The 53118-nt window shown below is 64.0% G+C and carries 21 protein-coding genes; 9 read left to right on the top strand and 12 right to left on the bottom strand.

The features are described 5' to 3' along the window. The 6 genes from ACYVHT_RS20895 to ACYVHT_RS20870 all read left to right on the top strand — a co-directional run. Window positions 1-850 (top strand): histidine kinase dimerization/phospho-acceptor domain-containing protein (locus tag ACYVHT_RS20895; protein ID WP_460556792.1); only part of this gene is annotated, 850 nt, incomplete at its 5' end. A gap of 182 nt (window positions 851-1032) precedes the next feature. Then, window positions 1033-1707: a response regulator transcription factor gene (locus tag ACYVHT_RS20890; RefSeq protein WP_460556789.1), complete on the top strand. Its 675-nt coding sequence runs from the start codon at window positions 1033-1035 to the stop codon at window positions 1705-1707. A gap of 168 nt (window positions 1708-1875) precedes the next feature. Then, on the top strand, window positions 1876-3243 hold the full coding sequence (locus ACYVHT_RS20885; RefSeq protein ID WP_460556786.1) for a sensor histidine kinase: 1368 nt from the start codon (window positions 1876-1878) through the stop codon (window positions 3241-3243). 96 nt (window positions 3244-3339) lie between these two features. Next, a complete protein-coding gene (locus ACYVHT_RS20880; protein WP_460556783.1) occupies window positions 3340-4263 on the top strand; it encodes an efflux RND transporter periplasmic adaptor subunit in 924 nt (307 codons plus the stop codon). A gap of 12 nt (window positions 4264-4275) precedes the next feature. After that, the gene (locus ACYVHT_RS20875; protein ID WP_460556780.1) at window positions 4276-4941 is read left to right on the top strand and encodes a response regulator transcription factor; all 666 of its coding nucleotides are present in this window, start codon (window positions 4276-4278) and stop codon (window positions 4939-4941) included. A 171-nt stretch (window positions 4942-5112) separates the two neighbouring features. Continuing rightward, window positions 5113-7422 carry a patatin-like phospholipase family protein gene (locus ACYVHT_RS20870; protein ID WP_460556777.1) on the top strand — a complete coding sequence of 770 codons (2310 nt, stop codon included), beginning with the start codon at window positions 5113-5115 and terminating at the stop codon, window positions 7420-7422. 18 nt (window positions 7423-7440) lie between these two features. Here the strand turns inward: ACYVHT_RS20870 and ACYVHT_RS20865 are convergent, their stop codons facing one another. Beyond that, window positions 7441-8154, bottom strand: a complete 714-nt coding sequence (locus tag ACYVHT_RS20865; RefSeq protein ID WP_460556774.1) for an alpha/beta fold hydrolase — start codon at window positions 8152-8154, stop codon at window positions 7441-7443. 348 nt (window positions 8155-8502) lie between these two features. On the opposite strand from ACYVHT_RS20865, the gene ACYVHT_RS20860 reads away from it, so the two are divergent. After that, entirely contained in the window at window positions 8503-9060 is a 558-nt protein-coding gene (locus ACYVHT_RS20860) for an RNA polymerase sigma factor (RefSeq protein ID WP_460556771.1), read from the top strand. Between the two features lie 127 nt (window positions 9061-9187). Here ACYVHT_RS20860 and ACYVHT_RS20855 read toward each other — a convergent pair whose 3' ends face one another. The 7 genes from ACYVHT_RS20855 to ACYVHT_RS20825 form a co-directional block, all read right to left on the bottom strand. Further along, a complete protein-coding gene (locus tag ACYVHT_RS20855) occupies window positions 9188-13420 on the bottom strand; it encodes a beta strand repeat-containing protein (RefSeq protein WP_460556768.1) in 4233 nt (1410 codons plus the stop codon). A gap of 206 nt (window positions 13421-13626) precedes the next feature. Continuing rightward, window positions 13627-14499: a LytR/AlgR family response regulator transcription factor gene (locus tag ACYVHT_RS20850; protein ID WP_460556762.1), complete on the bottom strand. Its 873-nt coding sequence runs from the start codon at window positions 14497-14499 to the stop codon at window positions 13627-13629. Window positions 14500-14577: 78 nt separating this feature from the next. Further along, entirely contained in the window at window positions 14578-16662 is a 2085-nt protein-coding gene (locus ACYVHT_RS20845) for a sensor histidine kinase (protein WP_460556756.1), read from the bottom strand. 71 nt (window positions 16663-16733) lie between these two features. Further along, window positions 16734-17654 (bottom strand): NAD(P)/FAD-dependent oxidoreductase, encoded by a 921-nt coding sequence (locus ACYVHT_RS20840; RefSeq protein WP_460556751.1) that lies wholly within the window; start codon window positions 17652-17654, stop codon window positions 16734-16736. A 141-nt stretch (window positions 17655-17795) separates the two neighbouring features. After that, window positions 17796-27443: a T9SS type A sorting domain-containing protein gene (locus ACYVHT_RS20835; RefSeq protein ID WP_460556748.1), complete on the bottom strand. Its 9648-nt coding sequence runs from the start codon at window positions 27441-27443 to the stop codon at window positions 17796-17798. Between the two features lie 756 nt (window positions 27444-28199). After that, window positions 28200-35999 carry a T9SS type A sorting domain-containing protein gene (locus tag ACYVHT_RS20830; RefSeq protein WP_460556745.1) on the bottom strand — a complete coding sequence of 2600 codons (7800 nt, stop codon included), beginning with the start codon at window positions 35997-35999 and terminating at the stop codon, window positions 28200-28202. A gap of 745 nt (window positions 36000-36744) precedes the next feature. Next, window positions 36745-39540 carry a 4-alpha-glucanotransferase gene (locus ACYVHT_RS20825; RefSeq protein WP_460556742.1) on the bottom strand — a complete coding sequence of 932 codons (2796 nt, stop codon included), beginning with the start codon at window positions 39538-39540 and terminating at the stop codon, window positions 36745-36747. 195 nt (window positions 39541-39735) lie between these two features. Here ACYVHT_RS20825 and ACYVHT_RS20820 point away from each other — a divergent pair, with 195 nt between their 5' ends. Together ACYVHT_RS20820 and tamL are read left to right on the top strand one after the other, a co-directional pair. After that, window positions 39736-44979 (top strand): translocation/assembly module TamB domain-containing protein, encoded by a 5244-nt coding sequence (locus ACYVHT_RS20820; RefSeq protein WP_460556740.1) that lies wholly within the window; start codon window positions 39736-39738, stop codon window positions 44977-44979. A 62-nt stretch (window positions 44980-45041) separates the two neighbouring features. Next, window positions 45042-47390, top strand: a complete 2349-nt coding sequence (gene tamL, locus ACYVHT_RS20815) for a translocation and assembly module lipoprotein TamL (RefSeq protein WP_460556737.1) — start codon at window positions 45042-45044, stop codon at window positions 47388-47390. Here the strand turns inward: tamL and ACYVHT_RS20810 are convergent. From ACYVHT_RS20810 to eat, 4 genes are all read right to left on the bottom strand, one after another. Next, entirely contained in the window at window positions 47387-48562 is a 1176-nt protein-coding gene (locus tag ACYVHT_RS20810) for a hypothetical protein (RefSeq protein ID WP_460556734.1), read from the bottom strand. The genes tamL and ACYVHT_RS20810 overlap by 4 nt on opposite strands. A gap of 673 nt (window positions 48563-49235) precedes the next feature. Then, the gene (eutC, locus tag ACYVHT_RS20805) at window positions 49236-50012 is read right to left on the bottom strand and encodes an ethanolamine ammonia-lyase subunit EutC (RefSeq protein WP_460556732.1); all 777 of its coding nucleotides are present in this window, start codon (window positions 50010-50012) and stop codon (window positions 49236-49238) included. A 44-nt stretch (window positions 50013-50056) separates the two neighbouring features. Beyond that, window positions 50057-51445: an ethanolamine ammonia-lyase subunit EutB gene (locus tag ACYVHT_RS20800; RefSeq protein ID WP_460556729.1), complete on the bottom strand. Its 1389-nt coding sequence runs from the start codon at window positions 51443-51445 to the stop codon at window positions 50057-50059. A 49-nt stretch (window positions 51446-51494) separates the two neighbouring features. Further along, the gene (gene eat / locus ACYVHT_RS20795) at window positions 51495-52808 is read right to left on the bottom strand and encodes an ethanolamine permease (protein WP_460556726.1); all 1314 of its coding nucleotides are present in this window, start codon (window positions 52806-52808) and stop codon (window positions 51495-51497) included. Window positions 52809-53118 lie beyond the last annotated feature (310 nt).

Below are 53118 nucleotides of genomic sequence, written 5' to 3'. Positions count from 1 at the left end.
GGTGGCGGGCGCGGAGCTGCGGCCGCTGCGGCGCATGGCCGCGCAGGCCCGCCGCATTCAGCAGGCCCAGGACATTGCGCCGCTGCACGTGCCCGCCACCGGCGACGAAGTGCAGGAGCTGGCCGAAACCCTCAACCAGCTGCTGGCCCGCCTGGGCGAGCAGGCCACGGCGCAGGCCAATTTCCTGGCCGCCGCCGCCCACGAGCTGCGCACGCCACTGGCCACCCTGCAAACCGGCCTCGACGTGAGCGGGCGCGACCCCAGCCTGCCCGCCGCCACCCGCGCTGCCCTGGCCGGCCACGATGCCGAGCTGGCCCGCCTGGGCCGGCTGGTGGATGATTTCCTGCTGGTGGGCCGCCTGGGCAACGGCGTGGCCCCGGTGCCGAACCGCCAGCCCGTGGCCCTCGATGAGCTGCTGCTGGCCCTGGCCGACCGCGAGCTGCCGCGCTTTCGGGCGGCGGGCCGAACGCTCACCATTGAGCTGCCCGCCGAGGAAACGCCCACGGCCCTTTTGCTGGTAGAAACCGATGCCGACCAGCTCACCACCCTCCTGCTCAACCTGCTCGATAACGCCCGCAAGCACGCCCGGCCGGGCACCGGTGTCACGCTCCGCCTGCTGGCAAGGGCCGATTCCGGGCCGGTTATCGGGTTGGAAAATGAGTTGGCGGCCCCGCTGGGCAACCATCTGGCGCAGCTCACCACGGCCTGGTACCAGGCCGACCCGCTGGCCCCCGGCACCGGCCTGGGCCTGTGGATTGCCGGGCGGCTGGCCCAGGGCCTGGGGCTGAAGCTGACCTTGCAGGAAGAAAACCAGCGGCTGCGGGTATCGCTGGGCTTCAGCGCCGGCTGAAACATATTTCACACGGAGGCGCGAATACGTTTCATCGTGTTGAAACATATTCGCGTTTTTGGGTGAAATATGTTTCAGTCTAACACTTGGACCGGCCAGGCTATGGGTCCGCTCCGGATTATACCGACGCCGCTGACGGAAGCCTGGCCGGCGCTACGCGGCGGCGGGCCGTACTTTGGGGCATGAACATTCTGCTGGTAGAAGACGACCCGCGCCTCGCGACCCTGGTGCGGCGGGGGCTGGAAGAAGAGCACATGGCCGTGACCGTGGCCGCCGACGGGCAGCAGGGCCAGGCGCTGGCCCTTGCGCAGCCGTTCGACCTGATTATTCTGGACGTGCTGCTGCCGCACCGCAGCGGGCTGGAGGTGCTGGCCGCCATTCGCCAGCACGATGCCCGGGTGCCGGTGCTGCTGCTCACCGCCCTCGGCACCACCACCGACAAGCTGCAGGGCTTCGGCGGCGGGGCCGACGACTACCTCGTGAAGCCCTTCGACTTTGCCGAGCTGGTGGCGCGGGTGCACGCGCTGGTGCGCCGCAGCGGCGGCCAGGGCAAAGGCTCGCGCCTCACCTTTGCCGATGTGGTGATGGACATTCCGAGCCGCACCGTGACGCGGGCCGGGCAGCCGCTGCGCCTCACCACCCGCGAATTCAACCTGCTGGAAGTGCTGCTGCGCCACCCCGGCCGCGTGCTGAGCCGGGGCGAAATCGCGGAGCAGGGCTGGGACGAAGCCTTCGACGCCGGCAGCAACGTGATTGACGTGTACGTGAACTACCTGCGCAAAAAGGTGGACCAGGGCTTTCCCGCCAAGCTGATTCACACGGTGATTGGGGCGGGGTACGTGCTGCGGCAGGAGTAGATTTTTTGGGCGTTGGGGAGGCGTTTTCGGGAAGGGAATTTGTCATCCTGAGCGGCGCGAAGGACCTCATCATGGTCGCAACGCATCAGGCGTACTATTCAGCCCTGATAAGGTCCTTCGCGCCGCTCAGGATGACAACCTATCTACCAACAACAAACAACTAAAAACATGACCATTCGCAACCGCCTCACCTGGCTGTTTGTGGGCCTGGTGGCCTTCATTCTGCTGGGGGTGCTCACCACCGCTTTTCTGCTGCAGGCTGATTACAGCCAGCGGGAATTCCGGCAGCGGCTGCGCGACCGGGCGGTGGTGGCAGCCTACATTTTTCTGGAAAAGGACGAGCTGCGCAGCTCTGCTTTTCAGGAGTTTCAGAAGCGCTACCAGCGCACGCTGACCGAGGAAATCATTCAGCTCTACGATGCGAAGGGCGAGGTGCGCTTCGTGCGCGAGGATGCCCGGCTGGAAGTGCCGCCCGCCGTGCTGGCCCGCATCAAGGAAGGCCACGAGGAATATTTTGAGGACGGCACCCGGCAGGCGGTGGGCATTTTCTACCGCGACAACCAGGGCCAGTACGTGGTGGTGGCCGGGGCCGAAAACCAGTACGGCAACGCCCGCCTGCGCTACCTGGCCAGCATTCTGGCCTCGCTGTTTGTGCTGGGCCTGCTGCTGATTTACGGGGCCGGGCGGCTGTTTGCGGGGCGGGCGCTGGCCCCCATTGCGGCCCTCAACGACCAGCTGGCCCGCATTTCGGCGCACGAGCTGCACCGCCGCGTGAGCGAAAACCTCTCGGGCCGCGAGCAGGACGAGCTGTCGCGCCTCGCCCACACCTTCAACCGCCTGCTCGACCGCCTCGAAAGCAGCTTCGAGGGCCAGCGGGCGTTCGTGCGCAACGCCTCGCACGAGCTGCGCACGCCGCTGGCTGCCAGCATCGGCGAGGCACAGCTGGCCCTGGCCCGCGAGCGGGAGCCGGCCGCCTACCGCGCCGCCCTCAACGACCTGCTGGCCGACCTCACCCAGCTCAACGCCCTGCTCAACCACCTGCTGGAGCTGGCCCAGGCCGAAGTGCCGCTGCCCGAGCAGGACGCCGTCATCCGCGTGGACGAGCTGCTGGCCGAAGCCATGGCGGCCGTTGCGCCGGCCGAGCGCCCGCGCCTGCACCTGCACACCGGCCGCCTCCCCGCCGAGCCCGAGCAGCTGGAGCTCACCGGCAACCGCACGCTGCTCAGCCGCGCCCTCACCAACCTGCTGGAAAACGCCCTGAAATACTCGGCCCCGCGGCCCGTGGCCGTGGCCCTGGCATACGAGCCCGGCGGCGTGCGCCTGCGCATCCGCGACGAAGGCATTGGCATTGCCGCAGCCGATTTGGCGCAGGTTTTTCAGCCGTTTTTCCGGGCGGCCAATGCCCGGGCCGTGGCCGGGCACGGCGTGGGGCTGGCCCTGGCCCGCAAGATTATCGAGCAGCACGGCGGGCAGCTGGCATTGACTTCGCAGCTGGGCCACGGCACCACGGCCACGGTGGTGCTGCCCACGGCCTGAACAAAAAAAGCGGGTGAAAAAGGAAGCATTAAGGCGTTTCTAATCGCATTCTAATGCCTTACCAGTAGTCTTGCGGCAGATTCAACGCTGCCGAACATGACCACTGCCTTTCTGCCACGCACGGCCACCGGGCCACGCGCCCGCCCCGTTTCCCGCCCGTTTCGCTTCCGGAAAGCGGCCGGCGGGCTCCTCTGCCTGCTGGGCCTGGCGCTGGGGGCCTGCTCCGAATCGGTGGAAGAGCTGGACCAGCCCGCGCCCCAGGCGGTGACTGCGAAAGCCGCCGCTGCGGAGCCCGAGCCAGTGGCCGAGCTGGTGCTCAGCGGGGAGATAGCCGCCGATGGCAACCGCACGGCGCGGGTGTTTCCTAGGGTGGGCGGGCAGGTGGTGCGCGTGGGCGCCGACCTGGGCGATGAAGTGCGCCAGGGCCAGGTGCTGGCCGTGCTGAAAAGCACCGAAATAGCCGACCTGCAAAACCAGGACACCGCCGGCACCGCCGACCTGGCCGTGGCCCGCAAAAACCTGGCCGTGACCGAGGAGCTGTTCCGCGCCGGGCTGGAAGCCGAGCAGGCCGTGTACAAGGCCCGCGCCGAAGTGGCCCGCGCCACCGGCGCCACCACCCGCAACCAGCGCCAGCTGGGCACCTACCACATCGGCAAAGATGGCCTGACGGAGCTGCGGGCCCCCATTTCGGGCTTTGTGCTGGAGAAAAACCTGGCGGCCGGCCTGCGTTTCAACGCCGGCAATATGCAGCAGGCCTTCACCGTGGCCAACCTCGACAGCGTGTGGGTGATGGCCAACGTGTTTGAGTCGGACCTGGCGCGGGTGCACCGGGGCCAGGAGTTGAAAATCACCACCCTGAGCTACCCCGACCAGCCCCTGCGCGGCCGCATCGACCAGGTGTTTCAGGTGCTCGACCACGACAGCAAGGTGATGAAGGTGCGCTGCACGCTGGCCAACCCCGGCCACCGGCTCAAGCCCGGCATGCACGCCCAGGTGCAGGTGCTGGCCCATTCTCACTAAAAACCTCTTCGCATGGCAATTCTCCTCATCGACCCCCGTGACGGCCGGCGTGCGGCCACCCAGCGGTACCTGCTGCGGGCCGGCTATTCGATAGAAACAGCGTTGAACGCCGCCGAGGCCCGTGAGCGCATGGCCGGCCGGCCCTACGAGTTTGTGCTGCTGGCCCAGCGCCTGCCCGATGCCGACGGCCTGGCCCTGCTGCGCGAATGCGTTTGGCGCGGCAACCGCACTTCGGCCTTCATTCTGCTGACGGGCTCCGAGGACGTGGAGGACCGGCTGCAGGGCTTCGCGGCCGGGGCCGACGACTGCCTGGCGGCCTCGGTGTCGTTGGTGGAGCTGGAACAGCGGCTGCGCATCATTGCGCGGCAGCGGTTTGGGCGGCCCCGGCCGCGCATTCGCTTCGGGGCGGGGTTCGAGCTGGATTTGGCGGGCCGGCTGCTGCGCCACGGCGCCCACGCCGTGGACCTGAGCCGCTCGCAGTTCGACCTGCTGCACCACCTGCTGCGGCACCGGGGCCAGGTGCTCACGCGCCAGCAATTGGGCGCGCACATTGGCCGGGTCGATGAAGGCTCGAACTTCATTGATGTGCACATCAAAAACGTTCGGAAAGTGCTGGCTCAGTTTGCTCCGCCCGACTTCCTGCGCACGGTGCGCGGCATTGGCTACCAGGCAGCCTGACAAGGCATTGCAGGGCGGACCGGCGCAAGGCTGCCCCCCTGAACTGCTTGCAGATGCGGGCCCGACCGGGGCCGGCAAAACGCCAAAGCCAAACCGGCAAAACCTCATGGCCCGGCCCGGCGTACCAGCCGCAGCGGCGCTGTCCTAAGCGCCGCGTATTTCCGGTCCTGTATGCCCCACTTCTGCACTCGTTTACTGCTGGCTTTGCTGCTGGCAGGCACTTTTATGTTCACTGCCCGGGCCCAGAAAGTGGGCCTGGTGCTCAGCGGCGGCGGGGCCAAGGGCCTGGCGCACGTGGGCGTGCTGAAACAGCTCGAAAAAAACCACATTCCCATCGACTACATCGTGGGCACGAGCATGGGGGCCGTCATCGGGGGCATGTATGCAGCCGGCTACTCGCCCGAGGAGATTGAGCAGATTGTGCTCAGCCCCGAATTTCAGCGCTGGACGTCGGGCAAGCCCCTGGAAAGCAAAACCTTCAACTTCCTCACGGCCGAGCCTTCGCCCTCGGCCCTGCGCCTGGGCATTGCCATCGACTCGACCTTTAAGGCGCGGGTGAGCACCAACCTGGTGAACGACCTGAACCTGAACCTGGCGCTGGCGCGGCTGCTGGCCCCGGCCTCGGCCAGCAGCAACTACAACTTCGACAACCTGTTTGTGCCCTTCCGCTGCATGGCCTCGGAGGTGTTTACGCGGCAGGTGGTGGAGCAGAAAAGCGGCTCGCTCTCCGATGCCATTCGCAACTCGATGTCGTTTCCGCTGGCGTTCCGGCCCATTCGCAACCTCGACGGCAAATACTACTACGACGGTGCGGTGTACGACAACTTCCCCACCAACACCATGAAAAAAACCTTCGCCCCGGACATCATCATCGGGGTGAACGTGGGCGACGTGGCCTTTAAGAAATACCCCAAAAACGACGATGCCCTGCTGGCCAGCACGGTGGCCTTCCTGGGCACGAGCGTGGCCGACACGAGCAGCGTGGGCAAAAACGGCATCTACATTCAGCCCGACCTCGACGGCATGGGCGTGGGCGACTTCGACCTGGTGAAGAATTTCATTGCCGAAGGCGACACGGCCGCCCAGCGCAGCATGGCCAAGATAAAGGCCCGCATCGGGCGGCGCATCGACTCGCTGGAGCTGCAGAAGCGGCGGCTGGCGTTCCAGGGCCTGGCCCCGACGCCGCGCTTCATTGAGGTGCAGGTGCGCGGCCTGCGCCCCGACCAGAACAAGTATGCCGCCCGGTTTTTTCCCCGCTCGGGCCGCGAGTATTCGCTCGATGACATCGAGGAAGGCTACTACCGCCTGGCGGCCGACGACTATTTCAAGAACATCTACCCGCGCATTCGCTACGATGCCGCGCGCAAAGGCTACATTTTCAGCGTCGATGCCCAGCGCAACAACAACGTGAGCACGGAGGTGGGCTTCGTGCTGAGCAACCGGCCCATCGACAACCTGTACTTCGGCATTGAGTTCCGCTACCTGCGCCAGCTGCTCTACACGGCCTCGGCCGACGTGAGCCTGGGCCGCTTCTACAACGGCGCCCACGGCTCGTTCCGCATCAACGTGCCGGCCCGGCTGCCGTTCTTCTTCGAGCCCGAAATCACCTACAACCAGTGGGATTACCAGAACACCGGCGGGGTGCTGGGCCGCGACGTGCTCAATACCCAGGTGCGGCAGCAGGACACCAAGCTCGGCGGGCAGTTCGGCATCAGCCCTACCTTCCGCAGCCGGCTGCTGCTCGACGTGGCCACCTTCGTGACCAAGGACGAGTACACCAACTCCAAGGAAATCAACTCGGCCGATGTGCTCGATGCCACCGTGTTTCGGGGGGCCACGGCGGCCCTGCGCCTGGCCCGCAACACCCTGAACCGCAAGCAGTATTCGACCAGCGGCCACCGCTACGTGTACACGCTGCGCGGGGTCACGGGCTCGGCCACGTACACGCCCGGCTCCACGGCCGAGCAGGCCGGCAACTCGCAGCACCGCGAGTGGCTGCAGTTTCGGGCCACCGTGGAGCGCTACTTCGCCCTGAAGGGCGACCGCCACGCCTGGGGCTATTTCGGGGAAATCATGGCCAGCACCCAACCCACTTTTTCCACGTTCCGGGCGTCGCAAACCACCGCGCCCGTATTTGCGCCGCTGCCCGACTCGCGCACGCTGTTTCTGGACAGCTACCGCTCGGCGCGCTACGCGGCCGTGGGCCTGCGCTACACCCAGCCCTTCCTGAAAAAGCTGGAGTGGCGCACCGAGCTGTATGTACACCTCAACGCCCAGCCCCTGAAGCAGGGCGACCTGCAAACCGCCGTGCGCCAGTCCGGCCTCGACCGGCCCCGCGTAACGGCCAGCACCGGCCTCATTTTCCAGACGCCCGTGGGCCCGCTGGCCGTGCACGCCCGCTTCTACGACGACCCGGCCGAGCGGTTCGGCATCTACGGGCACCTGGGCTTCCTGCTGTTCCGCAGCCGCGCGCTGGAATAGCACCGGATGACCGTCTTTTTACCCTTTCACTGCTTTCCACACTTCCTCCGGGGCCTCGAGCGGCAGCAGGTGCCCGGCCCCGGGCACCACGGTGAAGGGCGTGCCCGGCGGCAGCAGCGGCAGCGTGAGGCGGCGCTGCACATCGGCCGGAATAGGGTTATCAGCCCCGCCCACCAGCAGGTGGCAGGGCACGCTCAGCGGCGGCATGAGGGCGGTAATGTCTTCGCGGGTGCCGTGTTCCAGCCAGCGGCTCCAGGCGGCTTGGGTGGTGCGCAGGTTATCGGCAACGACTTGCGCCCGCACGTCGGCAGGCAGGGGCCGGCCGGTGATTTTAGCAAAGGTTTTTTCGGCTTCCTCGGGCTGGCCGTAGGCGGCCAGGGTGGCGGCGCGGTCGGCCTCGGTCATGGGCTCGCCGGCGGGCGGCGAGGGCGAGAGCAGCACCAGCCGGCGCAGGCCGGCGGGCTGCCGGGCGGCCAGGGCCAGGGCAAACTTGCCGCTCATGCTGTGGCCGATGAGGGTGAAATCGGTTAGGGCCTGCTGCCGGAGGTAGGCAGCAAGCCAGTCGGTATAGGCCCGCACCGAGTAGTCGAACCCGGCGGGCGCGGGCTGCCGGCCGAAACCCGGCAGGTCGGGGGCGAGCAGCGTGGCATCGGCGGCCAGCAGCGGCCGCAGCAGGTCGTACTCGCGGCCGGAGCCGGCCCAGTAATGCAGGGCGACGAAGGTATGGGGCATGGGTAATGACTAGAATGACAGGTCGTTAAGCTGAACGCGCCGACGTAAAGCCTGCATTAGTGTAACCAAGCGGCTGGCCGTCAATTTGTTTGTAAAGCCGGGATAAAGTTCCGGGAAAAAATCATTTTTTTCTTGCGCAAAGCCACAATCCGCCCCCAAAAGGATGCCGTAAGTTCCGGCACCATCACCAATCCAGCTCCTATTTGCTTATCGCTGCTTTTCCACTTTTCAGCCCCAAATTCTATACCTAACCCGCTACTATTCTTTTCCGTTTATCTCACCCCTGGAGGTCGGGCTGCCCGTTTTCGCTTACCGGTTGGCAGCCCGGCTCTTACTTCCTTTCCCACTATGAACTCAACTCCGGCGTTGCTGACCGCAACGGACGAAGAGCTCCTTGTGCAGCGCCTGATTGCCCGCGACGAGCAAGCCCTGCGCATTCTGCACAACCGCTACTCCCGCAACCTGCTCACCGTCATCCTGCGCCTGGTGCACGACGAGGCCCTGGCTCAGGACGTGCTGCAGGAAGGCCTGCTAAAGGTGTGGCTGAGCATTGACCGCTACGATGCCGCCCGGGGCCGCCTCTTCACCTGGATGGTGCGGGTGTGCTGCAACCAGGCCATCGATGCGCTGCGCAGCCCGCGCCACCGCTTCCACAGCGGCACCCGGTCGCTGGAAGTGGGCGGGGCGCAGCGGGCCTCGGCCCCGGTGTCGTTCAATCCGGAGCACATCGGCCTGCGCGAGCTCACCCTGCAGCTCAAGCCCCGCCAGCGCGAGGTCATCGACCTGATTTATTTCGGCGGCTTCACCCAGGCCGAGACTGCTGAGCAGCTCGGCATTCCGCTGGCCACGGTGAAAACCCGGGCGCGGGCCGCCATTCAGGTGCTGAGCCAGATGGCGCGGCTTTAGCGCCCTGTGGCGCTGCTGCTCGCTTATGCCTGACGCAAAACGGCCCCGCCGGAGCAATCCGAGCGGGGCCGTTGGCTGGGTGAAAGAGAAGAATCGGGGTGTTTAGAACGGTGGCCGTGGGGGCGGCTTACTGCAGCACGACTTTACGGGTGATGATTTCGCGGCCCATCTGCACGCGCAGGGTGTAGACTCCGACGGCCAGGCCCAGGGTCGAAACCGGCTGCTCGGGGGCGGCGGTGAGCGGCTGCTGGCGCACCAGCTGGCCCACCGCATTCAGCAGCGCTACCGTGCCGGGGCCCGCCGGGGTGGCCAGCCGCAGCGTGAGCTGGCCGGTGGCGCTGGGGTTGGGAAACACGGCCAGGGCGGCATCGTTGCCGGGGCGGGCAGCCAGCACGGCCGAGGCCGCGATGGTGAACTGGCCGCCCGTATCGTTGCTGCCGTAGCCGCTCACGGCCACGTAGTAGCGCGTGCCCGCCGTGAGGCCCGGCACCGTCACCGGCGCGGCAAAGGCTGCGTTGCTGGCCCCACTGGAGGCGCAAAACACCTGCGTGAACGGCCCGGCCGAGCAGCTGGGCGCGGTAAACAGCCGCACCATGCCCGCCGGTGCTCCCGTGATGGTGAGCGTGGTGCTGGTGCCGCCGGGCACCAGCGTAAACCACACATCCTTGGGCAAGGAGGCCGATGAGCAGGCCGGCGTGACAATGCCGGGCTGCACCGTGGTAGTGGCCGCGTTGGTGGTGCTGGTGAGCGGGGCCGTGCCCAGCGCAATGGCCCCGCAGGGCTCGTCGTTGGTAGGTATCAGCTGCTGCACGGTGATGGTGCGGGTGTTGTTGGTGGCAACGGCGTCGGGCTGGCCGTTGGGCAGGCTGCCGGTTACGGTAACGGTGTGCGTGCCGAAGGCCAGCGTGACGCCCTGCGTGAAGGTGAGCTGCTGCGTGGCATTGTAAGCCAGCGAAAGGCCTGTGAACACCTGCGTAACGGGCGCGCCGCTATCGAGCACGTAGCTGAGCGTGACGGACGTGAGGGCACTGTTGCCACCGTTGCGGATGGTGACCGTGACGGGGTTGCTGCCGAGCAAAGCCGGCGACACCGGCGCGTCGATGCTCACCACGTCCACATCATTCGCCACCACGTCGAACTCGTAGGCGCCGATGTCGGGCGGGTTGTTGCGCAGCACGCTGGCAAAGTCGCGGGGCACCCGCGTCAGGATGGCCGGGTTGCCGGCACCGTTCAGGGCCGGCGTGCCGGGCTGCCAGCTGCCCGCCACCGGGAACAGCACGGCGGCCTGCACGCTGTTCTGGTCGAAAGCGCTACTGGCGGCGGTGCGCCAGTCGGTGAGGGTGGCGTAGCTGGTGGTGCCGTAGCGGCAGGTGAAGCCAGCCGCGGCGGGGCCCACGTACAGGTCGTTGTAGTTGCTGGTGATGCCCGAGGCTGGCGTGTCGAGGTTCATGGCGTAGCGGCCCTGGGTGGCCGGCTGCGTCACAACGACGAGGTTGTTCTGGAAGTCGATGCTGGTGGCTGCGCCGGTCTGGTAAAAGCCGATGTTGGCTGTTTGCGCGCTGTTGGGGCTGTCCATCACCACGGTGTTGTGGTAGTAGCGCGCAAAGCTGGAACCCGAGTTGTAGAGACCGTAAGTAGTGCCGTAGCTGAAGAAATTATAAATCAGATTATTGACTACATCATTCTCTGCACCAGCTGCGCCCGACGTGCTGGTGAAGTAGATGCCGTAGGCCGGCAGCGCGCTTAGGTTGGCCGTGTTGGGGTCGTGAATGCGGTTGCGCTCGATAGCCGAGCCCACGCAGCCCGTCACGTAAATCCCCCAGAAAGTAGCACTGGACACCCGCGTTTCGCGGTGAATGTGATTGCCGACAATACGCACCCCGCTTTGGTTGGCCAGGTAGATGCCGTAGTTGAAAAAATTACGAACCAGCGTGTTGGTTATCCGCACGTTGGTACTGCGGCTGGTGGTCGAAATGCCCGTGAGCGTGATGCCGTAGGCCCCGCCGCTGATGGAGTCGTTTTCGATGCGCAGCCCGCTCACGTCGCCGCCTGAAGTCGTCGATGTGACCGAGCCGCTGGCGGCAATGCCCGCGTTGACGGTGGTCAGGGTTGAGGCGCTGGGAGCCAGAATCGAGCAGTTTTTGATGCGGTTGTTGGTGGCCTGGCCCACCAGGCTCACCCCAATGCCGTATTGCGGCGAGGACGCGAGGTCGATGGTCAGGTTTTGCAGGGTCAGGTAGTCGGTGCCGTTCAGGAGGATGGCGGCGGGCTGCGCCATCTGCACGCCCGTGTAGGTCAGGCGCTGCCTGGCGGCGCCGCCGTCCACCACTATGGTATCGGTGGCGCTCACGCCGGCCACCTGGCCCAGCGAAAACTGCTCCTGGTAGGGGCCGTTCAGCACGTTGAGACGCACCGGACCGGCAATGCCCGCCGCATTCAGCGTAATGGCGGCCTCGGCAAAGCCGGTGAAATTGGTGGCGCTGCCCGCCGCCTGCTGGTTGATGGTGTAGGTGCCCACCAGCGGCGTGTAGAAGGTGCGGCTCAGGCTGCTGCTCACCGTGGCGCTGCCGCTGGCCACGCTGGCCGTCACGGTCAGGGCGTTGCGGCCGCTAATCAGGGCTATCGGCGTCGTGAACGAGAAGCTTTGCGTAGCGCCCACGGCCAGGCCGCCGGCGGGCGTCAGCGTCTGGCTCACGGGCGCGGCGTTGTTGAACACGTACTGCAGCTGCACGCTGGCGAGCGGCGCCGTGCCGTTGTTGGCGATGGTGACCGTGACCGTGCGCGCGCCCAGCGCCAGCGGCGGAGCCGGCGAGTCGATGCTGCGCAGCGAGATGCTGGCCGTGTTGGCCGGCGGCGTGAACTCGTAGGCCCCGGGGTCGGGCGCGGTGCTGCTGCGGGGGGCGCCGGTAAAGTCATCCGTCACGGCCGTCAGCGGGGCGCCGATGCCGTTCAGGGCCACGGCGGTGGGGCGCAGGTTGCCGGTGCTCACGCTCACAAACTGCGGGTCCACGCTCACGCTGTTCTGGTCGAAGGTGCCGCCGTTGGCCGTGCTCCAGTCGGCCAGCGTGGCATAGGGCGAGGTCTGGAAAAAGCCGGTGCGGTAGGTGCTGCCGCTGCCCGTCAGGTCGTTGTTGTTGCTCACAAAGCTGGGCACAATGGACGAGAGCAGCATGGCGTAGTTCAGGCCCGTGCCCGTGCGGCTCAAGCGCACGATGTTGTTGCGAAACTCCACATTTACCCCCGTGGTCTGGTAAAACCCAAAGCCGCCGCCCGTGCTGGCATTGGCCTGGTCGTTGATGTCGATGGTGTTGTAGTAGTACTTGCAATTGTCGGAAGACCCGTTGAAAATGCCGTACGCCTGCGACCCGCTCATGTCATAAATCAGGTTGTTGGCGATGATGTTGGGCGCGGCAGCCGTGGCCGCCGCCAGCGTGAACAGGTAGATGCCATACGCGCCGGACGTGGTGGTAGTGCCCGCCGGAAACGCCTGGTGAAACCGGTTTTTAGCCACCGTGGTGCCGCTGGTGCCCACGTTCATGTTCAGGCCATAAAACGAGCCGGCCCCGGTGCGGGTCGGGCGCGACACGTCGTTGCCCGTCACCTGCGCACCGCCCAGGTAGCTGATGTAGATGCCCGCATCGTAGCAGTCGCGCACGGTGTTGCCCGTAATCTGCACGCCGGTTATCGGAGCTCCAGTATTGCCCGTGCCCACCACCACAATGCCGTTGTAGCCGCCCGTCACGGTGTTGTTTTGCAGCGTCAGGTTCTGGCTGGCGGTGGTGCCGGTAGTGGTAAGCGAAGTGGTTGAAGCATTCGAGACGATGCCCGCGAAGTTGGTGGTGGAGCTCGTCAGGGCGGCCGTCACGGTGCAGTTGCTGATGACGTTGTTCTCCGAATTGTTCAGCAGCTGGATGCCCCAGCCGTAGGTGGCGGTGCTGGTGCCGCCCACCGTGGCGTCCACCACCAGGTTGTTGAGGGTCACGAAGTCGGCTCCGTTCAGCGTGATGACGGCCCGCTGCGTTGACGTATTGGAGCCGAACTGAATGGTTTGCCCGTTGCCGTTGAACGTCACGCGGTTGGTCGCGCTGCTGCCCGTCAGCACCCCCAGGCTGATTTGCTCGGTGTAGGGTCCCCCGCTCACGGTGAACGTTACCGGGCCGCTCACGCCGCCCGCCGACAGGGCCGCCGCCGCCGCCGTGAAGCTGGCGTAGTTGGTGCCCGCCGTGGGCTGGGCACTGTTGATGGTGTAGGCCCCGCTCAGCTGCGCGAAAGCCGCCGGACTGGTCAGGAGCAAAATCAGCAAAGCCAGCCAGCCGCCGGGGCGGCCGCTGCGGTTGCAAAATGATGTAAACGTGGGCATAAGCGAGGGAGATGGGTGGTGAAAAACGAGAGAATGGTGTGTGTGGAAACGAGACGAAGAAGAATCGTCAGGCCGTCATGCAGCGCGCAGCGAAGCATCTCGCGTGTTGCAGTAATTCATCCGATTAGGTTAAGTGGTAGCACGCGAGATGCTTCGCTGCGCGCTGCATGACCGTTTTTACCCTTGCCCTACCGGTCCTGCCGGGCCTATCCAATCGTGCGCAGCCGGCGCAGCAGCTCGTCCTGCAGCGTGCGGCTCACGGGCAGGATGTGCTCGCCCACCTGCACCAGGTGGCGGGCCGTATCGAGGCGCTCGATGTGGTGGAGGTTGACGTAGTAGCTGCGCTGAATCTGCACGAAGGACTCGGCGGGCAGGTGGCGCACCAGCTCGCGCAGGGGCATGCGGACCTGCACCGTGCGGCTGACCAGCGTGAGGCGGCAGTGCTTGTCGTCGGCCGTCACCCACTGCACCTCGCTGAGCCGGATTTTCTCCAGCATCCCGTTTTCCTTGATGAACAGGGTATCGGGCAGGGCCGCGCCGCCGGGCGCTTGCAGGAAGGCATCGGCCGCCGGGTACTTCGCCGAAAAGTTGCTTAGCGCCAGCGCAATGGCGCGTTGCAGGGCATCGGCCGCCACGGGCTTGGTGAGGTAGGCGGCCGGCCCCAGCTGCTGCGCCCGGCCAAAGGTTTCGCCATCGGCGCGGGAGGTGAGGAAGATGAGCGGCAGGGGCCGGTGCGCCAGCAGCTGCTGGGCCAGCTCTACGCCATCGGTAGCGCCGCGCAGCTGCACGTCGAGCAGGGCCAGGTCGATGGTTTCGGTGCGGTGCAGGGCCAGGGCAATGCGCGCATCGGCGGCGGGACCCACCACCTCATAACCCAAGTCCTGCAAGGCAGCTTCGAGCTGCTCGGCGAAGAGCGGCTCGTCTTCCACGAGCAGAACACGGATGGGCGAATCGGGCATGGCGGCGGCCGAACCGGCAGGCAGCCCGCCCGGCCCCGGCGAAATTACGGTGCCAGCCTCCACCGACGGACGCATCAGCAAGCCCTCCCAAACCGCTGGCAAAAGAACATCCTGAGACATAGGCCAACGACTCCGGCCGCACGCTCCGCCGCCCACCCTGGGCAGCCGCGCCAACCTGAATCGATGGATAATTTAGGCTCAGCCGTTTGGCACCCCACCATCGAGGGCGCGAGTTGCACCGTTGGCGGCGCGACCGGCTCCGTCGATGGCGCGGGCCGAAACCAAGGGCTCCGAAACCTGCGCTGCCGGGCGTGTCCATACCACCGCCTCCCGCGCCACGGCCGGTGCCGGCGCTGCCACCGCAGCCGGCAGCGTGAGCACCGCCGTGGTGCCCCGGCCAGGCTGGCTGAACAAGGCCAGCTGCCCGCTCTGGGCCTGGGCAAATGCGCGGCTCAGGCGCAGGCCCAGGCCGGCGGGGCGGCCGGTGGTGGGCCGGGGGGCGGCCGTTAGCAGCTGCCGCACCCGCTCTTCGGTCATGCCCTCGCCGGTATCCCGCACCTGAATGGCTACGGCACCCACCGCCCCCTCTCCTACTGATAATGCGATGGCTCCGCCCGCCGGCGTGGCCCGCAGCGCGTTGCTGATGAGGTTGCGCAGGATGGTGCGCGTCATGTTCAGGTCGGCGAGGACGTGGCCGGGGCTGACCGGTAGGGTCGCGGTGAGGGCAATGTCGGCAGCTTCGGCGCTGGGCTGGTAAAGCTCGGCGGCTTCGGTCAGCAGGTCGGCCACGGCCAGGGTTTCGATTTTCGGAGTGAGCTCGCCGCGCTGCGTCAGGGCCCAGCTCAGGAGGTTGTCGAGGAGGCCGCGCAGGCCCTGGGCGGCCTGGCGCACGCGCCCGCCCAGGCCGGCGAGGCGGGCCGTATCCTGGCGCTCCACGTAGCGCGTCAGCAGGTCGGCCAGGCCGGTGAAGGCTTCCACGGGGTTGCGCAGGTCGTGGGCCACAAGGGCGTAGAGGCGGTCCTGCTCGGCGCGGGTGGCCGTGAGTTCGGCATTCTGGCGGGCCAGCAGGGCGCGGCTGCGGCGCAGGTTCCAGGCCAGCAGGCCCGAGGCAGCCAGGCCCGCTACCACGGCGGCCAGCAGCCCTCCCAGCCACAGCAGGTGCTGGCGCTGCTTCTCGGCTTCGGCGAGCTGCAGCTGGTTGCGCTGGGTGAGGGCGCGCACCTGGGCCCGCTGGCGCTCGCTTTCGAACTGCACCCGCAGCCGGGCCAGGGCGGTGCGCTGCTCCGTCGAAGCCAGGCTGTCCAATACCGCCTGCGCATCGTGGGCCAGCTGGTAGGCGGCGTGGCTGTGGCCAGTGTTGTCGAGGACCTGGGCCAGCAGCTGGCGGCCACGGGCTTCGTAGCCAATGGCGTGCAGCTGCCGCGCCCACCCGATGGTGGGCGGCAGCAGCTGGGCGGCCTCGGCCCAGCGGTGCTGGGCCATGCGCACTTCGGCCATGAGCTGCTGGGCATGGGTCATGCCGTACTTGTTATCGAACCGCCGAAACAGGCGCAGGGCTTCGGTTTCGTAGTAGAAAACCGAGTCGTAGCGCTGGGCCTGCTGGTGCACCATGCCCATGTTGTCGAGGCAGAAAGCCAGCTTTTCCTGCTGCTGCTGCTGCCGCGATGCCGGCATTTGCCGGAAGGTGGCCAGGGCCAGACGGGCATAGTGCGCGTGCAGGCGCGTAAGGGAATCGGGCGCAGGCAGGCCCGATTTCAGCCAGCCCAGATACAAGGTGGCCAGCTGGTTGGCGCCCACCACCAGGTCGATGGGGTCAATTTGCTTGTTACGCTGCACCCGCCGGATGGCCAGCCGGAAGTAGTTATCGGCTTCGATAAACTCTTCCTGCTCGGCGGCCAGCCGGCCCAGGCCTATCAGCGCCGCGGTAAGCTGTCGGGTGGCGCGGGGCTCGCGTTCGGCTACCTGCACGGCGCGCTGGTAGTAGCGCATGGTGGCCAGGTAGTTCTGTTGTCGGTGCTCGGCCTGGGCCAGCGCAATGAGGCTACTGGCTTCGCCGCGACGAAAGCCCAGGCGGCGGGCCAACGCCAGGGCCCGCTGGCCATACTGCAACGCTTCCACGGCGTTGCGGTCGCCGGCGTTGTTGCACAACTCGTTCAGCAACAGCACCCGGCTGGTATCGGCGGGCGCAGTGGCCAGCAGCTGCCGCAAACTATCGGCCGCCGGGGTTTGCCCCGCAGCAGTGCCGAAGGTCAGCAACAGGAAGCAAAAAAGAACGGAGCGCACGGACGAAATACGTTGAATACGGTGGCTGAATATACGGCTACCCTACCAACCACCCGGCCGCAGCCGTCCCGCTACTTCGGGCACTCCTCCCGCGTCAGGCTTTCGTTGATGACGATGGCGGCGTGGTTGCCGTCAGCGGCGGCCAGCAGGGCCTGCTGGGTGCCGGGCTTGGTGTCGCCGGCCGCGTAGAGGCCGGGAATGGAGGTGTGCAGCTTCGAATCGACCCACACGGCACCTTTGCTGTTGAGGCGGGCCCCCAGGTTGGCCGCCAGCGGGGTGCGCTGGTGCTGTGGCGCGTGCAGAAACAGCGCGGCCCGCTCCAGCTCGCTGCCGTCTTCAAACTGAATGCAGCGCAGGTCGCGGCCCGGCGTGCCAACCAGCTGCTTAATCGGCTCTTCGCGGATGCCGATTTTCTCGCGGCGCAGGCGGCGGCGGGCATTGGGCGTGAGGTGGCCGGGGCCATCGGTCACCACAACCACGTCGCGGCTCCAGCGGCTCACCAGCAGGGCCAGCCCGGTCACGGTGCGGCCCCGGCCGTACACGGCCAGCGGCTGCTGGCGCACTTCCCAGCCGTGGCAGTACGGGCAGTGCAGCACGCCCCGCCCCCACAGCTCGCGGAAGCCCGGCAGCGGCGGCAGAATATCCGACACGCCCGTGGCCAGCAGCACCCGCCGGGCCGTGACGGTGATGGGCGCATCGTCGGCGGTGCCGTGGCCGGTGGCGCGGAAGCCCTTGCCCGCCCGCACCAGCTCGTCGATGTGCAGGCACTGCACTTCCACGGTATCGTAGGGCGCTAGCTGCTCGTGGCCCAGGCGCAGCAGCTCGGCCGGCCGGATGCCGTCGCGGGTGAGGAAGCCGTGCACGCCGGGCGAGGCTTCGTTGCGGGGCGGGCCGCCATCGGCTACCAGTACGCGGCGCAGGCAGCGGCCCAGGGTGAGGGCCGCCGAAAGCCCGGCGCTGCCCGCACCAATAATCAGTACGTCGTAATCCATAAATTCCGGGCGAAAAGCCTACCGCCGGCTGGTTTAACCGGCTTTGCGGCCATCGGGTTACTCCCATGCTTCAGCTTAGCACGAAAAAGGCCCTCCCCAAATTGGGGAGGGCCTTTTTCAGGTCAGCCTTTAGCTCGGCGCCTACTCTTTGATGAGTCGCTTGGCCAGGCTCAGGCCCTGGCCCTGCACCCGCACCGTGTAGGTGCCGCTGGCAATGGTATTCAGGTCGAGTACCTGCGCCAGTCCTGCCTCACCCACCGTGTGCAACACCACCCGGCCCGTGGCGTCGAGCACGCGCACGTCGTAGCGCCCCGCCGGCAGCTGGCGCAGGTCCAGCTCCGTGGTGCCCGCCGTGGCCGGGTTCGGGTACAGGGCAATGCCCGGCGTCAGGGCCCGGGCGAAGACCACCGGGCGCACCGGCGAGTAGGTGGCCGTGCCGTCGGTGTCCACCTGACGCAGGCGGTAGTACACCGGCCCGGCGGCTTTGCTGCCGATGCCGGCATCGGTCAGGCGGTAGTCCGTGGCGCCGGCTTTGCTGCCCTGGCCCTGCACTTCGCCAATCTTGACGTAGTCCGTGCCGGTCAGGCTGCGCTCCACCTCGAAGCGGTCGTTGTTTTTCTCCGAGGCCGTCGTCCACGAAAGGGCCGCGTCCACGTTGTTCACCGCCTTCGCCGTGAAGGCCACCAGCTCCACCGGAAGCGGGTAGGCGCCGATGCTGAACTGGGCCGTTACCAGGTTGGTACCACCGTAGATATCCATCGTAGTAACGTTAATCTGGTAGTATTTCACCGTGTTGTAGTTCACCAGCAGGGCGCGGTTGCTCACGTAAATCAGGCCCGTGGTAGGGTCCAGGCTAACGCCGGCGGGCAGCACGTTGGTCGGGTTGGCGGGGTATAGGCCGCTGGCAGCGGGGCCGCTGCCCGAGGGAGCCTGCACCACGCTGTTGGGCTGGTTCACGAGGCCGTTGTTGCCACCGGCCGCCAGGATGGTCGAGGTCGTGCCCGAGGGATTGTACACCAGGCCGCTGCCGTTGTAAGCCGCACCATTGGGGTCAATCACGAAGGCCAGCACGTCGTTGGTCTGGTATTGGTTCGTGCCACCTTTGTTGGGCGTGGCCGTGTACACCGAATTGTTGTCGCGGCCCACCGGAATGGTGAACAGCGCCGTGTTCGAGGTCTTGCCCACGTTGTCGGTCACCGTGTAGCTGAAGGTAAGGTCGCCGACCGAATTCGTCGTCGTGGCGTTATCGGCGGGGTCAAACTTCAGGCTGGCGGCCTGGGCCGGGGTCAGCACCTGGTTCACGCCAACGGCCACGTAGCTCGTGCCATTGTTGTAGTACAAGGTGCCTTGGGTCACCGTGTTCGGGATGCTGGTGATGGTGTAGTTGTTCAGCGTCTGGCCTGCCGAAGCGGCCGCGCTCAGCCCCGAGAGCAGGAACTGGCCGGCCGTGTTGGCGCTGGGCGAGTTCACGGTACCGGTGGTGGCGTTGTAGGTCGTGCGGTTCACCACATCGAAGGCCACCGGAGCCGCCGTGGGAGCAGTGCTGGTGGTGGATGTCGTGCTGCCGTTGTTGGCCGTGGTGGGCTCCGTGGTGGTGGTCGAAGCCGTGCCGGCCACGCTGTAGCTACCAGCCGCTGCGGGCGAGGTGAACGTTACGGTATTGGTCACCGACTGGCCACTGGTCAGGTTGCCGGTGGTGGCGAAGGTAACGGTGCTGCCGCTCAGGCTGGCCCCGGCGGGCAATACCACGTTGGTAGCCCCGCTGGGCAGCGTGATGGTGGGCACCACCCCCAGCGCGGCCGAGGGGCCGTTGTTGGTCGTGATAACCGAATAGCTCACCGGCGTGCCGGGCGCGGTAGTGGCCGGGCCGGTGGTGCTGGTCACCAAATCGGCACGGGGTGCGATGGTCACGCTCGTGCTGTTCGAGTTGTTGGCCGTGGCGTTGTCGGTCTGGTCACCTTTAATCGAAGCCTTGGCCACGAGCGGGCCGGCGCTGGGCGCGTTCACCTGCACCGTGCGTGTGAGGGGCGTACCGTTCACCAGCGTCACGGCCGGGAAGGTCACCACGCCCGTGTTGGCGTCGTAGGTCACCCCGCCGGCGTAGGTCGAAACGCCGTTGGTGGTCGAAGTGGGAGCGGCACCGCCTACCAGCACGCCGGTGAGGCCGGCAGCCAGCGACAGCTGCTGAACGGCGTTGGTCGCCGAACTGCCAGCCGTATTATTCGTGCTCGTCACCGTGAAGATGATGGCCGCGCCGGAGTTCTGCGAGCCGACGTTGGCGCTTACCGTGGTGGCAAGGTCGATGACCGTTTCCGTGGCCGGCGTTACCGTGGTGGTAGCCGTGGCCGCGTTGTTGCCCAGGTTGGCATCGTTGGTGCCGCTGGCCGGCGTTACCTGAGCCGTGGGAGTGAGCAGGGCCGTGCCGGTGGGCGTGTTGAAGCTCACCGTGTTGGTTACGGCGCTGGCCGAGCCAAGGCCCTGTGCCGTCACGGCAGCCAGCGTCACTACGCCGGTCGTGGTGTTGTAGCTCGCGCCGGTGGGCAGCACCAGGCCGGCCGCCGGCACATCGAGGCCGGTGGGCAGCAGCAGGGTGGCCTGCTGGTCGCCAATCGAAGCCCCGTTGTTGGTCACGGTCACGGTGTAGGTCACGGGGTTGCCCACTACGGTAGTGGCGGGGCCGCTCAGGCTCACCGTAAAGTCGGTGGTGGGCTTGATAACCGTGGTAATGCTGGCCGAGTTGTTGGCCGGCACGTTGTCGGCGGAGGTAGCGCTGGTCGAAGCCACAGGCGTGATGCTGCCGCCCGTGGCCGAGCCGGCATTGCTCGGCGCAGGCAGCGTAATGGTGCGGGTAAGCGAAGCACCAGCGGCCAGCGTACCCGTCGGGGCAAAGGTCACCAGGCCCGTCACGTCGTTGTAGCCCGTGGTGGTCGAGTTGGTGATAACGTTGCCGCTGCCGTCGCGCACCACCACCCCAAGGAGGCCGGCCGGGAACTGCACCGTCTGGGTAACGCCGGTAGCGGCGGTAGTCCCTGCATTGGTCACCGCCACCGTGTACACGATGCTTTCGCCGGGCGTGGCCGTGGCCGGGCCGTTCAGGGTCGTGAGCACGTCGCCGGCAATGGGCTGGTTGATAGTCACGGCCGTGAGGGCCACGTTGTCGGCGGGCACCGGGTCGTTGGTACTGGCGGTCACGGTAGCCGTAGCCGTCATCACCCCCGAGGCCGGTGCATTGGCCGTGATGGTGTAGGTAAGCGGCATGATGGCGCTGGCCTCGGTGCTCTCGACCGGGAAAATGACCACCCCGGTAGCGGAGTTGTAGCCGCTGGTGGCGCTGTTGGTCAGCGTCACGCCGTTCTTATCCTTCACCACTACGCCGGTGAGGCCAGTGGGCAGGTACACGCGGGTGCCCACGCTGGTGGCGGCATTGGGGCCGTTGTTGCCTTGCTTCACCGTGAAGACGACGGCCGCCCCCGGTGCCACGCCGCCCGTGGGCGCGTTCGAGGTGATGTCCACGTTCAGGTTGGCCGTGTTGCCGGCTGCTGCAGGTGCCACGGTCAGGTTGGTCGAAACGCTGAACTGGTTATTTGTCGTGTTGGCATCGCCGGCCGTGGCCGTGTTGGGCGTTGCCAGCGCGGTCAGCGCCATCGTGCCGGGGGCCGAGATGGGAGCCGTGAAGCTGATGCTGTTGTTTACCTGCTGGCCACTGCCCAGCGACGGGATGGTGGGGAAGGTGAACAAGCTGGTGCCCCCGCTGAACGAGTAGGTGCCGCCGTTGCTCAGGAATACGTTGGTCAGGGCCGCGCCCGTCACCATGCTCACCGTCTGCACGGCCGTGGGGGCCGCGCCGGGGCCGTTGTTCGAGGTCGTTACGGCGTAGGTCACCTGCGTGCCTTCTACAACCGAAGCAGGGCCGGCCAGCGTGGTAGCCAGGTCGAAGCCCGCGCCGCCGGTGTTGGTAGCCGTCTGCACATCGTTGGCCGTAGAGGGGTTGCCGTTGGCCGACAAGGCCCCCTGGCTGGTGGTAGTGGTGATGGTGGCCGTGGCCGTCACGTTGCCCTGCGAGGGCTGCGTGTAGCCAATGGTCAGGCTGGTCGAGCCGCTGCTGGGCAGCGTAGTGGCGGGCACCGTCAGCACACCCGTGCTGGTGTTGTAGGTAACGCCACCGGCGTAAGTTGCCACGCCGCCCGAGGTCGAAGTCGGTCCCGCGCTGTTGATGGTCACGTTGGTCACGCTGGGCGAAAGCTGAACCGTGGATACGGTGCCGGCCGCCGCGCTGGGGCCGTTGTTGCTGAACGTAGCCGTGAACGTACCCGTCGTGCCGGCGCTCACCGACGTGCCGGTGCCCACAATGACGGCCACCACATCGGCCACATCCGTCACGGTGAGGGCGAAGGTGGCGGCATCCGGTGCCGTGTTGGGGTTCTGGGTCGTGCTGGTGCCCACGTTGCTGCCGATGCTGGTGGCGCCGGACGTAGTGGGAGCCGTAAACACAAACCGGTACACGTTGCTGGCTCCCGCTTCCAGGGTAGCGGCCTGCGGGAACGTGAGCGTGCCGCCGCTGCCACCGCTGTAGGAGGTGCCGGGGTAAGCCGTCTGAATGGCCGTGAGCTGTGCACCGGTGAGGGTAGCCCCGGCCGGCAGGGTCACCGTCTGGGTCACGGCGCTGGCCGGCGCATTGCCGGCGTTCGAGAAGGTAGCCGTGAACGTACCCGAGGTCTGACCCGCGGCCAGGGTGTTCGGGCCGGCAATGGTCGTCGTCACATCGGTGCTGATTTTCACCACGCCCGAGAATTCCGAGGTCGAGTTATTCAGCGTAGCCGTGCTGCTCAGGATGGTGCCGCTGGCCAGCACGCCGCCGGGCAGCGCGCTCAGCGGAATGCTGAAGATGAAGCCGTTGGCACTGGCATCGGCGCCCTGGTTCAGGCCGTTGACGGGGTTGGTGTAGCTCAGGCCGGTGCGCGGGTCAGTGTCGGCAGCGAGGTTGTTGTTCGCCCCGCCGGCGGCGCCGCCTTCGGTTACCGTGCCCAGGTAGGTCTGGCCTTCGCCGAAGCCCGTGGGGTCGGCGGCCGTGTTGCCGAAGAGCTCAATCTTCGCCCCGGGACGGGCGTAGCCCTTCACCACCAGGTTGGTACCCACGACCGTGGCCGAGGTGATGACCGGGAAGTCTACGCCGCGGTTGGGCAGCGTGTTGGCGGCCGAGGCGGGGTCGTTGCCATCGTTCACGGTCACGCCGTCGCCGTTGCCGTAGCCATTGCCCGAGCCCACAATGAAGGTACTGGTGGCAATCAGGTCGATGCCCAGGCCCGCGTTGTTGCTAATCTGGTTCTGGCTGATGGTCACGTTTTGCTGGCCGTAGCCCACCACAATGCCGGCCGCCGCCGAGCTGGTGATGACGTTCTTGCTGATGACATCGAGCTGCGCGCCGCGGTTGGTGTTGTTGCGCTGCAGGTACACAATGCCGGCGCGCTCGAGGGCCGAGTTGGCCGCGCCGCCCGTGCCGGCTCCCGTGATGCTGTTGTTGAGCACCTGGGTAGCCGTGGTCGAGCCAATCTCAAATTGCAGGGCGCTGGAGTTCGGAGTGGTGAACAGGTTGCCCTGCACCAGGGCCGGGCCACTGCCGCCGTTGTCGCCGAAGGTGACGCCGTCGCCGCCCGCGTTGGTAAAGCCGTTTTGCAGGAACTGGTTGCCCAGAATCTGGGTGATGCCGGCCGTGCCGGTTCCGTTGTCGATGTGCAGGCCCGAGTTGCCGGTATAAGCCAGGAACGAGTTCTGCACCGTGCCCACGCCCGCATTGGCCCGAATGCCGATGCCAAAGCCGTCGGAGGTCAGCCCGGCGGCGGGCCGGGTGCCGGCCGCCACCACGCCCACCAGCGTGTTCTCGAACAGGTAGCCCGTGGCCGAAGCCGAGTTGCCCACCAGCACGGTGTTGTTGTTGTTGCCGTTGCCGCCGTGAATGGCCAGGCCGCGCACCGTGGCGTTGGCCACTTCCACGTCGAGCACCGTGGCAATGCTGCTGCCGCTGATTTCCACTTCCGGCACGTTCAGCGCCGTCACGGTCAGGCCATCTACGCCCACCGTGGCGGTGGCAGAGCCCGTGGCGGTGCCCGGAGCCGTATTGCCGGCCGCCGTGCCCAGGTTGAAGGTCTGCGTGCCCCCGTCGATGACGGTATTGGCCGCATTGGCCCCCGTCAGGCTCAGGGTCGAAGTCGTCGTAATCAGGGCCACGCCGCCGGTGAGGCCGCTGGTGAGGCCGGCGCGCAGGCCGGGAACGGCCGTCGTGCCGGGCACCATAAAGATGCTCGTCTCCTTGCTGGCCGGCAGGGCCACGGTCACGTTAGCGCCGTCTTTGCGCGAGCCAGCCTGGGCCAGGCCCGCCTCGTTGCCGAGGGTGTTGGCATTGGCCAGGAACTGGCGCAGCGAGCCCTGGCCGGCGTTGTTGGTGTTGGTCACCACATCGAAGTTGTAGCCGAAATCGCGGCTGGTCGAGCCGGTCGAGCCGCTCAGCGTAACCGCCTGCTGGCTTTCAGCAATGGTGCCGATGGTGGCACCAGCCGTGGCCACGTTCAGGGCCGCCAGGGTCTGGCTGCCGGTATTGGCAGCAGCATCGCCGCGCAGGGGGTCTTCGCCGCCCACGCGGTCGGTGCTGCCGTTGTAGGTCTGCACCGGCAGCAGGCCGGCTACCGAGCCCGTCCGGGTCGAGCGCACGGTGCTGTTCACCACGCGCACGGTGTAGTTGCCGGCCGTGGCCACCGAGAAGGTGTACTGGCCCAGCGAACCTGCCGCGGTCGAAGTCTGGGTCGTGGCCACGAAGTTGCCCGAGCCGTCGTACAGCTCCACCGTGGCAGCCGTGGCCGGCGTGCCGGCCGTGCCCACGGCTACTGCCGAGCCGGCCGTCACGCCGTTGGCCGTGGCAAACGAGCGGCCGAGGCCGCCACCGTAGTTGATGTCTTCGAACACCGTACCGCTGATGCCCAGGCTCACCGGAATGGTGTAGGTAGCCGTATTGTTCGAGCGCTGGCCGCTGTTGTCGATGGCCTGGAAGGTGAAGGTCGCGTTGCCAGTAAACGTCGTCGACGGCGTGAACTGCAGCGTAGCCGCCTGCGCCGCCGTAATGGTCTGGCCGACCGATACGGGCGTGCCACCCAATCGCAGCACTCCCTGAGCAGCTGTTGGAATGCTCACGATGTAATAGTTGTCCACCGTGCCATCCTGGTCGGTGCCGGCCAGGGGAGCAATGGTGGCTGCACCGCCCGTGTTGGCAATGGCGGGCGAGTTCGTTACGGCCACGGCCACGGGGGGAACGTTCACCAGCGTGGGGCACAGCACCGAGTTGGGCACTATTATCGAGCTATTGCTCGTATCCGGGCCGGAGTATTCCAGGGTCAGAATGTTATCACCGCCGTTTTCACCGAAGAAAATCAGCACGTTGTGCGGGCCTGCCGACAGTGTGACGGTAGCCGTCACGGTCACGGCCGAGTGCAGGCCGCTGTTGTTGATGGTAGCCGAAGCCAGCGTGGGCGAAGCGACCAGCGCCGCACCGTCGAGCCACATATACGAAGCATCGTCCGACCGCAGGCTGAACGTATAAGTGCCCGCCGTGGTAATATTGATGCTGCCCCGGTAGCGTGAGCTGTAGGTATCGGGGTTGGTTACCGTGCCCGAGGCGACGGGGTTGCCGGTGGGCAGTCGCAGGTTGCCCCAGCTGTCATCGCTCGTGTAGTTCAGGGTGCCATCGGTGCGGGTAATGCCCGCCGTTCTGCTCGAGAAGTAAGTCAGGTCGTCGGCGAAATATCCCTGGAAGTATTCGGCATACAGGCCGCTGGTGCCCGCGCCCGGGTATGCGGTGCCCGCGCAGCTGTTGTTGGGCAGCGATACCACCGTCTGCACGTTGGCATTGGCCGCCGTGCCGTCGTTGTTGGCCGGTGCCAGGTCGTTGGAGCTGGCGGTGCTTTTCGCCTTGCCCGTTATGGTAATGGTGTAGTTGGGCGCCGGGAAGGTGATGTCGTAAGTCAGCGTGGTGGCAGGGGCCAGGCTGCTTTCCGTCGGAAACGTAACGAGGCCGGTGAGCTGGTTGTAGCCCACGGTGGTGCTGTTGGCCAGCGTCACCCCGCTCTTGTCTTTTACGACCACGCCCAGCAAGCCCGCCGGCAGCTGCACGGTGGGGGCCACGTCAGTAGCAGTCACGGTTGCGCTGTTGTTGCGCACCGTGGGCGTGTAGGTAATGCTGGTGCCGGCCACTACTGCCGTTTGCGAAGTCGCCAGGGTCGTGGCCACATCGGCCACAATCCGGCATTGCGTATTGTACGTGAACGTGGCCACCACGCCCGCGCCACCAATGGTAGCGCCGTTAGGCGGAAACTCAGTCAGAGAAGTCGAAGAAGTTGTGCCGTTGGCGCCGCCGGCCGTGTTGAAGGTGGGAGGTCCGCCAGGGTTAAACGCCGTATAGGCGAGGTAGCCGCCGCCACCGCCGCCACCCGGGCCTTCGGCTTCAGCAGGGGCCGCGCCTACGCCGTGGCTCCCGCCCTGGCCACCGGCTACCGATACCGTTACCGTTTCAACGTTCACGGCGGTATTGAGCACAATTGTACCGCCGCCGCCGCCGCCGCCGGGGGCATCGTTGCCGCTGGTGTTGTTGGCAGCGGCTGCCCCGTTGGCCAGCAGCGAAGCATTAGGCCCGCCGCCAATTTTGCCCCCGGTCAGGATGTATATCAGGCCACCGCCGTTGCCGCCGGCCGTACCACTGCCGTTGTTGGCATCGCCTGCCCCGCCGCCGCCGCCGAAAAACAAGCGCCCCGTCACGTTCAGGGGCCGGCCACCCAGGCCGCCCAGGTTCAGGCGGTTATCGCCGCCCCAGGCCCCGTTGCCAGGCCCCTGGGTATTTGCATCGGCGTTGTTGGCAGAGTAGGAATATCCGCCGCGCCCGCCCCCGGGCGAGGTAGAAGCGGCAAAGTTTGCCGCTTCCTGGTTCCAGGCGGCATTGTAGCCCGAAACCGGGTTGCCATTACCGGTCCAGGTACCGGTGCCTACGTTGGACCCGCCGCCCCCGGCTGCGTTGTGGGTGTTGCCGCCGCCGCCGCCGTTGGCAGCTGCACCACGGCCGTAGCGGCCGGTTAGCGCATCATACGTCGTTTGGCTCCCCGCAATGCCTTCCCCTTTTTCCGCTCCTTGAGCGTTCGAAGTCGTGGCATAAGCCGCGCCCGCGCTCGGAAAGGTCGACACGTTGGTTACAGCACCGCCCCGGAAACCGAGCCCGCTCACGTCGATTTTAGCGTTGCTGTTAAAAATGACATCGCCCTGCACATCCAGGGCCACAATACCGCCCGTGGTTCCGTTCCAGGCTGGCGCTACAATACTGGTATTCGCATTCAGCGTCAGCCCCGTGTAGCGCGGAATCCGTACTACCTGCACCTGGCCGGCAGCGGTGTAGCTGTTGGTCAGGGCGCACTGAAAAGTAATGCTGGTGGCGCTGGGCACGGCTCTTACTTCCAGCAATTCGTACCGGCCAGCGTTGTTGTAAGCCGTCACATTGCCGTAGGTGCTGGCGCCGGTTCCCGTGTCGATGGTAGCGCCCTGCATCTGAATGAGCATTACAAAGTCGCCAGCGGCCAACCCGGTAGTCCCGAAAGCCCCGCCCGTAAGGGCACTATTGGCTACGGTGATGGTGCTGGCGCCAGCGGCGGCGGCGGCGCTCAGGCTGGTATAGGTGTTAACTACCGTGTTGGCAGCGGTAATGGTGCCCGTTCCATTTTTGCCCTGTTGCGCCCAGGCAGCCGGGCCACACAGCAGCATCGCCGCCAGCAGTGCCGCATGCCAGTTCCGAGGCTTTGTTAGCCCTGGACCTCGCTTCGGCCTTAGAAATTGTAAGATTGAATCCATACTTAAAATGAAAGGGGGTTGGTGTTAGAAATAACGAGAAAGCCTGGTTCAGTTTGCGGCACGAGCGGCATGCGTCTTTAGCACCTGCTCCGGTCGGGGAAATTGTGCCGCAAAGCCCGGGAGTGATGTGTTTTCACGCAATGCCATGGCCTTCGCCTTTGCCATCAGCATATCGGCTCATAGCGTTTTACTGGTGTTTCATAAGACTCAAACAAGCAATGCGATAAGTCGGCAGCCAGGCATTGGATACTCTGTATCGAATTTGCGCAAAGATATCCTATCTAGGAATCAGCCAATTTAAAATTTCGCTCAATCTGTCTTTTTTGGCGACGAATGAATTTGGCACAAAATTATATATTATTATATTATAAAAAATATCAAACACCATCATAAACAACAAACAACTGGTTATCTGAGCATTAATCCTAAAGAAGAAGCTATTCACGTTATTTGCATATTACTTCTAAACAAGATGACAATTATTAAATAACGGCTTAACACCACTATTTATTTACCAATTATAAATTAGAATAACAACATTTAGCCCCATGCTAAATAAGCGCTTCCTATCAACGAAAAGAGGCCCACCCCGGATTGGGGTGGGCCTCTTTTCAGGCTGGTTTTTCGGCCGGCCTTGCCTTGCGGCTGGCCGGGTGCCGGTAGCGGCGCTTACTCTTTGATGAGTCGCTTAGTCAGGTTCAGGCCCTGGCCCTGCACGCGCACCGTGTAGGTGCCGCTGGCCAGCGTGCGCAGGTCAAGCACCTGCCCCAGGCCGGCCTCCCCCGCCGCGTGCAGCACCGCCCGGCCCGTGGCGTCGAGCACGCTCACTTCGTAGCGACCCGCCGGCAGCTGGCGCAGGTCCAGCTCCGTGGTGCCCGCCGTGGCCGGGTTCGGGTACAGGGCGATGCCCGGCGTCAGGGCCCGGGCGAAGACCACCGGGCGCACCGGCGAGTAGGTGGCCGTGCCGTCGGTGTCCACCTGGCGCAGGCGGTAGTACACCGGCCCGGCGGCCTGGCGGCCGACGCCGGCATCGGTCAGGCGGTAGTCCGTGGCGCTGGCTTTGCTGCCCTGGCCCTGCACTTCGCCAATCTTGACGTAGTCCGTCCCGGTCAGGCTGCGCTCCACCTCGAAGCGGTCGTTGTTCTTCTCCGAGGCCGTCGTCCACGAAAGGGCCGCGTCCACGTTGTTCACCGCTTTGGCCGTGAATGCCACCAGCTCCACCGGAAGCGGGTAGGCACCCAGCGTGAAGGTAGCCAGTACCGTGTTGGTGCCGCCGTTGACATCCGTCGTGATGACGTTCACATTGTAGGTAGTTGCGGCAATGATACGAGGCAGCAAAGCGGCATTCACCACGTAAATCTGACCGGTAGTGGTGTTCAGGGCGGTGCCGGCGGGCAGCACGTTGGTCGGGTTGGAAGCCGGGCCGCTGCCGCTGGCAGCCAGCACCGCATTGGTAGTGCCCGTGGTGGGCAGACCGTTGCTCACGGTGCCGGCCGCCAGAGTGCCATCCGGGTTGTACACCAAGCCGGTGGCCGCGCCGTTGTAAATCGAGCCGTTCGGGTCAATCACGAAAGCCAGCACATCGTTGTTCACATATTTGTTGGCACCACCCTTGGCGGGCGTGGCCGTGTACTTCGAGTCGCTGTCTTTGCCTACCTGCACCGTGTAGATGGCGGCGGGCGAAGTCAGGGCATCGCCGGCGGTGCCGTTGCCGTTGTCAGTAGCCGTGTAGGTGAAGAACACGCTGCCGATGAAGGAAGCCAGCGGGTCGAACTTCAGCGTGGTGGCCTGGGTCGGGGTCAGGGTCTGGCCAACGTTCACAGCGGCGTAGCTGCCGCCGTTATTGTAGAGCAGCGTGCCCTGCGTGGCCGTGTTCGGAATGCTGGTGATGGTGTACTGCACAATGCTGGCGTTGCCATCCACGTCGGTCGCCGTGAGGGGCGAGAGCAGCAGGCCACCGGCCGTGTTGCCTTCGGGCGACTGCAGGGTGTTCACTACATCATTGGCCACGGGGGCCACGTTCAGCGAGGTGCGTACGCTGGCGTTGTCGTTGGTCGTGATGTTGCCGAGCGAAGTAGTGGTTACCACGCTGGGCACCGTGATGGCGGTAATGGCAGGGGCCGTGAAGGCCACCACAAAGGTGTAGCTGGCGCCTTGCAGCAACGACTGGTTCTGGGGCGACAGCGTCACCTGGCCGCTGCCGCTCTGCGCACCGCCATTGACGGTGTAGCTGGAAACGCCGGCCGGCAGGGTCACTTTCACGGTTACCCCGGTTGCCGTCGAGGGGCCAACGTTGGTAGCCATGATGTTGTAGCTAACCGTATTGCCAGCCACGCCCTGCGCCGGACCCGTCATCGTCAGCACCACATCGGCCTGCGGCGACGTCGTCGTACTGGAGCGCACGATGTTGTTCGTGGTTACGCCATCCGGATTGTCGGAAGCCGAGTTTGCCGTTACCGTGATATCGGCGGGCGGCATGGTGAAGGTCACGGTGCTTTGCAGCGTGCTGCCGTTGGCCAGGGCCGTGGCCGAAGGAACCGTTAGCAGGCCCGAGCTGATGTTGTAGGTAGCTCCCCCCGCGAAGGTGACCACCCCGGCACTCGCCGTCCCCGTGGCACCACCCAGCGTGAGGGTGGCCGTGGGCAGGTTGGCCGGCAGGCTGATGTACTGCACCGGGTTTTGGGCAGTAGCGGTGCCGTTGTTGGTCGTCCGCACAGTGTAAGTAGCCGTAGCATTGGGCGCCAGGCTGGCAGCCGGAGCGGCCGTGAACGTGGTGGCCAGGTCGGCCGGAGCCAGGCTCTGGCTTACCAGCGGCGTGCTGATGCGGGCAGTGTTGTTGTCGGTATTCAGCTCCGAAGAGCCAGTCGTCAGGGCCACCACAGCCGAAAGGCTGAGCTGCGTCGCATCGGGGGCCAGGAAGGAAATCGTACCGGTTACGCTTTCGCCCACGGTAGACACCGTGGTGGCGTTAAACGAAACCACCCCGGTGGCTGCCACATACGCACCCGTTACAATGGCGCCGCTGTTGTCGCGAACTTCCACGCCGCTGAGGCCGGTGGGCAGCTGCACGGTCGTGGTCTGGCTGCCGGTGGTGGAAGGACCGTTGTTGGTGGTCGTCACGGCGTATAGCACCGGGCTGCCAACTACCACTTTCGTGGTCGGGCCGGCAATGCTCACCGTCAGGTCTTCCACGGTGTTGATGCTGCCGCTGGTAACGGCCACCGTATTGTTGGCCGGTACGGCATCGGGCGTGGTGCTGGTTACCGAAGCCAGAGCGCGAATGCCCGTGTTCGTCGAAACACCCGGCGCAACGAAGCTGATGGTGTTGTTTACCAGCGTGCCCTTCGAGAGCGAGCCGATGAGCGGCAGCGTGAGCAGGCCGGTGGTTACGTCGTAGGTCGAAGCGGTAGCTCCGCTGCCGAAAGTGATGATGGAACCGCTCAGGGTACCCGTCGCACCGTTCAGGCGGAACGTAGCAGCCGGCAGGCCTATGGGCAGGTTCACCGTCTGCTGCACATTTTTGGCGGCATAGTCCGAGTAGTTCTGGGTTTGCACCACGTAGTTCACCGTCTGGCCCGAAGTAATGCTGGTGGAACCGTTGACGTTGGTCATGGTAATGGCCACATCCGCCGAAGGCAGGATTTCGGTTTGCACCGTCATCATGTTATCGGCCGCGACCAGTTCAGTGGTGGCCGAGCTTACGCTGGCCGTAGCCGCTATCGAAGTGGCCGTGGACGGTGCGTTGAACGATAGGTTGTAGGATTGCGGAGCAGCCGCGTTGGCCTGCGTGGCCAGCGCCGGGAAGGTGAGCAAGCCAGTCGTCGAGTTGTAGGTAGGACCACCGGCTCCGAAGGTGTAAACCGAGCCGCTCTGTGAACCCGTGGCGCCATTCACAAACATACCGGCGCCTACACCTGCGGGCAGGGCCACCACCGTCTGCACTGCGCTGGCGGGGCTGGGGCCGTTGTTGCCCTGCGTCACGTAGTAGATAGCCGTGCCACCGGCCGCAATTTGCGCCGGCCCGGTCAGGGTCACGTACAGGTTGGCCGTGGTGGCAGTGGCGGCCTGCGTAGTCACGCTGCCGGCAGTAGCCGTGTTATTAGCCGTCGCGTTGTCGTTGGCAGTGGGAACAGTAGCCGTGATGCCGCTGAGCACCGTGCCGGCGGCCGGAGCCGCAAAGCTCACCACGTTGTTCACGACCTGGCCGGGAGCCAGGTTTACGGGGGGGAACGTTACCGTGCCCGCTGCCACGGCATACGGCACGCCGTTGAAAGTTACGGTACCAGCCGTGGCGCTATACACGCCGCCGTTGGTGGCATACACCCCGGTGATGCCGGTGGTGGGCAGCTGCACGGTTTGCACCACACCCGCCGCCGGCGACGATGTCGCGCTGTTGGCCGTCGTAACGGCGTAGTTCACCAGGTTGCCGGCCACGGGGTTGGCCGTGGGGCCCGCAATCGAGGTCGAAAGGTCGGTCTGCGTGGCTACATTCAGCTGAATAGTAGTTGAGTTGTTGCCCGGCACAATATCACCGCTCAGCGGCGTTACCGATGCCGTAGCCGAGAAGGGGCCGCTCACCGGAGCCGTGAACGTAACCGACCAGTTGGAGGTAGCACCCGCCGCCAGGGTAATGTTCGGGAAGGTGATGAGGCCCGTGGTGGCATTGTAGGAAGCCGCAAACGAGGAAGCACCCACCGTAGCGTTAATTGTGCCCGTCAGGCCCGGGGGCAGCTGTATGCTCTGCACAATATTGGCAACGCTGATGAGGCTGTTGTTGACGGTAGTGCCCGAAATCGCCGTGGAAGTGTTCGGGGTAACCGTTCCACCGCTGGCCGTGGTAATCGTTGTGGCCAGGTCAAACTGCGATTCCACCCGCACAATCAGGTTGGCCTGGTTGGAGGTAGCCCCCGAAGTGTTCTGCACCGTGTAAGGCGTGTTCGAAATGCCGGTGAAGCCGCCCACAGGCGTGAATTTTACCGAGCCAGCCGTTACGCCTACCGTGGTGTAGGTGCCTTCGCCGGTTACGGTGAAGCTGGTTTGAATACCGGCCGTATTCGGGTCCAGGTCGATGGTGGCCGTAGCAATGTCGGCGTTGAGTACGTCGTTGCTCGTCACCGGGAAGGTGATGGCCGTTGCGGGCGTGGTCGTGGCCTGGTCATCGTTGGCCACAGTGGCATCGCGCACCACCACGTTGCCCGAGAATTCGGAAGTCGAGCCGCTCAGCGTAGCGGTGCTGCTCAGCACCGTGCCCAGCGCCAGCGTGCCGCCGCTGAGCGACGAAATTGGAATGGTGAAGCTAAAGCCGTTGGCCGAGTTGTCGGTGCCCTGGTCCAGGGTATTCACAAAGCCGTAGCTCTGGTTGGTGCTGGCATCGGTATCGGCGGCGCTGCCTTCCGTTACGGTGCCCAGGTAGGTCTGGCCTTCGCCAAAGCTGGTGGGGTCGGCCGTGGCACCCACCGAGAACAGCTCAATGATGGCACCGGGACGGGCAAAGCCTTTCACGGTCAAATTGGTGCCCGACACTACTGCCGATGTGATAACCGGGTAGTTGAGCTGGCCGTTGGGGCCGCCGTCGGCATCGTTGTTGTCGTTCTTGGTCACGCCATCGCCGAGGCTGTAGGCATTCACCAGGTCAATGCCGAGGCCGTGGTTGTTGAACGTGCTGTTCTGGCTGATGGTGTTGTTGGTGGGCGGCACACCGCTCCCCAAGCCCGTAAATGTTGAGCTAAGCATCAGAATGCCGGGGCCACTGTTGGCCGCCGCCGTGCCCAGCGTGCCGCTGATGACGTTCTGGCTGATGGTGTTGTTGCTCGCATTCTGCGACAGCACAATGCCCGACGTGTTATTGGCCGTGAAGGTGTTGTTCGAAACCGTGTTGTTCGATGCCTGGAACCACAGCTCCACGCCGTTGCCCACGTTGGCAATGCCGCTGCCCTGGGTATCCCGAATCAGGTTGCCGGTCACCTGCACGTTGGTCGAGCTGAAAACCGTCACGCTGTTGCCCACGCCATTGCCGCCGCCGTTGCCCACAAACTCGTTGTTGGTGATAACGGCCGCATTGGCCGCGTAGCTCGTCAAAGAAGTGCCGTTGCCGATGGTCAGGCCGTTGCCGTTATAGCCAAAGTAGTCGTTGGTTATCGAGAAGGAGCCTTCCAGGTGCAGACCGTCGTAGCGGTTGCGCAGCCCGGTTCCCGGGTCGGAGCCATCGGCCAGCGTGCCCACCAGCAGCTGCGTAAGTACGGCGCGGTTGGCCGCACCCGTCACGGCATTGGTCACCGTAATGGCCCCGGCAGTGTTCGAGTTCGAAGCATTGTAGATAGCCAGGCCCGATACCGCATCGGCATTGCCCTGAATGGTAATAGCTGACGTGTTGTTGGCGTTGATAACTACCTCCGGCCGCGCAATCGCGCTCAGGGCCGTAGCCGCCGTACCTACCGTGCCGCCGGTGCCCACCGTGCCGGTGTTGCTGTTGGCAATGTTAAAGGTTTGCGTGGTGGCATCGATGCTCGTGTTGGCCGCCGTGATGGCCGGCAGGGCCGAACTCAGCGTGATAACGGCCGCGTTGGCGTTGCCGCCCGTGCCGTTGAGGCCGCTGGCCAGGCCGGCGGCCTGGCCGTTGTGGGCCGCACCGTCCGGAATCATAAAAATGCTGGTTTCGCGGCCGGCCACCAGCGCGCCGGCAGTGTTGCTGCCGCTCTGGGCCAGCAGGTTCACGTTGCCCAGCGCGTTGCTATTGGTGATAAACTGCCGCAGCGAGCCCTGGCCGGCATCGTTGGTATTCGTCACCACGTCGAAGTTGAAGCCGAAGTCTGGGCCCGTAAACGTGAGGCCGCTACCGGTAGTGAAGGTAGCAATCGATTCGGCAGCGGTGGTACCGCTCGCTGGTGTCAGGCTGGCCAGCGTGGCGCTGGTGGTGTTGGCTCCCGCATCGGTACGGCCGGGGTATTCGCCCCCTACGTGATTGGTCGTACCGTTGTAGGTCTGCACCGGCAGCAGCGCCGTGGTATAGCCCGTGCGTACGCTGGTAACGGTGCTGTTCACTATCCGCACCGTGTAGTTGGAGTTGGGCTGCACACTGAACAGATACCCCCCGGTGGCATCGGTTGTGGTGCTGGCTACGAAAGCGCCGTTGTTGTCATACAGCTCAACGGTAGCCCCCGAACGACGGATGCTGCCCGTCACAAAACCGCTGCCGGTGGCCGAAGTATTAGCCGTCGCATAGGGGCGGCCCACGCCACCGCCGTAGTTTACGTCTTCAAACACCACGCCCGTTAGCACGGTCGGGTTCTGGTAGTTAATGGTCAGGTTGGCAGCGGTAGAGGTAGCGCCCTGGTCATCGGTCACGGTGAAGGGCAATACCGAGCTTCCCCCCGTCAGCGGCAAGGGGTCAATGGAGAGCGTCTGGCCCGCGGCCAAGTTGCCATTGTCATCGGTGAGCAGGGTGCGGGCCGCCGCCGAGGCCGCCGCGAACGTAGCACTGGTATAAAGCGTCCCGTTAATGACAATGCTGGTGGCATTGGTCGGGAAAGTCGTCAGCGTCAGCGACGAGAGAACGTACGGCGACGTATCGGTGCCCGCGAATGCATTCGATGGAATGCTGGTTTGCAGGGTGCCACTCAGGTTGGCGCGGGTAATGGTGTTGGGCGTGGCTACGGGGTTGGGAGCCGGAGCCGAAACGCTGATAATCCACCCATCCGCACTGTGCGAGGAGTTGTTGGTAGAGTGCCAGGCCAGGGTAGAGCCCGTAGTAGCACGCAGGTAAATCCGGAATTGCAATGAGGTGATGCCACCGGGCGGCGTAACAAACAGTACCGACCCGCTGGCTCCGCCAGCACCGGTTGGCCCATCGGGCACCGCCGCGTTGTTGGTAATCTGAGTTGAGCTCACGCTCAACTCCGTAGAGCCACTCAGACGCGACATCGTCACGCCGCTCGTGAGCAGGTCCAGTTCGGAGGTGATGCCCAGCCCGGACCCTACTACCTTGCCCCCGAGCCCCGTCAGGTGCACCACCGGGTTGAACACGGCCCGGTTAAACGTAATAGTAAGGTCAGCAAATTGGTAGCGGACGTTGGTTGAAGCGTTCGAGGCCAGCGGCTCCGTCGAAACGAACACCTCTACCCCGTTATTCGCCGTCACGTCAATCCCGCCACTCACCCCGTCCAGCGAGCTATAGTTGGCATTGGTTGACGAGCCGACCGCACCCACGTTGGGAAATATAGCCAGACCCGGAGCGAGCGGCCCCGTATTGTTGATGTTGCCTCCGAACGCAACCCCGGTACCAGTTGCTATTTTAGTAGTGGGCAGCGTGTACTGTTGGTTGCTCAGGCTAAGCGTAGCCGTAGTCGTAGGAGTATAAGCGGCGAACGTATTCCCCGACGGGTTATTCGTATTCTTCTGAAAGGTAATAAGCTGGTTGGCGACGGTTGGGCCGTTGCCGCTGGGGTTGCCGGCACCCGTTGTAAATTCCAACGCGGGTGTCGTCTGAGCCAGTGCGGTTCCCACACCCAGCATTCCCAACAAGCTGCTCAGCAGCAATGGCCGCAACCGCCAAAGCCGGCCACTACCGGGGTCCGGACGCTCATCCCCAGCCGCAGCTGCGCCGGAGATAGCAGAGTATAGAGGTAAACTCATAATAGGTTGTTGAAAAAGAGAAGAATTAAAAAAGTGCTAAAATCAGAATACAGTTTCGTTACCATCGGCAAAGGTAAACCATCATTCGGTTTAGTGTCTAAAATTTAGATAAAAACATGAATCACGCCGATGAACAGGTTTAGAAATATAACATTTTATTTCTTCGGGCATTGCAAGCATTTGCAGCCTTCGGCAATAATATCATTTATTAGCTTATAAATCAGCTATATAATAAAAGATTGCCGGCATCGCTCGGCAACAGATTCAAAAGGGCGCATTTCGTGTTTTATAATTATAAATTTGTTATATTTTTTTGCATTTTTAACTTTTCCATGTCCTCCATTAAGCCATTACGCGGGCCTGAATGAGCCTTTCCGGCTGTTACAGCAAAGTAGTATTGTAATTATATTTCAATATCACTTTCACAAATAAATAATATAGCTGCCGGTTTCGGCCTGATGCCTGGCTTGCAATGGCAACTCATTGCGGCTCACGCATCGCAGCCAGACTATTGCGACAATCGGGCATAAAAAAAGCCCCTGCACGTTATGCAGGGGCTTTTTTATGCCTCAGCAGCCAATGGCTAGCTCCGGCCGCTGGCGGCTACCAGCCCATGCAGGGGCTCGTTGAAGCCGACGGCATCGACTAACTCTTCGAGGGGCAGGTGCAGCCGATACTTCCAGAAGTGGGTGGGGTTGCTGGGCACGTTGATTTGCTCCTCGTGCGGGTTGGCGCGGCGCAGGTGGCTGTCGATGGCCAGCAAATCCTGCAGCGGGAAGATGGCCCACATGGCCGGCGAGTGCAGGTGTTGCACCAGGATTTCGCGCGCCACCCAGGGCTCGCAGTAGAACGGGGCCACCTCGCGCCAGTGGCCCAGCGTGGTTTCGAAGAAGCGCTGGGTGCGCACCCGGTCCTCCTCCCACCAGCCGCGGACGGTGCTCATGTCGTGGCTGCTGGTGGTCACTACGCTCAGGTAGGGCGCGGTGTCGGGATGGCCGAACTCGGTGGCAGGGTCGGAGGGCATGCGCTGGATGTTGAGGCCCAGGATGCCCAGCTCCTTCATCACGCCGGGCACCGAGGCCGGCACCATGCCCAGGTCTTCGCCGCAGATGAGCATGTTGGTGGCGTAGCGCACGGGCGGCAGCTTCACCAAGCCCTGCTGACGCCAGAATTCTTCGTGGCGGCGGAAGAAGAAGTCGATGTAAATGTCGTCGTAGAGGCGGCGGCGGTTTTCGTCGCTGTCCAGCTCACGGAACGAGTAGCTTTTGTTCAGGGTGATGCGCGGGTGGTAGAAGTCGTCGCCGGCAGGCACGAACAATACTTCGTTTACCAGGGCAAACAGGCCTTTTTGCAGCCAGGCGAAGTACTCGGCGTGCTCGGGGTAGTCGGCTACTTTCTGGGCAATGTAGGCTTCAATCCTGCGCTGGTCGCTGACGTGCTCCTTGAGGTGAATGCGGCCGAAGCTGGCATCGTCCATGTACTCGTCGAACACGTTCTGGGCCTCGCCCTGGAAAATATCCTGCAGCATGTGCCAGCGGATGTAGGGCTCGCACAGGCGCGAGTAGTCGAACCAGCCGAGGCGCTGCTCAATCTCGTGGCGGTGCAGCGGCAGGGCGGGCGAAAAGTGCCCCAGCAGGCCTTCCACCGACTCAATGGGCATCTCCCAGATGCGGAAGAAGCCCAGGATGTGGTCGATGCGCAGGGTGTCGAAGTAGCGGGCGAGGTGGCCCATGCGCTGCTTCCACCACAGGTAGCCGTCTTCGGCCATGCGCTGCCAGTTGTAGGTGGGAAAGCGCCAGTTCTGGCCGGTGGTGGAGAAATCGTCCGGCGGAGCGCCGGCCTGGCTGTCCATGTGGTACAGCTCGGGCTGGGTCCAGGCATCCACGGAGTGGCGGTAGATGCCGATGGGCAGGTCGCCCTTCAGCACCACGCCCCGGGAACGAGCGTAGGCCACGGCGGCGCGCAGCTGCTTGTCGAGGTGGAACTGGGTGAAGAAGAACAGGCCGTAGTCGTCGTAGTCGGCGGCGGTTTCGGCGGTCAGCTCGGCCACGTTAGCCGGGGTGCGGAACTCTGCGGGCCACTGCTGAAAATCGGCGGTGCCGAACCGGTCGCGCAGGGCCGAGAAGGCCGCGTAGGGCACCAGCCAGCTGGCCTGGCTGGCGTAGAACTCGCGGTATTCGGGGTCGGCCAGGAAAGCGGCTTTCTCCTGTTTATAGAGCAGCTTGAGGAACTTCCACTTGGCGTTCATCACCGGCTCGTAGTCTACGAAGTCTTTGGCGTTCAGCTCCGCTTTCAGGGCAGCCAGCTCTTTGGCGGCTTTCTTGTCCTTGAGCGCGGCGATGCCTTCGAGGTGGATGAACTGCGGGTGCAGGGCAAACACCGAAATGGCGGCATACGGGTACGAATCGACCCAGGTGTGCGTGGCCGTGGTGTCGTTGATGGGCAGAATCTGAACCAGCTTGAGGCCGGTTTTCACGGCCCAGTCGGTCAGCAGCTTCAAATCGGAGAACTCCCCTACCCCGAGGCCCTGCTCGCTGCGCATGGCAAACACGGGCAGCGCCACGCCGGCTCCGCGCCAGGCATCGAAGTGCTGGTAGGCTTCGTCGTTGAACACGCGGGCGGCGCCATGGTCCTGCGTGGCAGGAATTACGCGGTTTTCGCCGCCTTCCATGTCGAGGGCGTGGCCGGCGGCCGGGTCCCACATGGCGTATTTGTAGTGGCAGTCCTCGCCGGGGTTCTGCAGCGTGATGCTGCCGCTCCAGGTCGGGTAGTCGGCATCGGACAAGACCAGGCACCGGGTGTTGTCCCAGGCACCCAGCGCGGGGTCGGAGCCGAGCACGCACAGGCCGTGCTGCGGAGCTACGCGCGGGGCGACGAGCCGGAAAACCGTTTCGCCGGCGGCCGGCGCGGCCCCGGGACCAGGTTCGGGCGCTTCGGCCGCGGCTTTGGCAGCTTTGCTCTTGGCCGGGGCTTTGGTCTTTTTGGCGGGCGCTTCGGCTACCGGGGCTTTGGCGGGGCGGCGGAACAGGGCTTTGGTGAAAGCAGCGGTTTGCAGCTCGTTTTCGGGCAGCATGGGCGTGCGCCAATAGTCGGCCAGGTGCAGGCGGGGTGCGCGGGCGGCGTTGTAGGCAATGCGGCGGTTCGGGCCGAACTCCCACTGCTCGCCGCCGGTGCGGTCGTCGCGCAGCACATACTTATAGGTAAGCTCGCCGGCGGCATCGGGCACGGTCAGCTCCAGGCTCCAGCAGGTAGTGGCTTCGTCGTAGTACATGTTGGCAGCCGCCGCTGGTTGCCAGGCCCCGAGGTCGGGATGCGAGCCGCACACCGCCAGACGCTGGCCCGGCACGGTGCGGTAGGGTAGTGAAAAACGTAGTATCATGGTGGGATGGTGAGTTTAGGGGGCGCAAGTTAGCGCCGGACTGTAATGAGGCATGAAGAAGGGGAAACAGAAGAATAAGAATCGGCAAACCATCAACTGCTCAGGCGGCGAAACCTGTCATTTCCCAACCCCGGCCGCTTATTCTGCGTTTGGGTAATTGCCTTTGCTTCGTGTTGCTGCTAATTACTCTCTGCTTTGTCCACTTTTCTGCGTCGTACTCTTTACGGGATTCTGGGGTTGCTGGCCCTTGTGCTGCTGCTCGTTGTCGGGGTGGTGATATTCCTTCAGTTCCCGTCAGGGCAGGATTTTGTAGCTGGCAAGGCCGAAGGCTACCTGCGCGACAAGCTCAAGACGGAGGTTAGAATCGGGAAGTTTCGGACGGACTTCCGCCACGCCATCAACCTCGACGGCGTGTACCTCGAAGACCAGCAGCGCGACACGCTCCTGTCCGTCGGCCACCTCGGCGTCGACCTCGACATCTGGGCTTTGCTGCACAAGCAAATCAACGTATCGAACGTGGAGCTGAACGACGGCCGCGTGCGCCTCACGCGCACCGAGCCTGATTCGGTGAATAACTATGACTTCATCATTGCGGCCTTTACCGACCCCACCGCGCCGGTAGATACAACGTCCTCGGGCCTGAAATACGACATCGGCAAGGCCCGGCTCACCAACATCTACTTCACGCAGAACGACCAGGTGACGGGGTCCGACATCCGGGCCAGAATCGGGGAGTTCACCGCCAATATGGACGAGGTGGATGTGGATAACTCCATCTACAAAGTGGATAAAGCCGCTTTGCACCGCTCCGCCGTGGTGATGGTGCAAACCAAAACGGCTCCGGAAGTGGAAAACTCCGAGCCCACCAAGCCCCTCACGCTGCAGCTCGGGCTGAACCAGGCCACGCTCGACAGCGTGCAGTTTACTTATAAAAACGACCCGGCGGCGCAGTACATCAACACGAATATTGGCCTGGCCGACATCACTGCCAAAGACATCGACCTGCAAAGGCAGCGCGTGAGCCTCGGCAAGCTCACCCTCAAAAACACCACCTTCGCCTACGCCCAGAACGAGCAGGTGCCCGTGGAGCAGCGCGTGGTGAACCCCGCCGAAGCCGTGCGCAAGCTCGACGAAGCCACCGACCAGGCCAAAGCCGCCACCGGGCAGGCCGCCGCCTCGCCCGGCTGGCGCGTGCTGCTCGACCAGTCGGACATCAGCGGGCTGGCCGTGAACTTCGACAACTTCAACCAGCCCAAGCAGAAGACGCGCATCCCGGCGCTCGACTACAACCACCTGCACTTCACCGACCTCGTGCTGAACACGCGCGACCTGAGCTACTCCGAAAACCGCACTACCGGCAAAGTCGACAACCTGGCCGGCAAGGAGCAAAGCGGCTTCCGCATCGATTCGTGGAAAGCCAATGTGGTGTACGACTCGGTGCAGATTCGCCTCGACAGCCTCGATTTGATTACGCCGCACACCCGCATCCGGCGCACGCTGGCCATTGGCTACGAAAGCCTGGCCGCGCTGGGGGACGTAAAAAAGCTGCCCAATCTGAAAATTGAAGGCGATTTGCGGGATGTGCGGCTGGGCTTCCGCGATATTCTGTACCTCGCGCCGGATTTGGCCGGCACCTCTCCTTTCAATACCGGCCCCAACCAGTCGGTGCTGCTGAACGGGCAGATTGCCGGCCGCGTGGGCGACTTCACAGTGCGCAACTTTGAGTTTGTGGGCCTGCGCAATACGGTGCTGAAGGCCCGGCGCGGCCGCATTCAGGGCCTGCCCAACACCGACTCGCGGCTGTACGCCGACCTCGACATTCAGGATTTCCACACCACGCGGGCCGATATTCTCAGCCTGGCGCCCAAGGGCAGCATTCCCAACAATATCAGCATTCCGCCCACGCTGGCACTCAGCGGCACGTTCCGGGGCCGCCCCACCACGCTGGCGTTTGATACCAACCTCAAGCTGCGCTCGACTTACGGCGACCTGGCCTTTAGCGGGAAGCTGGGGGCGGCGCAGGCCAATGGGCGTCAGCCGCTGGTGGGCACCTTCGCGGTGGGTGGGTTCGATTTTGGCAAGCTGCTGAAGAATCCATCTATCGGGCGCGTCACGGCGTCGGGCCGCATCAATGCCACCGGCAATTTGCAGGACCCCGCCACGCTGGTGGGCCGCGTGAACGCCACGGTGCAGAGCGCCCGCTACAACGGCTACAACTACCGTGGCGTGGTGGCCACCGTCGACCTCGACCGCAACCGCTACGTCATCAACGCCAGCAGCAAGCAGGACCCCAACCTGAACCTGGACCTGAGTGCCGTGGTGAACCTGCGCGACGCCAAAAACCCCACCTACGAAGTCACGAGCCTGAACCTGCGCGGGGCCAACCTCACGGCGCTGGGCTTTTACACCGGCGGCGACCTGCGCGTGCAGGGCAACCTGGTGGCCAACCTGCGCGGCGCCGATTTGAACTCCATTAACGGCACGTTTAGCGGGACCAAAATTGTGATTGTGCGCGATAACCAGGCATTTCCGCTCGATTCGCTCAACGGCCGCATCGTGCAGAATGCCAACCGCACGCTGGCCGTCATCACCTCCGACATCGCCAATGTCAGCCTCGATGGCAACGTACACCTCGGCGACCTGGCCACCGAGCTGCAGCAGCACCTCGACCGCTACTTCGACGTGCCCGGCGTGAAATACGTGGCCAGCAACGCCGACCGGCATTTCACCTACTCGCTGCGGCTGAAAGATGCCCGCCTGGCTACCAAGCTGGTGCCCGATTTGAAGCAGATTTCGCCTTTCACACTGGCCGGCGACTACTCCCGTCAGGCCGCCCGCCTTACGGCCAACACTAGCATCCCGGTTATCCGCTACGCCAACTACCGGATTGACTCGCTGCGCCTGAACGTCGATTCGGACCCCAACAAGCTGGATTATGGCCTGCGCATGGCCCGGGCCGCGCAGGATACCACGCTACGGCTGCGCCGCCCCAGCATCGTGGGCAACGTGGCCAACAACAAGCTGTTCACCCGCGTGGCCATCCTCGGCGACTCGGCCAACCGGGAGCGGCTGGCGGTGGCGGGCACCTTGCAGGCTCTGGCCCAGGGCGGCGGCCGGGGCAGCAGCGTGGTGTACGAGTTCCAGGCCGCGCCGGAGCAGGTTATCAACTACGAGAACTGGACGGCGGGCGCCAACAACTTCGTGCGCTACTACCCCACCGGCGAAGTCGTAGCCAACGGCCTCAACCTCACCAACGGCCGCAGCACCCTGGCCCTGCAAAGCCAGAACCCGCAGGTGCGGACCTCGCCGCTGGGCGTCACGTTCAGCAATTTCGAGCTGGCCGAGCTGGCCAAAATCGTGCAGCAGCAGGATTCGCTGGTGGCCGGCAACCTCAACGGCACGGCCCGCATCGACAACCTGGGCAAACCCAACCAGGCCTTCACGGCCGATGCGACCATCAAAAACCTGGTGTTTCAGAAAGCCCTCATCGGCGACATTGCCGTAAATGCCACCAACCCCGCGCCCAGCCGCTACGATGTAGATATGCGCCTGACCGGCGGCCAGGCCGGCAGCGTGGGCGGGGCCGGCAACGACGTGCGCGTGACCGGCTACTACCAGGCCAACGAGGCCGCGCCGCTGCACCTCACCATCAACGCCCAGCGCCTGCTGCTGCAGCTGGCACAGGCTTTCTCGGCAGGACAGCTGCAGCGCTCGGCTGGCTACGTGCAGGGCCAGCTGAGCCTGACGGGCGCGCCCTCGGCTCCCATTGTGCGGGGCACGCTCACGACCTCGCCCGATGCGGCCTTTGCCGTGACGCAGCTGGGCGCCCTCTACCGCCTGCCCGACCAGTCGCTGACGTTTGATGCGCAGGGCATTGCCTTCGATAATTTCACGGTGCTGGATTCGGCTTCGAATAAAGCCGTAGCCAACGGCCATCTGCTGACCAGGGACTTCGTCAACTACGCCTTCGACCTCACGGCGACCACCGACAACTTCATTGCCATCAACAGCACCCGCAAGAACAACCCGCTGTTCTACGGCAAGGCCATCATCGACTCCAATACGCGCCTGACCGGCCCGCTGGAGCTGCTCAAAATCAACACCACGGTGAACGTGGACGAAGGCTCCAAGCTCACCATCGAGTCGCCCTCGGCCGACCCCAGCAAGGTCGATACCGAAGGCATCGTGCAGTGGATTGACAAAAGCGCGCCGCTCGATACCATGCTGAGCCGCCAGCTGGCCCTGGACACCGTACGCACGGCCTCAGGCTACGACATCACGGCCGTGGTGACGGTGAACGACAAGGTGCCTTTCACGGTCATCATCGACCCGGTGAGCGGCGACAACCTGCGCGTGCGGGCCAACGGCACCCTCAACACCAACATCGACCCCACCGGCAACATCACCCTGAGCGGTACGCTGGTGGTGGCGCGCGGGCAGTATCATTTGTCGCTCTACGACCTGGCCCAGCGCGATTTTATCATCCGCCGCGGCTCCACCATCACCTGGAGCGGCGACCCCTACAACGCCGACCTCAACATCACGGCCGTTTACAAGGTAGAGGCCGCGCCCGCCGACCTGCTGGCCAACCAAGGCCTCGACGATGTCACGGCCAACACCGTGGCCCGCAACCGCCTTCCCTTCAACGTGCTGCTGAATGTGACGGAACAGCTCAGCAAGCCGCTGATTGGGTTCGACATCACCTTGCCCGAGAATCAGCGCGGCACCCTCAGCGGGCAGGTGGAAGCCAAGCTGGCCCAGTTGCGCCAGCCCAACCAGACCTCGGAGCTGAGCAAGCAGGTGTTTTCGCTACTGATTCTGGGGCGCTTCCTGCAGCAGAATCCCTTCCAGAGCAGCGCCAGCGAAAGCTTTGTGGCCACGCAGCTGCGCGGCTCGGCTAGCGCCGTGCTCACCGACCAGCTCCAGAACCTGACCGGCAAGTACCTCTCCGGCCTGGGCGTGGACCTGGGCGTGACCAACCAGGCCGACTACAGCACCGGCACCGCCAAAAGCCGCACCGACCTGAACGTGGCTGTGCGCCGTCAGTTCCTCAACAACCGCCTGTCTGTCCGGCTCGGCACCGACATTCCGCTGAGTGGCACGCCCGGCACCAACGCCACGCAGGGCAGCAGCGCGGCCAGCAACTTCGCCGGCGACGTCAGCATCGAGTACACCATTCTGCGCGATGGTCGCCTGCGCCTGCGGGCCTTCCGCCAGAATGCCTACGAAGACATTGATGGCCAGCTCATAAAGACCGGCGCCGCCCTGGTTTTCCAACGCGAGTACAACAACCTGCAGGAGCTGTTTGCCAAAGTGCCGGCCGAAGTAAAAGCCGACCGCAAGCGACAGCGCAAAGAAGAAAAGGCCGATAAGAAAGCCGAGAAAGACTCCACTCAGACCGCCCCCACCGCCCGGGCCGATAGCAGCAAAACCAAATGAGCCAGCTGCCACCGCCCGCCCGTCCGCGTCATCGTTTCACCGATTTGCCTTTTGTTATCGATTTGATTTCCCTCCGTTCTTCCATGGTGCGCCGGCTGGCTGGCGTCGCCTTTCTGCTGGCCCTGGCTTCGTGCTCCGGGTTGAAATTTGTGCCCGAGGGCGAAAAGCTCTACACCGGCAGCAAGGTCATCATCAAGCCGCCTACCAGCGAGAAGGTGAACAACCAGGCGGCCCTGCAGACCGAGTTGGAATCGGTGGTACGCCCCAAGCCCAACGCTTCCCTGCTGGGGCTGCGGCCCAAGCTTTACTTCTGGCACATGGGCGTGGGCAAAACCAAGGGCCTGGGCAAAACCCTGGCCGACAAGTTCGGCGAAGCGCCGGTGCTGCTCTCGCAGGTTAAAATAGCGGCCACCCGCGACCTGATGACCAACCGCCTGCGCAACAACGGCTTTTTCAACGGCACCACTACTTACGAGGTAAAAAAACAGGATAAAACCGCGCAGGTCGACTACACGGCCATGCCGGGCTACGTGTACCGCTTCACGCAGGTCAATTTTCCGAAGCGCGACACCCTGGTCGATGCGGCCATTCGGGCCACGCAGCCCCAGAGCCTGCTGAAAGTGGGCGATGCCTACAACCTGAATACCCTCACCGCCGAGCGGGTCCGCATCGACGCGGCGCTCAAGGAGCAGGGCTACTACTACTTCGCCCCCGATTATATTCTGTTTCAGGTCGATAGCACCCTCGACCACAAGGCCACTGTTGACCTGCGCATCAAGCCCACCGCGCCGGCCAAGGCCCTGCGCCCCTACTGGCTCGACCAGGTGAAGCTCAACACCAACTACGTGCTGACCGACACCACCATGCGCAAGCCCATTCTGTATCAGGGCTACCAGTATTTTCCCGACGAGGAAGTGTTTAAGGCGCAGGCCATTACCCGCGCCACCTTTCTCTACCCCGACAGCCTCTACCGCCGCCACCGCCGCGACCAGACCCTGAGCCGCCTCATGAGCCTGGGCACGTTCCGCTTCGTCGAAATCCGCTTTCGCCCCGCGGCGGCCGGCGACTCGGCCGTGGCCGTGCCGGCCGGCACGGCCAGGAGCTCCAGCAGCTCGGTCGGCCTGCGCTCCCGCCTCGACGCCGACGTGCTGATGACCCAGCTCAAGAAGAAAAGCCTGCGGGCCGAAGTGCAGCTGGCCAGCAAAACCAACGGCTTCACCGGTCCGGCGCTCAACGTGAGCTTCCGCAACCGCTCGGCCCTGCGCGGCGCCGAGCAGCTGATTGTGAATGCAGTAGCTTCCACCGAAACGCAGACCGGCAACGGCAACGGCGCCCTCGGCCTCACCAGCTACGAGTACGGCCTCAATGCCCAGATGCTGATTCCGCGCTTGGTGGTGCCGCACCTGCCCCTGCTCGATGTGCACCTGCCCAACTCCGACTTCCAGCCGCGCACCACCATCGGGGCCGGGGTGCGAACCGTGACGCGGGCCAACTTCTTCAGTCAGAACTTCTTCAACCTGAACTACGGCTACTCATTTAAAACCAAGATTACCAACGAGCAGGAAATCAAGCCGATTGACATTACCTACGTTCAGTTTGCGCCCACCGACACCTTTACCAGGATTCTGGATGCGCGGCCCTATCTGCGCAGCGCCTTCCAGCAGCAGTTTATTCTGGCCAGCAGCTACCGCTACACCTACAACCAGCAGGTGCTGGAGCAGCGCCGCCAGCAGATTTACTTCAGCGGCCAGGTAGAAGCCAGCGGCAACGTGGCGCAGGCCATTGCCACGTCCATCGGCACGCCCAAGGGCCCGTCGGGCGGCAATACCATTCTGGGCCAGGAATATAGCCAGTACCTCAAGCTCGACCTGGAACTTCGGGAGTACTACCGCATCAGCCCCGACCCGACTTCCGGCAACCGCATTGTGGCCCGGTTGCTGGCCGGCATCGGCAATCCGTACGGCAACTCGCGCGTACTCCCCTACCCCAAGCAGTACGGCATCGGCGGCCCCAACAGCGTGCGGGCCTTTGCCGCCCGGGGCATCGGGCCCGGCACCTACGTGCCCCAGACCGAAGCCCAGACGGCCAACAGCTTCTACGACCAGGTCGGCGACATCCGCCTCGAAGGCAACGTGGAGTACCGGCAGGACCTGTTTCCGTACGTGAAAGGGGCCGTGTTTATGGATGCCGGCAACATCTGGCTGGTCAACGACGACCCTGACCGGCCCGGTGGGCAGTTCAAGGCCAGCTCCTTTCTCAACCAGCTGGCCGTGGGCGCCGGGGCCGGCATTCGCATCGACGTGCAGTTTTTCGTCATCCGCTTCGACTACGCCGTGCCGCTGCGCGCACCGTCGGGCACGCCCACCAGCACCACGGGCCGCCTCAATCTGGCCATTGGCTACCCGTTCTAACGGATTATCGGATAGCGCTTGAATTCCCGCTCCCGGTCGAACAGAAACCGGTACGTGAAGTGCGTTTTGCGCGTGCGCCCGCCAATGGCCCGCACCGTGGCCAGCATCTTGGGGTTGAAGTCGCCAATCCAGTTCATTTCAATGCCCTCGTAGCCCGAGCTCTGGTACACCACCTGCGCCCGCGTCACCATGGCCACGTCCACGCCCTTGCCCTGGTGGGCCGGCACCACGCCGTAGATAATGCCCAGCGCCTTCTTGTCGGACCGGCGCATAAAGCGCCATTGCGCCCACAGGAAGCGGATTTTACCCAGCAAATTGAGCCGCCGCCCCACGTGCTTAAAAATCTGGTTCAGCTCCGGCAAGCCCAGGAAAAAGGCCACTGGCTCGTCGCCGTAGTACGTGAACCAGAGCAGGCGCTCGTCCATCACGGGCTTCATTTCCTTCACTATTTTCCGGGCCTGTTCCAGGCTCATACCGGCTACGCCCGCATGGCTGCCCCAGGCCAGGTTGTAGATGTGATGAAAGTCGTGGGCCAGCTTTTCCGGGTCGCTCTTGCTGGCGTAGCCGAAGCGGTAGCCCTCGGCATCCAGCTCCAGGGCCCGCTTGGCAAACGTGTGGTGGAACGGGTGAAAAGAGCTCAGATAGCAGGTGTACTGCTTGAAATACAGCTGAAACCCATAGCTTTCGAATAATGCTTGGTAGTACGGCGGGTGCCAGAACATCCCGTAGTTGGGCGGGAACTCGAAGCCATCCGTCTGCACGCCCCAAAACCGGTCCCGCTCCCCGAAGTTGATGGGGCCGTCCATGGCCTGCATCCCCCTTGCTGCCAGCCACTGCCGGCCCGCGTCAAACAGCTGGTTGGCCGCCGACTGGTCATCGATGCACTCGAAAAACCCCACCCCGCCCGTGGGCAGCTCAGCGTTCTGCACGTCGGGCGCGTCGCGGTTCAGGAAAGCCGCAATCCGGCCGACTGCCGCTCCGGTGGCATCCGTCAGCACCCAGCGCACCAGCTCTCCATTCTTGAATTTCGGATTTTTAGCCGGGTCAAATACCGCTTCCTCTTCGTTTTCCAGCGGCCCGATGTACTGTGGCACCGCGCCATGCAACCGCGCCGGCAATTCAATAAACTGCCGCGCCAGGCGGTCATTCGTCACTTCAAGCAGTGCCATCATATCAGGAGTGGAAGCCAGGCTTTCCAATAAACCCCCAACGAAAGTGGCCCGCCGGGCGCACAAAGAAACGGCCCTGCACCCAAACTATCCCATGCCGGCCGGTGCAAAGGCGGTGCGCCTACTCAGTCCGGTGCCGCCTGTATTTGCAGATGCAGCGGTTTTCTCCGTTGGCCGACGGTCAGGAAGCCGGGTTCTTTCGCGCTGCGCCAACCGGCTGAGCCGTTGCTTCATTTCCCAACCCCGTAAAATGATGTCCGCGCAGTGCCCGATTTACCTGAAACTGTCCGAGCATAAAGCAGAACGGGCACTCGCTCCGTCCGGTCCCAATCCCCAGAACCCGTGCATTTTCAGCAATGCTATTCGCAATCCGACACCGGGGATGGGTGTGGTACAAGCTTGGGCCACTGGCTTCGGGCTCAGCCGAATAAAAAGGGAAGGAGCTAGTCATTATAATTCCTATTTTTTTTATAAATGTACTAATAATATAATATTATCCTGTTTGTTTAGGAAAATAAATTAAATCAGTCCAATCACAAACACCCGTAAGGCCATTATTTAGCCAGAATCTCACAGCCATATTTTCTGCTCAAGCTCCTCTGTTACACCACGTATCGGCCACAAATAACCGCTACGGGTCGGCGGCCGAACGCAATCCCGTCATATTGCCTAGTCGTTAACCCGGCAGCAGGTCGTGCTCGTCTTTCAAGCCCACCCCGGATAGCCGGCGCCGCAAAGCTTCGTGCATCAGGTAAAACAGCTTCGCCGCCGCTGCCGGATACGGCAGTCCTTCCGGCCGAATGTTGGATACGCAGTTGCGGGCCTCATCGGTTAGCCCCGGCCGGGGCGCATAGGTGAGGTAGGCCCCCAGGCTGTTGGGTGAGCTCAGGCCCGGCCTTTCCCCAATGAGCACCAGCACCAGCTGCGCACGCAGTTGCCCGCCTATCTCATCGCCCAGCGCCACCCGCGCCTGCCGGGCCAGCACCACCGGCCCCACTGGCAAGCCGGCCCGGCGCAGTTGGGGCAGCAACAGTTCCAGCAAAGGCAGCGCATGTTCATTCACCGCCGTTGCCGACAATCCATCGGCCAGCACGATGGCTACGTCATTGCCCGCCGTCGGCAGCGCTGCCACAGCCCGCTGCGATGCCTCATCCAGGCGGCGGCCCCAATCGGGCCGGAGCAGGTATTCCTGCCGGTTTTTCACCTGGCTGCTCACGCTTTCCGTCGCTACCTGGAGCCCCGCCAGCCGAACCTGGAGAGCCTCCACATCCAGCACCGAATACACAGCATCCCGCGCATGGGCATGCGCCAGCCGGAAAGCCAGCGCCTCCCGCAGGGGCACGCTGTGGCCGCTACGTCCCAGCGCAATGCGGGCTGCCGTGAAAGCGCTCAGCGCAGCCCACGGGTCGGCCTCAGGACCGTCAGGGTTTGGCAATGCAACGGAATCAGTCATGTGCAACACCTGATATATTAGGGTATGGTAGTCGGGATGTCTGGTCAGCGAAGGGCGGCCGGCAATTGCCGGAGCAAGCCCGAAGCCGCTGCCGCGGGCAGCAGGCGGTTTGCCGAATCGAAAATGCCCTGTTGCGTCAGCCAGCTTTCAAATTCCGGAGCCGGCCGCAGCCCCAGCACACTCCTTATATATAAGGCGTCGTGGAATGACGTCGATTGGTAGTTGAGCATGATGTCGTCGGCCCCCGGAATGCCCATGATGAAGTTGCAGCCTGCCACGCCCAGCAGCGTCAGCAGCGTGTCCATGTCGTCTTCATCGGCTTCGGCGTGGTTGGTGTAGCACACGTCCATGCCCATCGGCAGGCCCAGCAGCTTCCCACAGAAATGGTCTTCCAGCGCCGCCCGGATAATCTGCTTGCCATTATAGAGGTATTCCGGCCCGATAAAGCCCACCACCGAATTCACCAGCAGCGGCGCAAACTGCCGGGCCACGGCGTAGGCCCGCGCCTCACAGGTCTGCTGGTCGAGGCCGTGGTGGGCATTGGCCGAGAGTGCGCTGCCCTGGCCGGTTTCGAAATACATCACGTTCCGGCCCAGCGTGCCCCGGTTCAGCGCCAATGTGGCTTCTTGCGCCTCGCGCAGCATTTCCAGGCTAATGCCAAAGCTCGCATTGGCCGCCTCCGTGCCCGCAATCGACTGAAAGGCCAAATCCACCGGCGCCTTCTGCTCAATGAGCTGCAGCGTAGTGGTTACATGGCATAGCACGCACGACTGCGTCGGAATCGCATACTGCTCGCGCACGGCATCCAGCAAATGCAGCAGGTTGCTCACCGCCCGCACATTGTCCGTCGCCGGGTTGATGCCGATAACGGCATCGCCACTTCCATATAATAGCCCATCAATCATACTGGCCGCAATGCCGCGGGGGTCGTCCGTTGGGTGGTTGGGTTGCAAGCGCGTGGCCAATCGCCCCCGCAGGCCCAGCGTGTTCCGAAACTTGGTAATCACCTCACAGCGCCGCGCCACCGCAATCAGCTCCTGGTTGCGCATCAGCTTCGAAACCGCCGCCACCATTTCGGGCGTCAGCCCCGGTGCCAGTTCCTGCAGCGCCATGCCATCTGCCCCCTCCGATACCAGCCAGTCCCGCAGCTGCCCCACCGTAAAATGACCGATGCGGCTGAATGCTGCCGCATCGTGCACGTCCAGTATCAGGCGCGTCACTTCGTCCTGCTCATACGGCACCAGCGCCTCGTTCAGGAAATTGCGCAGCGGCACGTCGGCCAGCGTCATCTGGGCCGCCACTCGCTCCTCATAGGTAGCGGCCGCTACTCCGGCCAGCACGTCTCCGGAGCGCAACGGCGTGGCCCGCGCCAGCAGCGTCTTCAAATCGGCAAATACATAAGCCCGCTGGCCAATAACGTGTCGGTAAGCCATCCGCGTCGGTATCGTTAATGATGAAGGTGCGTCTTGCCACGCATTGAAGCTAATCCTCCGGTAGTGGGCCTGCCCCCCACAGCCGGTAAAGCAGTCCCAATCCCAGCATTCCGGCCATAAATACGCCACTCAGCACCAAATTGTAATACACCAGCGCCCCCAGACATCCCAGCGCCAGCCCCAACGCCACCAACGGCACCACCGGGTAGCCCGGCACCGCAAACGGCCGCACCAGCTCCGGCTCCTGCCGTCGCAAGGCAAACAAGCTCAGCATGCTCAGCACATACATCACCAGCGCGCCCAGCACCGCTAGCGTAATAATCTGGTCCGTTCGCCCACTAAGTAGCGCCAGGCATCCCACCCCGCCACCCACCACCAGCGCCCGATGTGGCGTCTGCCGGGCATTCAGCCGCGCCAGTCCCGCTGGCAGAAACCCACTCCGCGCCAGCGCAAACAGCTGCCGCGAATACCCCACTATCGCGCCGTGAAACGAAGCCACCAGCCCAAACAGCCCAATGCCGGCAAAAAACTTGGTCCATGCGTTTGCCTTGCCCAGCACCATCCCCAACGCTTCCGGCAGTGGGTAGTCCAAGTTTTGCAGCCGCCGCCAGTCGGTAGCGCCGCCCGTAATCACCATCACGCCCAGTGCCAGCCCCACCAGCGTCAGCATTCCATAGCCATAACCTTTCGGAATAGTCCGGCGCGGGTCAGCTACTTCCTCCGCCACCAGCGCCACCCCCTCAATGGCCAGGTAAAACCAAATGGCAAACGGCAACGCCGCAAACACCCCCGCCGCCCGCACCGGCACCGGATGCGCCAGAAAGGTTGCCACCTTGAAATGCGGCACCAGCAGTCCCATATATAATAGGAGTTCCGCCACCGCCAGCACCGTCACCACCAGCAGAAAGTTGGCCGATTCCTTTATCCCCAACAAATTCACCAGGGTAAAAACCACATAGCATCCCAAAGCCGTGTAAAGCACTGGCAACTGCGGACACAGAAAATGCCCATAGCTCCCCAGCGCAAACGCAATTGCCGGCGGGGTAAACAGAAATTCCACCAGCGTCGCATATCCCGCCACGAACCCGCCCCACTGCCCAAACGCCCGAAACGAGTAAGCAAAAGGCCCGCCCGCCTGCGGAATCGCCGTCGTCAGCTCCGTGAAGCTGAAGATAAACGTAACATAAAGCACCGTCACCACCAGCGTAGCCACCAAAAAACCCACCGGCCCTGCCGCCGCCCAGCCATAATTCCACCCAAAATATTCCCCCGATATTACTAACCCCACCCCTACCGCCCACAATTGCAGCGCCGTCAGCGCCTTCTTCAACACAGGTTTCGAAGGAATAGCATAATCAGTCATAGCAGGCTCATACCAAGTTTTAACCCCTCAATATAATGTGTCTCAGCGCCATTACTCCCACCTCCAACCACCCAGTCAATTCCCCGAAACCTTTCTGCACGTAATTCAAGCAAATATTTCAGCCTCCTGCTTGTGTTTCCAGAAAAACCAGCTACTTTTGCACTCCCAAATCGAACGGAGGCGGGCAACGAATCAAAGCGAATAATAAATTTATTTCCTCGCTTGGTTCATCAGAAAAGCTTCTTACCTTTGCACCCCGCTTCGACAGGAGGCGGAAACGGATTGAAAAGCGAAACGACGGAAAATAAAA

It is taken from the genome of Hymenobacter daeguensis (genome assembly GCF_054780555.1).
The sequence above is the reverse complement of the archived record's forward strand: the minus strand, read 5'-3'. Positions and strand labels throughout refer to the sequence as shown.

Excerpts from the sequence above, each read along its gene's own strand:
- ACYVHT_RS20890 (WP_460556789.1), top strand. The coding sequence starts at position 1,033 with ATGAACATTCTGCTGGTAGAAGACGACCCGCGCCTCGCGACCCTGGTG.
- ACYVHT_RS20885 (WP_460556786.1), top strand. The coding sequence starts at position 1,876 with ATGACCATTCGCAACCGCCTCACCTGGCTGTTTGTGGGCCTGGTGGCC.
- ACYVHT_RS20880 (WP_460556783.1), top strand. The coding sequence starts at position 3,340 with ATGACCACTGCCTTTCTGCCACGCACGGCCACCGGGCCACGCGCCCGC.
- ACYVHT_RS20875 (WP_460556780.1), top strand. The coding sequence starts at position 4,276 with ATGGCAATTCTCCTCATCGACCCCCGTGACGGCCGGCGTGCGGCCACC.
- ACYVHT_RS20870 (WP_460556777.1), top strand. The coding sequence starts at position 5,113 with ATGCCCCACTTCTGCACTCGTTTACTGCTGGCTTTGCTGCTGGCAGGC.
- ACYVHT_RS20865 (WP_460556774.1), bottom strand. The coding sequence starts at position 8,154 with ATGCCCCATACCTTCGTCGCCCTGCATTACTGGGCCGGCTCCGGCCGC.
- ACYVHT_RS20860 (WP_460556771.1), top strand. The coding sequence starts at position 8,503 with ATGAACTCAACTCCGGCGTTGCTGACCGCAACGGACGAAGAGCTCCTT.
- ACYVHT_RS20855 (WP_460556768.1), bottom strand. The coding sequence starts at position 13,420 with ATGCCCACGTTTACATCATTTTGCAACCGCAGCGGCCGCCCCGGCGGC.
- ACYVHT_RS20850 (WP_460556762.1), bottom strand. The coding sequence starts at position 14,499 with ATGTCTCAGGATGTTCTTTTGCCAGCGGTTTGGGAGGGCTTGCTGATG.
- ACYVHT_RS20840 (WP_460556751.1), bottom strand. The coding sequence starts at position 17,654 with ATGGATTACGACGTACTGATTATTGGTGCGGGCAGCGCCGGGCTTTCG.
- ACYVHT_RS20835 (WP_460556748.1), bottom strand. The coding sequence starts at position 27,443 with ATGCTGCTGTGTGGCCCGGCTGCCTGGGCGCAACAGGGCAAAAATGGA.
- ACYVHT_RS20825 (WP_460556742.1), bottom strand. The coding sequence starts at position 39,540 with ATGATACTACGTTTTTCACTACCCTACCGCACCGTGCCGGGCCAGCGT.
- ACYVHT_RS20810 (WP_460556734.1), bottom strand. The coding sequence starts at position 48,562 with ATGATGGCACTGCTTGAAGTGACGAATGACCGCCTGGCGCGGCAGTTT.
- eutC (WP_460556732.1), bottom strand. The coding sequence starts at position 50,012 with ATGACTGATTCCGTTGCATTGCCAAACCCTGACGGTCCTGAGGCCGAC.
- ACYVHT_RS20800 (WP_460556729.1), bottom strand. The coding sequence starts at position 51,445 with ATGGCTTACCGACACGTTATTGGCCAGCGGGCTTATGTATTTGCCGAT.
- eat (WP_460556726.1), bottom strand. The coding sequence starts at position 52,808 with ATGACTGATTATGCTATTCCTTCGAAACCTGTGTTGAAGAAGGCGCTG.